Origin of the sequence: Streptomyces sp. NPDC047971, assembly GCF_040653355.1 — a bacterium.
In the GTDB taxonomy this organism is placed as follows: domain Bacteria; phylum Actinomycetota; class Actinomycetes; order Streptomycetales; family Streptomycetaceae; genus Streptomyces.
This window is the reverse complement of sequence record NZ_JBEZNW010000038.1, coordinates 1-57,671: the sequence shown is the minus strand read 5'-3', so window position 1 is coordinate 57,671 and position 57,671 is coordinate 1. Positions and strand designations below refer to the sequence as shown.

36 protein-coding genes and 1 pseudogene (1 of these 37 running past the window's edge) are annotated in these 57,671 nt (G+C 73.1%); 23 read left to right on the top strand and 14 right to left on the bottom strand.

The genetic code is table 11. The annotated features are described in order from the left end of the window. Positions 1-384: the 5' portion of a Tat pathway signal sequence domain protein gene (locus tag AB0D99_RS28520; RefSeq protein ID WP_362368345.1), read on the bottom strand. Its footprint begins 270 nt before the window's first position; 384 of the gene's 654 nt are visible here — the first part of the coding sequence; the start codon lies at positions 382-384; its stop codon lies off the left edge, out of view. A gap of 464 nt (positions 385-848) precedes the next feature. Between AB0D99_RS28520 and AB0D99_RS28515 the strand changes: the two genes are divergently transcribed. From AB0D99_RS28515 to AB0D99_RS28495, 5 genes are all read left to right on the top strand, one after another. Then, positions 849-1,523 (top strand): TetR/AcrR family transcriptional regulator, encoded by a 675-nt coding sequence (locus AB0D99_RS28515; protein WP_362368342.1) that lies wholly within the window; start codon positions 849-851, stop codon positions 1,521-1,523. A gap of 211 nt (positions 1,524-1,734) precedes the next feature. Then, positions 1,735-2,391 (top strand): DUF6230 family protein, encoded by a 657-nt coding sequence (locus AB0D99_RS28510; protein ID WP_362368339.1) that lies wholly within the window; start codon positions 1,735-1,737, stop codon positions 2,389-2,391. Positions 2,392-2,393: 2 nt separating this feature from the next. Next, entirely contained in the window at positions 2,394-2,852 is a 459-nt protein-coding gene (locus tag AB0D99_RS28505; RefSeq protein ID WP_362368336.1) for a DUF6114 domain-containing protein, read from the top strand. A 237-nt stretch (positions 2,853-3,089) separates the two neighbouring features. Next, complete coding sequence (locus tag AB0D99_RS28500; RefSeq protein WP_362368333.1) at positions 3,090-7,847, top strand: hypothetical protein; 4,758 nt, start codon at positions 3,090-3,092, stop codon at positions 7,845-7,847. A 186-nt stretch (positions 7,848-8,033) separates the two neighbouring features. Beyond that, positions 8,034-9,176, top strand: a complete 1,143-nt coding sequence (locus AB0D99_RS28495) for a S1 family peptidase (protein WP_362368331.1) — start codon at positions 8,034-8,036, stop codon at positions 9,174-9,176. A 123-nt stretch (positions 9,177-9,299) separates the two neighbouring features. Here AB0D99_RS28495 and AB0D99_RS28490 read toward each other — a convergent pair whose 3' ends face one another. After that, positions 9,300-9,611 carry a DUF3040 domain-containing protein gene (locus tag AB0D99_RS28490; protein WP_362368329.1) on the bottom strand — a complete coding sequence of 104 codons (312 nt, stop codon included), beginning with the start codon at positions 9,609-9,611 and terminating at the stop codon, positions 9,300-9,302. 362 nt (positions 9,612-9,973) lie between these two features. On the opposite strand from AB0D99_RS28490, the gene AB0D99_RS28485 reads away from it, so the two are divergent. Beyond that, entirely contained in the window at positions 9,974-10,930 is a 957-nt protein-coding gene (locus tag AB0D99_RS28485) for a HAMP domain-containing sensor histidine kinase (protein ID WP_362368326.1), read from the top strand. Between the two features lie 86 nt (positions 10,931-11,016). After that, a complete protein-coding gene (locus AB0D99_RS28480; protein WP_362368376.1) occupies positions 11,017-11,676 on the top strand; it encodes a response regulator transcription factor in 660 nt (219 codons plus the stop codon). Positions 11,677-11,783: 107 nt separating this feature from the next. Here the strand turns inward: AB0D99_RS28480 and ddaH are convergent, their stop codons facing one another. Both ddaH and AB0D99_RS28470 read right to left on the bottom strand, forming a co-directional pair. Next, complete coding sequence (ddaH, locus tag AB0D99_RS28475; protein WP_362368323.1) at positions 11,784-12,596, bottom strand: dimethylargininase; 813 nt, start codon at positions 12,594-12,596, stop codon at positions 11,784-11,786. Positions 12,597-12,613: 17 nt separating this feature from the next. After that, complete coding sequence (locus tag AB0D99_RS28470) at positions 12,614-13,561, bottom strand: methionyl-tRNA formyltransferase (RefSeq protein ID WP_362368320.1); 948 nt, start codon at positions 13,559-13,561, stop codon at positions 12,614-12,616. 249 nt (positions 13,562-13,810) lie between these two features. Here AB0D99_RS28470 and AB0D99_RS28465 point away from each other — a divergent pair, with 249 nt between their 5' ends. The 4 genes from AB0D99_RS28465 to AB0D99_RS28450 all read left to right on the top strand — a co-directional run bounded on the left by AB0D99_RS28465 (position 13,811) and on the right by AB0D99_RS28450 (position 30,923). Next, positions 13,811-15,163 (top strand): SidA/IucD/PvdA family monooxygenase, encoded by a 1,353-nt coding sequence (locus tag AB0D99_RS28465; RefSeq protein WP_362368317.1) that lies wholly within the window; start codon positions 13,811-13,813, stop codon positions 15,161-15,163. 134 nt (positions 15,164-15,297) lie between these two features. Beyond that, the gene (locus tag AB0D99_RS28460) at positions 15,298-16,350 is read left to right on the top strand and encodes an iron-siderophore ABC transporter substrate-binding protein (RefSeq protein WP_362368314.1); all 1,053 of its coding nucleotides are present in this window, start codon (positions 15,298-15,300) and stop codon (positions 16,348-16,350) included. A gap of 102 nt (positions 16,351-16,452) precedes the next feature. After that, positions 16,453-30,717, top strand: coding sequence for an amino acid adenylation domain-containing protein (locus AB0D99_RS28455; RefSeq protein WP_362368311.1), 14,265 nt, complete (start codon positions 16,453-16,455; stop codon positions 30,715-30,717). Then, positions 30,714-30,923, top strand: coding sequence for an MbtH family protein (locus AB0D99_RS28450; RefSeq protein WP_362368308.1), 210 nt, complete (start codon positions 30,714-30,716; stop codon positions 30,921-30,923). The genes AB0D99_RS28455 and AB0D99_RS28450 overlap by 4 nt, the downstream gene beginning before the upstream one ends. Before the next feature lie 391 nt (positions 30,924-31,314). Here the strand turns inward: AB0D99_RS28450 and AB0D99_RS28445 are convergent, their stop codons facing one another. Continuing rightward, positions 31,315-33,111 carry an ABC transporter ATP-binding protein gene (locus tag AB0D99_RS28445; RefSeq protein WP_362368305.1) on the bottom strand — a complete coding sequence of 599 codons (1,797 nt, stop codon included), beginning with the start codon at positions 33,109-33,111 and terminating at the stop codon, positions 31,315-31,317. Positions 33,112-33,224: 113 nt separating this feature from the next. Continuing rightward, positions 33,225-34,913 (bottom strand): ABC transporter ATP-binding protein, encoded by a 1,689-nt coding sequence (locus AB0D99_RS28440; protein WP_362368302.1) that lies wholly within the window; start codon positions 34,911-34,913, stop codon positions 33,225-33,227. Between the two features lie 297 nt (positions 34,914-35,210). Between AB0D99_RS28440 and AB0D99_RS28435 the strand changes: the two genes are divergently transcribed. The 5 genes from AB0D99_RS28435 (at position 35,211) to AB0D99_RS28415 (ending at position 40,390) form a co-directional block, all read left to right on the top strand. Beyond that, complete coding sequence (locus tag AB0D99_RS28435) at positions 35,211-36,257, top strand: iron chelate uptake ABC transporter family permease subunit (RefSeq protein WP_362368299.1); 1,047 nt, start codon at positions 35,211-35,213, stop codon at positions 36,255-36,257. A 74-nt stretch (positions 36,258-36,331) separates the two neighbouring features. Continuing rightward, the gene (locus AB0D99_RS28430; RefSeq protein ID WP_362368373.1) at positions 36,332-37,360 is read left to right on the top strand and encodes an iron chelate uptake ABC transporter family permease subunit; all 1,029 of its coding nucleotides are present in this window, start codon (positions 36,332-36,334) and stop codon (positions 37,358-37,360) included. Continuing rightward, positions 37,357-38,259: an ABC transporter ATP-binding protein gene (locus AB0D99_RS28425; protein WP_362368296.1), complete on the top strand. Its 903-nt coding sequence runs from the start codon at positions 37,357-37,359 to the stop codon at positions 38,257-38,259. The genes AB0D99_RS28430 and AB0D99_RS28425 overlap by 4 nt, the downstream gene beginning before the upstream one ends. 18 nt (positions 38,260-38,277) lie before the next feature. Continuing rightward, a complete protein-coding gene (locus AB0D99_RS28420; protein WP_362368293.1) occupies positions 38,278-39,858 on the top strand; it encodes an amidohydrolase in 1,581 nt (526 codons plus the stop codon). Between the two features lie 64 nt (positions 39,859-39,922). Next, positions 39,923-40,390, top strand: coding sequence for a hypothetical protein (locus AB0D99_RS28415; protein WP_362368290.1), 468 nt, complete (start codon positions 39,923-39,925; stop codon positions 40,388-40,390). 39 nt (positions 40,391-40,429) lie between these two features. Here AB0D99_RS28415 and AB0D99_RS28410 read toward each other — a convergent pair whose 3' ends face one another. The 8 genes and pseudogenes from AB0D99_RS28410 to AB0D99_RS28375 form a co-directional block, all read right to left on the bottom strand. Beyond that, complete coding sequence (locus AB0D99_RS28410) at positions 40,430-40,882, bottom strand: hypothetical protein (protein WP_362368287.1); 453 nt, start codon at positions 40,880-40,882, stop codon at positions 40,430-40,432. Positions 40,883-40,997: 115 nt separating this feature from the next. Beyond that, positions 40,998-42,398: an aminobutyraldehyde dehydrogenase gene (locus tag AB0D99_RS28405; protein ID WP_362368284.1), complete on the bottom strand. Its 1,401-nt coding sequence runs from the start codon at positions 42,396-42,398 to the stop codon at positions 40,998-41,000. Further along, the gene (locus AB0D99_RS28400) at positions 42,391-43,707 is read right to left on the bottom strand and encodes an NAD(P)/FAD-dependent oxidoreductase (protein WP_362368281.1); all 1,317 of its coding nucleotides are present in this window, start codon (positions 43,705-43,707) and stop codon (positions 42,391-42,393) included. The genes AB0D99_RS28405 and AB0D99_RS28400 overlap by 8 nt, the downstream gene beginning before the upstream one ends. A 33-nt stretch (positions 43,708-43,740) precedes the next feature. Further along, positions 43,741-44,718, bottom strand: a pseudogene (locus tag AB0D99_RS28395) (ABC transporter ATP-binding protein); the annotation flags it as partial. A gap of 131 nt (positions 44,719-44,849) precedes the next feature. Further along, positions 44,850-45,773 carry an ABC transporter permease gene (locus AB0D99_RS28390; protein WP_362368278.1) on the bottom strand — a complete coding sequence of 308 codons (924 nt, stop codon included), beginning with the start codon at positions 45,771-45,773 and terminating at the stop codon, positions 44,850-44,852. Then, positions 45,770-46,642 carry an ABC transporter permease gene (locus AB0D99_RS28385; protein ID WP_362368275.1) on the bottom strand — a complete coding sequence of 291 codons (873 nt, stop codon included), beginning with the start codon at positions 46,640-46,642 and terminating at the stop codon, positions 45,770-45,772. The genes AB0D99_RS28390 and AB0D99_RS28385 overlap by 4 nt, the downstream gene beginning before the upstream one ends. 1 nt (position 46,643) lies before the next feature. Continuing rightward, entirely contained in the window at positions 46,644-47,774 is a 1,131-nt protein-coding gene (locus tag AB0D99_RS28380) for a spermidine/putrescine ABC transporter substrate-binding protein (protein WP_362368272.1), read from the bottom strand. Between the two features lie 307 nt (positions 47,775-48,081). Then, on the bottom strand, positions 48,082-49,440 hold the full coding sequence (locus AB0D99_RS28375; protein WP_362368269.1) for an aromatic ring-hydroxylating dioxygenase subunit alpha: 1,359 nt from the start codon (positions 49,438-49,440) through the stop codon (positions 48,082-48,084). 440 nt (positions 49,441-49,880) lie between these two features. Between AB0D99_RS28375 and AB0D99_RS28370 the strand changes: the two genes are divergently transcribed. The 7 genes from AB0D99_RS28370 (at position 49,881) to AB0D99_RS28340 (ending at position 57,539) form a co-directional block, all read left to right on the top strand. Beyond that, positions 49,881-50,408, top strand: coding sequence for a hypothetical protein (locus AB0D99_RS28370; RefSeq protein ID WP_362368266.1), 528 nt, complete (start codon positions 49,881-49,883; stop codon positions 50,406-50,408). Next, on the top strand, positions 50,405-51,733 hold the full coding sequence (locus tag AB0D99_RS28365; RefSeq protein WP_362368263.1) for an NADH-ubiquinone oxidoreductase-F iron-sulfur binding region domain-containing protein: 1,329 nt from the start codon (positions 50,405-50,407) through the stop codon (positions 51,731-51,733). Before AB0D99_RS28370 ends, AB0D99_RS28365 begins: the two co-directional genes overlap by 4 nt. Then, positions 51,730-51,921, top strand: a complete 192-nt coding sequence (locus AB0D99_RS28360; RefSeq protein WP_362368261.1) for a ferredoxin — start codon at positions 51,730-51,732, stop codon at positions 51,919-51,921. Before AB0D99_RS28365 ends, AB0D99_RS28360 begins: the two co-directional genes overlap by 4 nt. Before the next feature lies 1 nt (position 51,922). Continuing rightward, positions 51,923-54,067, top strand: coding sequence for an acetate--CoA ligase family protein (locus AB0D99_RS28355; protein WP_362368258.1), 2,145 nt, complete (start codon positions 51,923-51,925; stop codon positions 54,065-54,067). Positions 54,068-54,188: 121 nt separating this feature from the next. Continuing rightward, positions 54,189-55,361: an acyl-CoA dehydrogenase family protein gene (locus AB0D99_RS28350; RefSeq protein ID WP_362368255.1), complete on the top strand. Its 1,173-nt coding sequence runs from the start codon at positions 54,189-54,191 to the stop codon at positions 55,359-55,361. 109 nt (positions 55,362-55,470) lie between these two features. Further along, positions 55,471-56,658 carry an acyl-CoA dehydrogenase family protein gene (locus AB0D99_RS28345; RefSeq protein ID WP_362368252.1) on the top strand — a complete coding sequence of 396 codons (1,188 nt, stop codon included), beginning with the start codon at positions 55,471-55,473 and terminating at the stop codon, positions 56,656-56,658. After that, on the top strand, positions 56,655-57,539 hold the full coding sequence (locus AB0D99_RS28340) for a 3-hydroxybutyryl-CoA dehydrogenase (RefSeq protein ID WP_362368249.1): 885 nt from the start codon (positions 56,655-56,657) through the stop codon (positions 57,537-57,539). Before AB0D99_RS28345 ends, AB0D99_RS28340 begins: the two co-directional genes overlap by 4 nt. Positions 57,540-57,671 lie beyond the last annotated feature (132 nt).

The window sequence follows — 57,671 nt, the reverse complement described above, 5'->3', positions numbered from 1 at the left end:
GGAGGTCACGGCCGTGCTGTACGGCAGGTTGTCGACCGTGATGCTCCGCACGCCCGTGGCTCCGAAGATGTTGGTCGTACAGCTGCTCAGGGTGTGGGAGTTGAGCGTCTCGGTGGCGGTGCCCGGCGCCGCGGGGTTGCTGGTCACCGTGGCCGAGAAGCCGGAGGCGTTGCAGGTGATGCCGGTGCTGCCGCCCGAGGTCGTGGCGATCTTCGCGGTCGTGCCGGAGGACAGCGCCGCGGTGACGACATCGCCGACGGCGACGGCCGGGCCGCTCGCGCTGCCGGTCGTCAGGACGCTGCCGGCGGCGGTGGCGGCCGACGTGGCCGCCAGGACGGCGGCCACGGCGGCACCGGCGGTGGCTAACAGGGCTCGCTTGTTCATGGTGGGGGTTCCTTTCGTCCAGCGGTGATGGTGAGGGAGCCCGGCGCCGTCCGGCGGCGATGCCGGACAGCGCCGGGCACGGCTCCCGGCGGCGTCCGCCGCCGGGGAACGGCGGGCGTGGGTGAGGGGGAGCGGTGTGAGGAGGAGCGGGGGAGTCACGGCGAGGCCGGGGCAGCGTGGGGTGCGGCACGGCGGAGAACGCCGATCGGGGGAACGCGGCTCGTGCGGTCGTGCGAGCGGGACGCGATCGCCGCCGGGCCGATCCGGCGCCACGGATCGGCGGAGCGGTGTCGCGGGACACGGAGGAGCGTGATACACGGAGGAGCGAGATACGCCGTGCGGTGTGCGGTGGTGGAGACGGTCCCGTGCCGCGGAGCACTCCACCGGACACACGAGAGGAAAACCCATCAGGGTTGTAAACCTGCCGAGTATGCGACGTCAACAGCCCCGGGGGGATGTGGCCGATGAAGAGCGCTCGCCGGACCGAGGAGAGGCAGATCCTGCCGGGAGCCCGTACGGGCCGTGAACCGGAACGCTCCCTGCGGCCGGGGCCGCGTCGGCTGACGCCCGAGCAGGTCGCCTCGCGGCAGCGGGAGCGGCTGCTCGACGGAGTGGCCCGTACCGTCGCGGCCAACGGGTACGGCGGTGCCCGCATCAGCGACATCTGCGCCGCCGCCGGCGTGACCCGGCCGGTGTTCTACGCCCTGTTCACGGGCAAGGAGGACGCCGTGCTGGCCGCGTACCGCGGGGGTACGCGGGTGGTGGTGGGGGCCATGCAGGAGGCCTACGACGAGGCGGGCGGCGGAGCGGAGTGGGCGGCGGCCGTGCGGGCCGGGCTCAGGGTGATGCTGACGCTCCTGGGGCAGACGCCCGCCTTCGCGAGGATGGTGGTGGAGATCGAGTCGACCGGGCCGGCCGGGCGTCGGGCCCGCGCCGAACTTCTGGCCGGTTTCCACCGGTTCTTCGTGGACGCGCCTCCCGCTCCGTCCGGCGTGGAGCGGGAGGAGCTGATCGCCACCGTCGTCGGTGCCGTGCACGCGGCGGTGCACCGAGCGGTCGACGAGGACCGGACGGCGGAGCTCCCGCGGCTGCTCGACATCCTGGTGCATGTCGTCGTGTCGCCGTTCGCGCGTCCCTGAGTACCCCGTGGGTATCACTGGTCACCTGGTCAACACCGGCTATTCGCACACTAGTTGACTCGGGAGTAATGACGGGCGTACGGTCCGAGAGGTTCCCTGCGGCACGCCGCCTCGGCACGAGTCCGAGGAAGACCCGGGCAGGCTGGGGAACCGTCCGCGCCAGGACATCGCCGCCACAGGTCTGTTTCCTCACTCATGTCAGGAGCACCTCATGGCACTGTCCGAAGACCCCAAGGACATCTCCTCCTTACCCGACCCGGGCGACGGCTCCGAGCGGCGCGGCAGAGTCCGCCTCCGGCGCGCGGCCCTGCTGGGCGCCCCCGCCTTCGCGCTCGCCGCCACCCTCGTCGTCCTCACCGCACAGGGCGCGCTCGCCGCCCAGTTCGCCATCTCCGGCATGCCGTTCACCGTGACGGCCGACACCCTGCAGGGCAGGGGCTTCGGCCAGTTCGGGGGCCTGGACAACATGCCCGAGGGCAGCCCCAACGCCGGCGACACCGGCGGCCAGGTCCTCGTCATCATCACCGCGATCCGCGAGGCGGAACTCACCAACCTCTGCCAGAGCGTGGAACTCGGCGGCACGTACCTGCACATCACGGCGGGCAACAGGGGCACGCCGGTCAAGGCGTCGGGGCTGACCACCGACTCCACCGAGATCTCCGGCAAGCTCGCCGCGTTCGACAACATCGAGATCGGAGGGGACGCCAGCACCTTCGACAAACCCCCGGTCAAGGGGCCGCTCGGGGTCTTCGGCCAGCAGGCGGACACGGTCACGATCAAGGACGTACGCCAGACCAACTACGCCACCACCGCGACCCGGTTCACCCTGCCCGATCTGCACATGAGCTTCCGTTCGAGGGGCTGCTGACCATGACAAGCGGGTCGGGGACCACCCTCGAACCCGCGGGCGCGGGACCACGCGTCCCGAACGGCCGCCACCCCTGGCGGACGTTCCGCCGATGGCGCCACCGCCGCCCCTTCGGAGCGGGCCTCGCCGTCGCCCTGGGCGGCGCAGAGATCCTCCTCACCCAGCAGGCGAGCATCTCCGTCATCCTCACGGCGGGCGCGGACAGCCTCGTCGGATACGTCCTGCCGGTGATCATGATCCTGTCCGGCGTCCTCATCGTCCTCAACCCGCGCCAGCGGCTGTTCTACTCGATCGTCGCGGTCCTGGCCTCGCTGGGAACCTGGGTCACGTCGAACCTCGGAGGGTTCTTCGTCGGCATGCTCCTCGGCCTCGTCGGCGGCTCACTCGCCTTCGGCTGGCTCCCGGACCAGCCCCGACGCCGTTGGCGCCGAGCCCGGGCACGCTCCGAGAAACCGGCGTGACTCGCGACGACCGCCGAACCGCGCACCAGCCGTGCGCCGGCTCCACAGAGCCGGCGCACGGTCCCACGGCGCCGACGCATGGCTCCGTGCGGCCGGGGCGGGCCCCGGATGCCGCGGCGCCACCGAGGAAGCGGGGCGGACGGGGTGAACGCCACACCCGGCCGGCTCGGGCGCCTCCGCCCCCGCCCGCGGAAATCGGGCGCGGGCGATGTCGGTGGAGCATGCGACGATCCACGCGTGATCATCTCGCTCGCCTCCCTGTTGCCCACCGCCGGTGTCCACGCCTCGACGACCTATGCCGACTGGGCCGCCACCCACGCCCCCGACGCGGCCGGGACGGCGCGCGACCTGATCGACGCCATGGACTCCGAGCTCAACCGGTCCCGGAACAAGCCCGGTCGGATCGTCGACGCCATGGTCGTACGCGCGCGGCGGCTGCCGCCCGCCCACCTGCCGTGGTTCTGGGACACCGTGGGCCACCGGCTCATCGGCTACGGCAGCCGGCCGGGAGGCCGGGCGTACGCGGCGGCGCGGGAGGCGGAGGCCCGGCACGGGCTGCCCGTGGACCCCGGCTACCGCCGGGCCAACGCGCTGCTCTTCGCCCGTGGCGGGGCGATGCCCGTCAAGGAGTTCGGCGCCCATCAGCGCTTCCTCGCCGAGACGTCGGAGCCGGCCGCGGCACACGCGGCCCTGGAGGCCTTCCTGACCGCCTGGGCGGGCTCGCCCGCCGACCTGCCGGCCGATCTCGTGCGCCGGGTACGGACATCGGCGAGGGCGGCCGGGCACGGGGACGAGGAGGTCGCCCGGCTGGTGGGAGCGATCCTGTCCGTCACCCGGAAGAAGTCCGTGCCGGACGGCCTGCTCACCGCGGCGGCCGAGGTCCTGCGCGCCCATCCGCCGACGGACGCCGTCTCGGCCGGGCTGGTGGAGGTCTTCCCCGCCGGTGCGACCGACGGCGGGGCCTGGCTTCGGATGCTGATCGCCTGTGGTGCGACGGAGGCGATGGAGACCGGGCGCGTGGTCCCGCAGGGCGGGCTTCACCACTGGGTCGGACACGTCGTGCACATGTACCAGTACGCCGCCCAGTCGGGCGGAGGGGTCGCGAGGCAGCCGCTGCCGGCGGAACTCCTCGATCTGGTGGGCCGGTTGGGGCCGCGTCTGCGAGCCGCCGACGCGCCGGTGACCTTGCACACCACCCGGCACCACTACCAGGGCTTCGACGCGGACGTGCTGGACGCCGTGCTGGCGGCCGGGGGAACGGTCGTCGATCCCGGCCCGGAGATCCGGATGCGCTTCTGGGGCGAGCGGTCCCGCCGGGACCTCGCCGCGCTGGCCGCGGACCCGGTCTTCGGCGGCAGGCTGGAGGGGACCGTCCACGCGAACCTGCTGCCGGACGCGTTCACGGCCCGCCGACGGCGGCCCGGTTCGGCCGTGACCCTGCTGCCGGGCAACGAGGGCATCGCCCACGAAGTGGCGGCGCGGGTCGGCAGGCTCGTCGACACGGTCGGAGGCGGCGGCATGGCCGGGGCCGAAGAGGCCCTGGCGGAGCTGGAGACCCTCCTGGACCGGCTGACGGTGCAGGCGCTCGGAGGCATCGCCGACGCCCTCGGGGAGGCCGGCGCCTCGGGCGCGCTGCGACGCTCGCTCGCGGCCGGGCTCCCGGAGGAACTGGCGTGGCCCGCACTGGAGTCGGTGTACGCCGAGTTCGCGGCCGACGCCGGGCCCGAGGAGGAGGACGCGCCGCTGCCGGGCGTGGCCGGTGTCACGTCCACCTGGCCGGTGCTGACGGTGTTCGGGCGGGACCGGGCCGTCGCCGTCGCGCCGGACGGGGTGCGGGGCTCCTGCCGGTTCACGGTGCCGGGGGAGGCGAGCATGTTCGCCGTCCACTACGTGGGCGGGTCCTTCCTGGTGAGCTGGACCATTGAGGCCGGCCCCTATCACTGCGACACCGCCTTCTGGGCCGACCGTCCCGACGAGCCGTTCACCCCCGACGAACTCGGCGGCCTCGTGCCGTTCGGCGGAAGCCTGGACGGGGCGTACGGCTTCCAGTTCGAGACCGCCGACGGCGGTGGGCGGCACGGCGGCAAGGGGGTCCTGCGACCGGGCGGCACCCAGGGCATCGACCGGGACGAACTCCAACTCGGGGACGGCTCCCGGATCTGGACCAACGCCGTGTACGGGCGGCGGCCGTGGGAGGCGGTGGATCCGGTCACCGGCGAGTGCCGGGGTGCCACGCCCCTGCCGGACTTCCCGGGGCGCGCCGCGGGCGCCGATCCGGCCGCGAGGCAGTCCGAGGAAGGCATGACCCTGGCGGTGGAGGCCCTGCACCTGGCGCCGCTGCCCGCCGCGCTCGCCGACTCCCCGCTGGGCAGCAGGGACGGGCTCGTCGGCACCCGGGTGCTGTTCCGCACCCGGCACCGTGATCACGCGCCCGACCACTTCCTGGTGGAGAGCGTGGACGGGCGCACGGCACGGTTCACCATCGACCGCCCGGGGCAGGAGCCCTGGGGTCTCTGGGCGCCCCCGGAGGGCGCGGCGGAGGACGTGGTCCTCGCCGAGGCGCAGACCCGGACGGGGGTGCGGGCGTACACCGCCGACGGATCCCTGCTGTGGGAGCAGGACGGGCACCGCTCCCCGCGCCACCCGTGGGCGCGCCCGGCCCGGCGGGCCACCGCGTCGGGCGGCGTCGCCCTGCCGCCGGCCTTCTGGTACCTGCTGCGGACCCGGGACGCGGCCGGGTCCCGGGCGCTGCGGTCGGTGGGACGACGGACGACGGACACCCTGCTGGCGGCGGCGTTCGACGGCGCGGAGTCCTTGCGCGTGGCCGTGGAACGGGAGTTGCCGGACCTCGGCGACCCGGTCCTGACGGACGCCGTCGTGGCGGTGGTCCGACGCGCCGCACGGGTGGAGGAGCGGCGGCGCGCTCTGCACCGGCGCGTCACCCTGCTCGCCGAGGCACCGCCGTGCGCGCCGCGCCGGGCCGCGCCGGACACCGAACTGATGGGCGCCCTGGCCGGGTTGGTCTCGGACCGCGTGCGCGACCGGTGGGGGAGGACCCCGGACGTGGTCCTTCCGGCGACACTGAGCGCCCTGGCCGCCGACGGTGCCTGCCTGGCCGGGACGATCGTCGAGGAGGTGCGCAGGCTCTCTCCGCCCGCGGCCCCGAACGACTGGTCACAGCTGCTGGGCGCGATCGACGCCGCGGCGTGGCGAGCGGCGGTGGCACCCACCTCCGAGGAGGACCGGACCGCCCTGCTCGCTCTTCTGGACACCTGGGCCGACCAGCCGTTCGCCCGTCCGGACAGCTGTTGGTGGGTGGGCCGGACGTCCGGCCCCGACGCGCTGGACGCGCTGCGCGAGGCGGGCGTCCCGGCGGCGTCCGCGGCGGTGCGGGGTACCGGGGCGGGGTTCTGGTTCGCCGCACCCGCGGCGGCCGAGGGGGACACCGATCCGGTACCGGCGGCGTTTCCCGAGGCGCGCCACGTCCGAGTGGAGCGGGACGACGCGACCCGGCTTCGGGCCGTGGTGGCGGCGATCGAGGCGCACGGACCGGTCCCGCTCCCGGAGTCGGCGGCCGCGCGTTTCGCCGAACTGACGGGTGTGCGACGGGCGGTGGCCCGGCTCGTGGTGGCCGGGCTGGTCGGCGGGAGCGGCCGGGACGAGGACCGGGCACTGGCGCGCAAGCCTCCGTACAAGGCCACCCCGATGACGGTGGAGGCGTACGAGCGACTGCACAAGCGGCTCGGGACCGCCGGCCGGCGAGCCGTCCTGGCGGCGGCCCTGCCCGAGGACCCGGCGGAGCTGTGGTGCCCGGGCGGTGTCGAGGCGGCGGTGGAACGGATGGCCGGCGTCTGGCGGCGGATCCTCGGCGGGCTGCCCGCCGTGCACGACGACACGGCCGACGCCCTGGAGGCCGACCTGGGACTCGGCGACGTGTGGGCCCGCAGGCTGGCGGGCGGGTACGAGGCGGCCGAGGACGCGACCGTGGAGGCGGCCGACTGGGAGCTGTCGGCGACTCCCCGCGGCATCGGGGTCGAGGTCCGGGCCGTGCCACCGGCGGGACCCGAGCTGCCCTACGGCACCCCGGTGGGCCTCCCGGTCGACAGGATCGCCGGCGCGCTGGTGTGGGCGTGGACGGACCGGCCCGTCGGCGACCCCGCGGTGGCGGGAGCGATGGCCCTGTACGAGCGGCTGCGGGCCGAGCTGGGCCGTCCGGAGCTCGTGCTGCCGCTGCCCGGCGGACGGGTCCAGGACACCTCTGCGAGCATCGCCGAGCGGTTCGGCCCCGCGCGGCTCCGTGTGTCGATGGACCGCCGCAAGGAAGAAGGTCCGGTCCCGGTCACCGCGTACGACTCCGGACCTCTCGTGGTGTGCGCGCCCGGCGGCGCCTCCTTCCTGCGGCCCGCGGCGGTGACCGATCCGGAGGTGTGGCCGCGGGTGAGGGAGGTCACCGACCTGACCGAGGAACTGAACCGGGTGGCGCCGCTGCTGCCCGGTGGCGGCCTGGAGCGGATGATGCGGCGGGCCTGCTCGGGGGCCGTGCCGGTCGGCGCGTACGAGGCCGATCCGCGGCGGTCCTGTCCGGAACTGGTCAGGAGGGTGGAGCGGGAACTGGCCGTCGGCACGGACGCGGCGGCGCTGTACCTCCAGGTGGCGACCCTCGCGGCGCCCACCGACCGCAACGTCCGCCGGTGGAACGGCTGGTCGGCCAAGAGGCACGGAGAGGTCAGGAAGGAGCTGCTCGCCACCGGCGCGGTGGTGGAGGCCAAGCGGGCGAGGGCCGGCCGAACGGTGTTCCTGCCGGGGGAGTGGACCGAACTGAAGGCCCCGCATCTGCCGCTGGAGACGGTCAAGCTGGCGTCGCACGAGGTGCGCCCGCTGTGGGGCGACGCGATCCGGTCCCCCTTCGGCCGGATCCTGCCGACGGCGCCGCTGCACGAGATGTTCACGGCCGCCTGGGAGCGGGTGGCCGAAGGGAAGGGGGGCGGCTCCTGAGCCGCGTCGTCCGATCGCGCTGACCGTCAAGCGACGGGCAGGCCCTCGTGGGTGGGTGAGCCCAGCGTGGGCGGTCGACCCCACCCCGCGTTGGTATGGACCTGACAAGGATCGCCCGCTAGCGTGGTCGCGGCGCTCTGTGAGAGCGCTCTCAGGAGGTTCCGATCCCTCTCACCAGGAGGCCCCGTGAGACGCACATCCGCCCTCCGCGCCGCCGTCGCGGCCCTGATGCTCACCGTCGGACTCGGCGGCGCCCAGTCGGGCACCGCGAGCGCCACCCCCACGGCCGACCCGCCAACGGCGTCGGCCGGACTCCTCGACGCCATGCGACAGGACCTAGGCCTGACCCGGGATCAGGCCGAGGAGCGGTTACGGGCCGAGGCGGCGGCGACACGCGTGGAGAACGACGCACGAAGGATCGCCGGCCGCTCCTACGGCGGAGCGTGGTTCGAGGCGACCACGGGACGGCTCGTCGTCGCCCTCACCGACCGGAGCGAGGAGGCCGGCGTACGCGAACTGGGCGCCGACACCCGGCTCGTACGCCACAGTGCCGCCGCGCTCGACCGCGCCAAGTCCCGTCTGGACGCGCTCCCCGCTCCCGCCGGCGTCGCCGGCTGGCACGTCGACCCGAGGTCCAACAGCGTGGTCCTGACGGTGGTTCGCACCGCCCGGGCGGAGCCCGCCGTCGGCGCCTTCGTCGCCGAGGCCCGCGCGACGGGTCCGGTGACCGTCGTCGAGACGGCCGAGGCTCCGCGGACCTACGCGGCGGGCACGGTGGGCGGCGACCCGTACTACACCGGCAACGTCCGCTGCTCCATCGGCTTCTCCGTGCACGGGGGGTTCGTCACCGCCGGACACTGCGGGAGGGCCGGCGCCGCCGTCCGAGGCTGGGACGGCTCCGCCATGGGCACCTTCCAGGGCTCCTCCTTCCCCGGTGACGACTACGCCTACGTGAGCATCCACAGCGGCTGGTGGACGGTGCCCGTGGTACTCGGCTGGGGAACCGTGCCGGACCGGCTCGTCCGCGGCTCCGCCGAAGCACCCGTCGGCGCGTCGATCTGCCGCTCGGGCTCCACGACCCGCTGGCACTGCGGAACCGTCCTGGCCAAGAACGAGACCGTCAACTACAGCCAGGGCGCCGTGCACCAGATGACGAAGACGAGCGTGTGCGCCGAAGGCGGCGACTCCGGCGGCTCCTTCATCAGCGGGGACCAGGCCCAGGGCGTCACCTCCGGCGGCTGGGGCAACTGCTCCTCCGGCGGTGAGACGTGGTTCCAGCCCGTCAACGAGATCCTCGGACGGTACGGACTGACCCTCCACACCGCCTGACCGCTCCCGGTACGGGACGACGGCCACGCGCAAGCCACGCGCGGGGTCGGGGGCGGGAGAGCGCGCGGTCACCGACCGCGGACTCTCCCGCCCCGTCGGCGTGAGGGGACGCCCGCACAGGGGCTACGTCCGCGTGGGCACGGAGAGGGACAGGGTGAGCGGGCCCGGCCCGGTGTCGTCCGCGGGCGGGGCCGGGGAAGCGGTCCAGATCATGGTGAGGAGCAGGGCCACGATCGCGATCACGGCCAGGACGATCGCCACGACCACGCGGCGGTCCCGGCGTGGACGTACGCCCTCGTCGTCCGACTCCTGTTCGGGTACCTGCGGAACCCGCGGGTCCAGGGTCCCGAACAGCGATGCGAGGTGGGGATCGTCGCGTATGAGACCCTGCTCGATCTCCGAGAGGATCTGTCGGTCGTCTGCATGAGGACTCATAGCGGCCCCCTCCAGGTCGGCGCACGAGCCGCGTCCTCTTCCATTGTGGACGCGAAGCCCCGATCCGGCAGCCCAGTGCCCGGCACCCTCGCTGACGTGCGCCACGCCGGTCCGATCGTCCGAGCCGACCCCGGCCGAGGCGCCCCGGTCGGGGGAGCGGGGTCCGTGTGCAGGGGCCGATTCCGGAACGGGGATCGTCCGCGCGGACGGCGTGGACATGGGTGTCGGCACGGATGGACATGTCCTGGGACACTGATGAGGATGGATCGGGGATCTGGGCCCCGCCGCGGGGCCTCGGGTGCCCGCGGGACGAACGTGCTACGGGCCGGACAGGCGGGGAGCCGACCGGGAGAGGCTGGATCGTGTCGCTGTACTGGCGGATCTTTCTGCTGAACGCCGCCGTCCTCGTCGTCGCGGTTCTCCTTCTGCTCGGCCCTGTCACCGTCTCCACCCCCGTGCTGCTCGGTGAGGCCGTCGTGCTCGTGGCCGGGCTGATCGCGATGCTCATCGTCAACGCGTTCCTGCTCCGGGTCGGCCTCGCGCCCCTCCAGCGGCTCACCCGGGCGATGCTGACCGTCGACCTCCTCAAGCCGGGCAGGCGCCCCGAGGTGACGGGCCACGGCGAGATGGCCGAGCTGACCCGGACCTTCAACACGATGCTCGACCGTCTCGAGGCCGAACGAGCCACCAGCAGCGCCCGCGTCCTGTCCGCGCAGGAGGCGGAGCGCCAGCGCATCGCGCAGGAGCTCCACGACGAGGTCGGGCAGACCCTGACCGCCGTCCTCCTCCAGTTGAAGCACTCGGCCGACCACGCGCCCACCGCGCTCCGGGACGAGCTGCGACAGGCACAGGAGACGACCCGGGGGAGCCTCGACGAGATCCGGCGCATCGCTCGCCGCCTGCGCCCCGGAGTCCTGGAGGAGCTGGGCCTGCTCAGCGCGCTCAGGTCCCTCGCCACCGAGTTCTCGACCCGCGGACTGACCGTACGTCCCCATGTCGGATCCGGGCTTCCGCAGCTCGACCCGGAGACCGAACTCGTCCTCTACCGCGTCGCTCAGGAGGGGCTCACCAACACGGCGCGTCACTCGGGGGCGAGCCGCGTCGACCTCCACCTGAGCGCGCTGCCCCAGGGCGGAGTGCGACTGCTGGTCCGGGACGACGGCCGGGGGATCGGCCGGGTCGCCGAAGGAGCGGGTATCCGGGGAATGCGGGAGCGCGCCCTGCTCATCGGCGCGGATCTGACGATCGGTCCCGGCGTGGGCGGAGGGACGGAGGTCCGCCTCGACGCCACGGGCGGAGCGAAGGGGAGGGCGGCATGACCGCGGCGGACTCCACGTCGGGCGCCCTGCCCGCGACCGGCTCGACCAGGGGCGGCGTGTCCGCGGCAGGCTCCACCGGGGGCGGCATGCCCGCGACCGGCTCCACCCGCATCCTGCTGGCGGACGACCACGCGTTGGTGCGCGGCGGGGTCCGTCTCATCCTCGACGCCGAGCCCGATCTCACCGTCGTCGCCGAAGCGGCGGACGGAGCCGAGGCCGTCGCCATCGCCCGGACCGAGCCGATCGATCTGGCCGTTCTCGACATCTCCATGCCCCGGCAGACGGGCCTCCAGGCCGCCCGTGAACTCAGCCGCCTCCAGCCGCAGGTGAGGATCCTGATCCTCACGATGTACGACAACGAGCAGTACTTCTTCGAGGCGCTCAAGGCAGGCGCGAGCGGCTATGTGCTCAAGTCCGTCGCCGACCGCGATCTCGTCGAGGCATGCCGGGCCGCCATGCGCGACGAACCCTTCATCTACCCCGGCGCGGAGACGGCGTTGATCCGCAGGTACCTGGACCGGGCCGAGCAGGGCAGGCCACTGCCCGACAAGGCCATCACGGACCGGGAGGAGGAGATCCTCAAACTCGTCGCGGAGGGGCACACCTCGAAGGAGATCGGCGACCTGCTCTTCATCAGCGCGAAGACCGTCGAGCGCCACCGGGCCAACCTGCTGCAGAAGTTGGGGTTGCGCGACCGGCTGGAACTCACCCGCTACGCCATACGCGTCGGACTGATCGAGCCGTAGCCGGGTTCCGCTCCCCTGCCGTGTGGTGCCGCGCGGGAAGCTCTCCCCGCGCGGCACCGACGACCGAGGGGCCCAGGACCGGCTGGGCCCCTCGGCGGTCAGCCGGCTCAGCCGGCGCTGCGCAGCTCCAGCGTGCAGCACTTCACGCTGCCACCCGCCTTGAGGAGCTCCGACAGGTCCACTCCGATCGGGTCGAAGCCCCGGTCGCGGAGCTGCTCGATCAGCGCCGTCGCGTTGTGCGGCAGCACCACGTGCTTGCCGTCGGACGTGGCGTTGAGACCGAACACGGCCGCGTCCTCGTCCGTGGCGATCAGGGCGTCGGGGAACAGCCGCCGCAGCACCGCGAGGCTCCCGGGCGAGAACGCGGGCGGGTAGTAGGCGATGGTGTTCTCGTCCAGTACGGAGAGCGCGGTGTCCAGGTGGTAGTAGTTCGGATCCACCAGGGTGAGCCCGACGACGGGACGCCCGAAGAACTCCTGCGCCTCGTCGTGCGATCGGGGATCGCTGCGGAAGCCGGTGCCGGCGAGCAGCCAGTCCCCGGTGAGGAGGTAGTCGCCCTCGCCCTCGTTGACGAAGGCCGCCGTACGCAGCTCCGGGAAGCCGTTGTCGCGCAGCCAGGCGTGGTAGGCGGGGCCCTCGGCGATGCGCTCGGCGTCGCGGAACCGGGCCACCAGCGCGCGGCCGTCGATGACGGTGCCTCCGTTGGCGGCGAAGACCATGTCGGGCAGCCCCGGCACGGGGTCGATCACGTCGACGGTGTGCCCGAGGCTCAGGTAGACCTCGCGCAGACGTTCCCACTGGTCGATCGCCAGCTGGGTGTCGACGGGCTTCGCCGGGTCCATCCACGGGTTGATGGAGTAGACCACGTCGAAGTGGGTGGGCGGGCACATGAGGTAGTGCCGCGGCCGTGCGGTACGCATGTATGCGGATCCGATCGTCAGGGGCGGCTGGAGAGGTAGCCGCCCATGGAGGTGAAGTACTCGGTCGCGCCCATCTCGTTCCCCTCCTGGGTACGGACGCGAGTGATGGCCAGGCCGTGGTTGCGGCCGGTGCGTGCGTCGGCCCCCGCGACGATGACGACGCCGTCGCCCTCGCCGTAGAAGATCCGGCCCGGGGTACCTCCGTAGCGGCCCTCGGAGACCACGGCGGACAGCACTTCGAGGCGCTTGCCCTTGTGGAAGGTGAACGCGGCCGGGTACGGGGCGGACTGGGCGCGGACCAGGCGCTCCAGGACGTCGGCGGGCCAGTCCCAGTTGATCCGGATGTCCTCCTCCGCGCGCTTGTGGAAGAAACTGGCCTGGGAGCGGTCCTGCCGGGTGAACTCGGTCTGGCCGGAGGCGATCAGGTCGAGCGCGCCGATCGTGACGGGTGCGATGAGGTCGACCGTCTTGTGGAACAGGTCGGTGGTCGTGTCGGTCGGACCGACGGCGACCGCCCGCTGGACGACGATGTCGCCCGCGTCGAGCTCGTCGTCCATCAGGTGGGCCGTGACGCCCACTTCGGACTCGCCGTTGATCAGCGCCCAGATCAGGGGTGAGAAGCCGGCGTACTTGGGTAGCAGGGAGTCGTGGACATTGAGTGTGCCGTGACGGGGGAGGTTGAAGATGCGCGGCGGGATCCAGGTGCGCCAGTTGTTGGCCACGATGATGTCCGCGTCGGCCTCCTTGAGGAGCTGGAACAGTTCCTCGTCGTCGGGCCGGTTCCGGATGGCGACGGGGACGCCGTTCTCCTCGGCCAGTTCGGCGACGGAGTCGCTCCAGATCTTCTCGTAGGCGTGCTCGCTCTTCGGGTGTGTCACGACAAGGACCACGTCGTGCTCGGACTCCAGGAGAGCTTGCAGGGTGCGATGCCCCCAGGTCTGGTAACCGAACATGACGACCCGCATGGGGATCCTCCTCGAGAGAGCGACTGACCGGCGCCAAGTAAAGCAAGGCTTACCTAAGTTGGCAACAGGTGGGATTTTGAAGCCTGTTGAGGGCGATTTTCGGCCAGGGACCTCGCTCAACCATCTCGACAAGCGCGTCGAGATCAGGTTAGCCTCACCTAAGTTCTGGTTGGGCGGCGCTCTCGGCGTGCCCGACGCCTCGTATTCCCCCACGCCTCACAAGCGGCTGTCCCGCACGATGGGAGTGACATGTCTCAGGTTCATCCTGGCGACGCCCCTCTGGTCCACGACCTCATAGGAATCGGCTTCGGGCCGTCCAATGTGGCCATGGCGATAGCGCTCAGCGAGCACAACGCGCGGGTCGGCAGGCAGGAGGCGGTCACCGCTCACTTCTTCGAGCGCCAGGCCGGCTTCGGCTGGCACCGCGGGATGCTGATCGACGACGCGACCATGCAGGTGTCGTTCCTCAAGGACCTGGTGACGCTGCGGAACCCGGCGAGCGAGTACAGCTTCCTCTGCTACCTGCAGAGCAGGGACCGCCTCATCGACTTCGTCAACCACAAGAACCTCTTCCCGCTGCGCGTGGAGTTCCACGACTACTTCGAGTGGGCGGCGGCGAAGGTCGACGACATGGTCTCCTACGGCCACGAGGTCGTCGCCGTCGAGCCCGTCGTGCGGGACGGCGTGATCGAGTACCTCGACGTGACGGCCCGCTCGGGCTCCGAGACGGTGGTCCACCGGGCCCGGAACCTGGTCATCGGCACCGGACTGCGCCCCCTGATGCCGGAAGGCGTCGAGCGCACGGACCGCGTCTGGCACAACTCCGAACTGCTGGCGAAGGTCGAGGGCCTGCAGGGCGCCGACCCCACCCGCTTCGTCGTGGTCGGCGCCGGCCAGAGCGCGGCCGAGAACGTCGCCTACCTGCACCGCCGCTTCCCCGAGGCCGAGATCTGCGCGGTGTTCTCCCGCTACGGCTACAGCCCCGCCGACGACAGCAGTTTCGCCAACCGCATCTTCGACCCGGCCGCGGTCGACGAGTACTTCACCGCTCCCGACGCCGTCAAGCGCAAGCTGATGGACTACCACGGCAACACCAACTACTCCGTGGTGGACATCGACCTGATCGACGACCTCTACCGGCAGGCGTACCAGGAGAAGGTCCTCGGGAAGGAGCGGCTGCGCTTCATCAACGTCTCCCGCCTCACCGGTGTGAAGGAGGCCGACGGCAAGGTCCACGCCACCGTCACGTCCCTGGTCACCGGCGAGGAGTCGACCCTGGACGCCGACGTCGTCGTCTACGCCACCGGCTACAGCCAGGCGGAGCCCCTCGGCCTCCTCGGTGAGGTCGGCGACCGCTGCCACCGGGACGACCAGGGCCGCGTCCGCGTCGAGCGGGACTACCGCCTCGCCACCGACCCCGGACTGCGGTGCGGCATCTACCTCCAGGGCGGAACCGAGCACACCCACGGCATCACCTCGTCGCTGCTCTCCAACACCGCGATCCGGGTCGGCGAGATCCTCGACTCGATCGTCGACCGGCGCCCGCAGAGCGACCCCGACGACCTCCGGCCCGTCGCGGACGGGATCGGCACGGCCCGCTAGGAGCCCGCTCCCGGGCCCCGCCGACCGTCCCAGGCCCCCCGAAACGCCACCCCCACACACGCCCCGCCCGCCGCAACGCCGTCGTGCACGGCGGTCGTGGCACGCACCGTGAAACCCCCGTGAAAGGAACATACGTGTCCACTGGAGCACGTCCCGCGCTCGCGCGGTTCGCCAGAAACATCCCCCGCGTGGCCGTCGCCGCCGTCGCCGCGCTCGCTCTGGCCGCCTGTGGGGGCGGCACCGAGAAGACGGAGTCCAAGCCGTCGGCCGGTTCCGGCGACGCCTCGAAGGCCGCCGCGGCCTTCCCGGTGACCGTCGCGCACAAGTACGGCAGCACGACGATCGACAAGGAGCCGAAGAAGATCGTCACGCTCGGCCTCTCGGACCAGGACGCCGTGCTGGCCCTGGGGATCAAGCCGGTCGGCTCGGTGGACTGGTTCAAGGAGAAGCCGTACGGCAAGTGGCCCTGGACGAAGGACAAGTGGGGGTCCGAGCAGCCGCAGATCGTCGGTGAGCGCGACGAGTACAACATGGAGAAGATCGCCGCTCTCCAGCCCGACCTGGTGATCGCCCAGTACTCCGGCATGAAGAAGGAGCAGTACGACACGCTCTCCAAGTTCACCAAGGTCGTCGCCCAGCCCAAGGAGCACCCCGACTACGGCGCGCCCTGGCAGGTCATGACCCGGCAGATCGGCAAGGCGCTCGGCAAGGACGCCGAGACCGAGAAGCTGATCACGGACATCGACGCCCGCTTCAAGGCCGTCCGGGACAAGCACCCCGAGTTCGCGCAGAAGACCCTCGCCGTGGCCGACAGCTTCGAGGCCGGCAAGTACTCCGCCTTCACCAAGACCGACCCCAAGTCGATCTTCTTCTCCGAGCTCGGCTTCAAGCTCAAGCCCGAGATCGACTCCCTGGCCAAGCCGGGCTACAACGTCGCCGAACTGAGCGCCGAGAAGCTGAACGTGCTCGACGTCGACCGGCTCGTCTGGGTCACCTCCAGCACCGAGGCCAACGACCGGATCAAGGCCGAGCCGCTCTACACCAAGCTGAAGGTCCAGCAGGAGAAGCGTGACCTCTTCGTGCCGTACCAGGACCCGGACATCGGCGCGGCCTTCTCCTTCAACACGGTCCTGTCCATCCCGTACGCGATCGACCAGATCGAGCCGCTGCTGGCAGCCGTCAAGTAGGCGCAGCACCACCGCGGGTCCCACCCCGCCGCCCGCGTTCCGCGGCGGGGTGGGACCCGCATCGACCACCGGCGCACCACCAGGGAAAGGCCCTTTCGAACGATGTTTGACGTCGAGTCGGACCGGACGTCCGCCGCTTCCGGGATCCCCCTCACCGGTGGGCAGTCCGGGATCTGGCTAGCCCAGCAGATCGAACCGGACAGCTCCGCCTACAACATCGTGTTCGTCCTCGACCTGCGTGGTGACACCGACCTCGACCGCCTCACCGACTCCGTGCGCACGGCCGTCGAGGAGGCCGAATGCCTGCACGTACGCCTCGGCGTCGAAGACGGCGCCCCCCGGCAGAGCCGTAGCGGCGTCCCCGTCGACATCCCCGTCGTCGACCTGCGGAACACCCCGGACCCCGAGGCCGCCGCCTCCGCCTGGATGGCCGCCGACCGCGACCGGCCGGTCGACCTCGCCGGCGACCCGCTCTTCGCGCAGGCACTGCTCCGGCTCGCCGACGACCACGTCGCCTGGTACCAGCGCTACCACCACATCGTCACCGATGGCATGGGCGTCGCCCTCATCACCCGCAGGGCCGGCGAGCTCTACACCGCGGAAGAGGGGCAGCCCGCCCCGCGCGACTGGTCCCTGCCCCGCCTGGTCGACGCCGACCGCGCCTACCGCGCCTCCGAGCGGCACGAGCGGGACCGGGCCTACTGGCTCGACCGCATGGCGTACCGGCCCGAGCCGGTACGCCTCGTCGAGCGCGCGCCCTCGCCCATGACACGCCGCCTGCGCCGCACGGCGGAGCTGTCCGCCGAGGTCACCGACCGGCTCAACACCGCCGCGGACCACGCGGGTGTACGCCCCTCCCGCCTGCTGATCGCCGCCGTCGCCGCCTACCTGCACCGCGCGACCGGCGAGCAGGACCTCGTGCTCGGCCTGCCGATCGCCGCCCGCGAGGACGCGGTGACCGCGACCATCCCCGGGATGGTGTCCAACATCGTCCCGCTGCGCGTGTCCGTCCGCCCCGGGACGACCGGCACCGAACTCCTCACCGGGATACGGCACGCGATCGCCGAGGCCGTCGCCCACGGGCGCTACCGCGCCGAAGACCTGGCCCGGGAGCTGGGACTCGCGGACGGCGTACCGGAACTCGTCGGCCCGACCGTCAACATCCTGCCCCGCGCCGAGGACCTGCGATTCCCCGGCCAGGAGGCCGAACTCGCCCCGATCTGGCTCGGTCCCGTCAGCGACCTGGCCCTGAGCTTCGCCGAGCGCGCGCCGGGCAACGGCATCCGCGTCTACTTCGACGCCGACGCCGAGGTCTGCGACGAGGACGCGCTCCGCGACCACGAGCACCGCTTCCTCGCCGTCCTGCACGCCCTCACCTCCGGCCTCGACCGCCCGCTCGGTCACATCGAACTGACGTCTGAAGCGGAGCGCGGCCGGCTCCTCGACGAATTCGGCGTGTCACCGCGCGAGGTGCCCGAGCTGACCTGGCCGGCCGCCTTCGAGCGGCAGGTGCGCCGCGCACCCGACGCCGTCGCGCTCGTGTGCGAGGACCGGGAGCTGACCTACGGCGAGCTGAACGCGGCCGCCAACCGGCTGGCCCGCGTCCTCGTCGCCCGCGGCGTACGCGCCGAGGACGTCGTCGGCGTGGCGCTCCCGCGCTCTCCCGAACTCGTCGTCTCCCTGCTGGCGGTGATGAAGGCCGGAGCGGCCTATCTGCCCCTGGACGCGGACCACCCGCAGGACCGCATCGCCTACATGCTCACCGACGCGGGCGCGCGCACCGTCGTCACGACGCGCGAGCTGTCCGCCACGCTCCCCGACGCCCCCGGCGTCCCGCACCTGCTGCTCGACGATCCGTCGGTGACGGCCGAGTGCGCGGACCTCGACGACGCGGACCTCGCCCTGCCCATCACGCTGGACCAGGCGGCGTACGTCATCTACACCTCCGGCTCCACCGGCCGTCCCAAGGGAGCCGTGGTCCCGCACGACGGCGTCGGCAGCCTCATCGCCACCGCCACCGACCGGATCGGCATCACCCCCGAGAGCCGTGTCGTCCAGTTCGCCTCCGTGGGCTTCGACGTGACGGTCTGGGACCTGATCATGTCGCTCTGCGTCGGCGGCCGGGTCGTCGTGGTGCCCGCCGAGCGCCGCGTCGCGGGCCCCGCCCTCACCGAGTACATCGCCCGCCATCGCGCCACGCACATGATCCTGCCGCCGTCGCTCGTCTCGGCGCTGCCCCGGGACTGCGAGCTGCCCGAAGGCTCGGTGCTCGTCGTCGGCACCGAAGCGGTGCCAGGAGAGCTGATCGCCCGCTGGTCCGGACGGGTCCAGGTCGTCGTCGCGTACGGCCTCACCGAGGCGACGGTCAACTCCACCCTGTGGCTCGCCGAGCCCGGCCGCCCCGGACCGGCGCCCATCGGCCGCCCCGACCCCAACACCCGCGCCTACGTGCTCGATTCGGCCCTCCGACCGGTGCCGGTGGGCGCCGAGGGTGAGCTGTACGTCGCCGGACGCGGCCTCGCCCGCGGCTATCTCGGCAGGCAGGCGCTCACGTCCGAGCGCTTCGTCGCCGACCCCTACGGCGCGCCGGGCAGCCGCATGTACCGGACCGGCGACCGGGTGCGCTGGGGCGCCGACGGCAACCTGGAGTTCCTCGGCCGCGCGGACGGCCAGCTCAAGATCCGGGGGCACCGCATCGAGCCCGGCGAGATCGAGAGCGCCTTCATGGCCTGCTCCGGCATCGCCCAGGCCGCCGTCCTCGTCCGCCAGGACCACCGGGGGGTCAACCGGCTCGTGGCCTACCTCGTCGCCGACGGCGGGACGACCGCCACCGACCCCGACGCCGCCGTGGCACGGGCCCGCGACCAGGTCGCGGAGACCCTCCCGGACCACATGATCCCCTCCGCCCTCGTCCGTCTCGACGGACAGCTGCCGCTGACGCCGAACGGCAAGCTCGACAGCCGCGCCCTGCCCGCTCCGCAGTGGACGGCGATGGCCGGGGACGACGTGCCCACGACGCCCACCGAGACCGCGCTCGCCGCGCTCGTCGCCGAGGTGCTCGACCTGCCGGCGGTCGGCGTCCACGACAGCTTCTTCGAGCTGGGCGGCGACAGCATCGTCGCGATCCAGCTCGTCAACCGCGCCCGCGCCGCGGGACTCGCCCTCACCCCCCGTGACGTGTTCCGGCAGCGGACCGTCGCGGCGCTCGCCAGGACGGCCGACCGCTCGGCTGCCGAGACCGTCCCGGCGGTCGTCGTGGAGGTGGAGCTCGACGAGGACGCCCTGCCCGTCTCACCGCTCCAGGAAGGTTTCTTCTTCCACGCGGAGTTCGACCGGGAGGCCAGCGACCTGTACGTCGTCCAGGAACTCCTCGACCTCGCGGACACGGTCGAACCCGAGCGGCTGCGCGCGGCACTCCAGCACCTCCTGGACCGGCACCCGCTGTTGCGCGCCTCGTTCCGCCAACTCCCCGGCGGCGACGTCGTCCAGCGGCTCGCCGACCGCGCGGCCCTCCCGTGGCACGAGGCCGACACCGAGCGCACCGCCCTGGAGGACATCCTGCGCCGGGACCGCGCCGAGCGGTTCGACCTGGCCCGGCCGCCGCTGATGAGGGCCACGCTGATCCGGGACGGACAGCGCCACCGACTGCTGCTCACCCTGCACCACATCATCGCCGACGGCTGGTCGGTCTCCGTCCTGCTGCGGGAACTGTCCGCCGCCTACCGGGGCGAGGACCTGCCCGCGCCCGCCGCACCGCACGCGTACCTGTCCTGGCTGGCCGGCCGGGACCGGGACGCCGCCCGCGCGGCATGGCGCCAGGCCCTGACCGGCCTGGAGGGCCCGACCCGGCTGCCCGCCCTCGCCGCCGCGACGGACCACGACACGTCGGCCCCCGCCGGGCACGAGCGCGTGGACGTCCGGCTCTCCGAAGCCCTCACCGACGAACTGACCGCCCGCGCCCGCACCCTCGGCGTCACCCTCAGCACCGTCGTCCACGGCGCCTGGGCCCTGCTGCTCGGCGGTCTCACCGGCAGCCAGGACGTCGTCTTCGGCACCACCGTGTCCGGACGCACCACCGAGGTCGAGGGCCTGGACTCCGCCGTCGGTCTCTTCATCAACACCGTTCCGGCCCGCGTGAACCCGCGGCCCGACGAGTCCCTCGCCGAGCTGCTGCGCCGGATCCAGGACGAACACGCCGCCCTCCTGGACCACCAGCACCTCGGACTCGCCGACATCCAGCGGATCGCCGGCCACGGCCCGGGCGAACTCTTCGACACCCTCGTGGTGTTCGAGAACTACCCGACGGACCCCGCCCGGGCCGCCGAGGAGCCCTTCGTCACCGGCGCCGAGGTGCTCGACACCGTGCACTACCCGCTCGCGCTCATCGTCGAGCCGAGGGAGGGACATCTGTCGCTGCGGCTGAAGTACGACGCGGCCCGGATCGACCGCATCGCCGCCGCCGTGCTCGCCAACCGACTCGAAGCGCTGCTGCGCACCCTCACCAGCGACCCCGACCGTCAGGTGGCCCGCACCGGACTGCTGTCCGAGCGTGAGCGGGAGCGCCTCACCGAGCTGAACGACACCGCGCACCCGCTCCCCGAGCCGGACGCCACGCTCGCCACCCTCTTCGCCGCACAGGCGGCCCTGACACCCGACGCCCCGGCCGTCGTCTTCGACGACACCACCCTCACCTACGCCGAACTCGACCGGCGCGCCGAAGACCTGGCCCGCGGACTGCGGGCGCGCGGGGCGGGCCCCGAACAGTTCGTCGCCGTCGCCGTGCCGCGCTCGGCGGAACTCATGGTCGCGCTGCTCGCCGTGGTCAAGGCGGGCGCCGCCTACCTGCCCGTGGATCTCGACTACCCCGCCGAGCGGGTGGCCTTCATGCTCGGCGACTCCGGGGCCCGTACGGTCGTGACCACCGCCGAGGCCGCCCGACGGCTGCCCGACGCACCGGGACGCGACCTCGTACTGGTGGACGAGGACGCCCGGACCCCCGACGCGGGCCCGGAGCCCGACGCCGACGTGCCCGCCACGCAGGCGGGGCCCGACCACCCCGCGTACCTGATCTACACCTCGGGCTCCACCGGCCGCCCCAAGGGCGTCACCGTCACCCACCGGGCGATCGTCAACCGGCTCGCCTGGATGCAGGGCGCGTACGGGCTCCGCGCCGACGACCGGGTCCTCCAGAAGACCCCGTCCAGCTTCGACGTCTCGGTGTGGGAGTTCTTCTGGCCCCTGGTCGAGGGCGCGACCGTCGTCCTCGCCCGCCCCGACGGCCACCGGGACCCCGCCTACCTCGCCGAGCTGATCCACACCCGGCGGATCACCACACTGCACTTCGTGCCGTCCATGCTGGCCGCCTTCGTCCAGGCCATGGAGACCGGTGCGGACACCCCGGACTGGGCGACGAGCCTGCGCCGCGTCTTCTGCAGCGGCGAGGCGCTGACCGGCCCGGACGCCCGACGCTGGGCGGAACTGACCTCCCGTCAGAGGAGTGGCTCCGTACCCCTGCACAACCTGTACGGGCCCACCGAGGCCGCAGTGGACGTGACCTTCTTCCCCTACGAAGGCGGCACCGAGCCCGCCGTCCCGATCGGCCGGCCGGTCTGGAACACCCGGCTTCACGTCCTCGACACCCTCCTGCGCCCCGTACCGGACGGCGTGCCCGGCGAGCTCTACCTCGCCGGCGTCCAACTGGCACGCGGCTACCACGACAGGCCGGGCACGACCGCCGAACGCTTCGTCGCCGACCCGTTCGGCGAGCCCGGCGCACGCATGTACCGCACGGGCGACCTCGTCCGCCGGCGCGCCGACGGAGCCGTCGAGTACCTCGGGCGCACCGACCGGCAGGTGAAGATCCGGGGCAACCGGATCGAGCTGGGCGAGATCGAGACCGCCCTCGCCGCCCTCCCGGACGTCGCCCGCGCCGCGGTGATCGTCCGCGACGGCGCGCTCGTCGGCTACGCGGTCCCCCGCCCCGGCACCGCCCTGGACGGCACCGCGCTCCACGGGGCGCTCGCCGAGGCGCTGCCCGCGGCGATGGTGCCGAGCGCCGTCGTCACCCTCGACGCGCTGCCGCTCTCACCCAGCGGCAAGCTCGACCAGAACGCCCTGCCGTCGCCCTCCGTCGCCCCGGCGGCCGGTGGCCGCGCACCCCGCGACGAGCGGGAAGCCGCCCTCTGCGCGATCTTCACCGACGTCCTCGGCCTGCCCGGGATCGGTGCCGACGACGACTTCTTCATGCTCGGCGGCGACAGCCTCACCTCGATCGCCGTCGCCACCCGGGCCCGTGAAAGGGGACTGACCATCAGCCCGCGCGATGTGTTCGAGCACCGCACCCCCGCCGCGCTCGCCGCGGCGGCCGCGAGCGTGCCGGACGAACCTGCCGAGCGGGCCGCTCAGGCCCCCGCCACCGGGGTCACCGTCTCCGCCGCGGACGCCGGGCAGGCCGCCGCCGCCCTCCAGGCGATGCTGGCCGCCCAGGCACAGTCCGGCGCGGCGGTCGACCCCGCCCTGCAGGCCCTGCTCGCCCAGCTGACGGCCGGCGCCCCGGCCGAACCCGAGGCCCCCGCCCCGCTCGGCGGCCTCGAACTGTCGCCGGAGGAGACCGCGCGCGTCGAGGCCGCCGCCGGGCTGCCGGTCGCCGACATCTGGCCGCTCTCCCCGCTCCAGGAAGGCATGTACTTCCACGCCACCTACGACGCCGGTGACGCGCTCGACGTCTACCTCTCGCAGGAGACCCTGGACTTCGACCACCGGCTCGACTCCGACCGCCTGCGGGCCGCCGGCCGGGCGCTGCTGGAGCGGAACATCAGCCTGCGCGCCGGGTTCACCAGCGACGGTCTGCCCCGGCCCGTCCAGTTCATCGTCGAGGACGCCGAGATACCCCTGGTCGAGATCGACGTCTCCGGGCTGCCCGCCGAGGAGCGGCGGGCCCGCGTGGACGAACTGCTGGCCGCCGACCGCCGACGGCGCTTCGACCTCTCCGCGGCGCCGCTGTGCCGGCTGCTGCTCATCCGGCTCGGCGACGGCCGTGACCGCCTCGTCGTCACCCACCACCTCATCCTGTGGGACGGCTGGTCCGCGTGGCTGTTCCTGGAGGAGTTGTTCACGCTGTACGAGCGGGCCGGAGACACCACCGGCCTGCCCGCCCCCGGTTCGTACCGCGACTACCTGGCCTGGCTGGACGGGCAGGACACCGCGCAGGCCCTCGGCGCCTGGCGCGGCGCGCTCGCCGGATTCGACGAGCCGACCCTGGTCGCGCCGACCGGGCGCGAAGCCGGACCGGTGATCCCGGCCGACTTCGACGCCCTGCTCACCCGGGAGACCAGCGACCGGCTGCGCGGGCTCGCCCGCCGGCACGGTCTCACCCTGAACACCCTCCTGAACGCCGCCTGGGGCCTGGTCCTCTCGGCGATGACCGGCCGCGGCGACGTCGCCTTCGGCACGGCCGTCGCCGGGCGGCCCGCGGACGTGCCGAACGCCGCGGGCATCATCGGCATGTTCCTCAACACGATCCCCGCACGCGTCGCGTTCTCCCCGGACGAGCCGCTGCTCGACCTGCTGCGACGGATGCAGTCCGAGCGCGCCGCCGTCATGCCCTACGAGCACGTCGGTCTCGGCACCCTCCAGCAGGAGACCGGCCACCGCCGTCTCTTCGACACCCTGTTCGTGCTCCGCTCCGCCGACGGCGAGGACCGGGCCGCGGCGCTCCGGCAGCGGTACGGGATCACCGACGTGTCGAACGTGGACGGCACACACTTCCCGCTCACCCTGATCGTGACGCCCGAGACCCGGCTGAAGGTCACGCTGGCGGCCCGCCCCGACCTGTTCGACGCGGACGACGCCACCGCGATCCTCGGCAGGTTCACGACCGTCCTGGGCCGGCTCGCCGAGACCCTCGACGACGCGGCGGCCGCCTCCGCCCGGACCGTCGACGTCGACCTGCTGCTGCCCGCGGAGCGCGCCGCGCTGCGCGCGGGCTGGGCGGGGGGACGCGAGCCCGTACCGAACGAGACCGTCGCCGACATGCTCGCCGACCAGGTCGCCCGCACCCCCGACGCCGTGGCACTGGTCTTCGGCGAACGAGCCCTGACCTACGCCGAACTCGACGCGCACATCAACCGGATCGCCCGGCTCCTGCTCGCCCGCGGCGCCGGACCCGAGAAGGCCGTCGCGCTCGCCCTGCCCCGCTCCATCGACATGGTGGCCGCCCTGTTCGCCGTGTTGCGCACCGGCGCCGCCTATCTGCCGCTCGACCTGGACCACCCCGCCGACCGGCTGCGGCTGATGGCCCAGGACACCGGCCCGCTGTGCCTGGTGTCCACCACCGCCGTCGCCCCGACCCTGCGCGGTGACGACGGCCCCGTCGCCCCCGAACTCCTCCTGGACGACGAGGCCGTGGCCGCCGAGCTGGCCGCCCTGCCCGGCGGCGAGATCACCGACGCCGAACGGCCCGCGTTCGCCCACGACGTGGCCGACCGCCTCGAACACCCGGCGTACATCATCTACACCTCCGGCTCGACCGGACGCCCCAAGGGCGTCGTCACCCCCTACCGGGGCCTGACGAACATGCAGCTCAACCACCAGCGCGAGATCTTCGACCCGGCCATCGCCTCGGCCGGCGGCCGACGACTGCGCATCGCGCACACCGTCTCCTTCGCCTTCGACATGTCCTGGGAAGAGCTGCTCTGGCTCGTCGAGGGCCACGAGGTCCACGTCTGCGACGAGGAGCTGCGCCGCGACGCCGAGGCGCTGGTCGCCTACTGCGACCGGCACCGCGTCGACGTGGTCAACGTGACCCCCACCTACGCCCAACTCCTCATCGAGGAGGGGCTGCTCGACCGCGACGAGACGGCAGGGAAGCACCGCCCCGCGCTCGTCCTGCTCGGCGGCGAGGCCGTCTCCGACACGGTGTGGACCCGACTGCGCCGCACCGAGGGCACCTACGGCTACAACCTGTACGGCCCCACCGAGTACACGATCAACACTCTCGGCGGCTCCACCACCGACAGTGCGACCCCCACCGTCGGCATCCCCATCCGCAACACCCGCGCCCACATCCTGGACGCGATGCTGCGGCCGGTCCCGCCCGGCTGCCCCGGCGAGCTGTACATCGCCGGCACCGGCCTGGCCCGCGGCTACCACGACCGCCCCGGCCTGACCGCCGAGCGTTTCGTCGCCGACCCCTTCGGCGCACCGGGCGAGCGGATGTACCGCACCGGAGACCTCGTACGACAGCGGCCCGACGGCCTCCTCGACTTCCTCGGCCGCACCGACGACCAGGTCAAGATCCGCGGCTACCGCATCGAGCTCGGCGAGATCTCCTCCGCCCTGTCCGCGCACCCCGCCGTCGCCCACGCGGCCGTCGTCGTGAACGAGAGCACCGGGACCAAGCGCCTGGTCGGCTACTTCACGCCCGAGGACGGCGCCGGGGCGGACGACGAGCTGGTCCAGCGGCTGCGCGAGCACCTGAAGGCCGGCCTGCCCGACTACATGGTCCCCGGCGCGCTCGTCGCCGTCGACACGCTCCCGATCACCGTCAACGGAAAGCTCGACGTCAAGGCCCTGCCCGCACCGGACTTCGGCGGCACCGGCACCAGCCGACCGCCCCGCGACCCTCGCGAGGAGACGCTCTGCGCCCTCTTCGCGGAGGTCCTCGGCCTCGCGCAGGGCAGCGTCGGTATCGACAGCGACTTCTTCGAGCTCGGCGGGCACTCCCTGCTCGCCACCCGCCTCGTCAGCCGCGCCCGCACCGCCCTCGACACCGAACTCGCCATCCGCGACCTGTTCGAGGCGCCCACCGTCGCCGAACTCGTCGAGCGCGCCGCCGCCTCCCGCGGTGCCGCCCGCCCGGCCCTGACGGCGGGGGAGCGGCCCGACGAACTGCCGCTGTCCCACGCCCAGCAGCGCCTGTGGGTCATCCAGCAGATCGAGTGCACCTCCGCCGCGTACAACTTCCCCCTCGTCATGAGGCTGCGCGGCGCCCTCGACGTCGACGCGTGGGAGTCCGCCCTCGCCGACGTGACGGCACGGCACGAAGCCCTGCGGACGGTGTTCGTGGAGCCCGACGGCCAGGCCGTCCAGCGCGTGCTCCCCGCCGAGGAGGCCAGGCCGGTGGTGGAGCGGCTGCATGCCACCGAGGACCGGGTGCCGGCGCTCGTCGAGACCGCCGTCAACAGGCCGTTCGACCTCGCCGCCGAGCTGCCGCTGCGCGCCACGGTCGTCGAGCTGGCGCCCGAGGACCACGTCGTCGTCCTGCTGCTGCACCACATCACCACCGACGAATGGTCGGACCGCCCCTTCCTCCGCGACCTGGCCACCGCCTACGCGGCCCGTGTCTCCGGGTCGGCACCGGACTGGCAGCCGCTGCCCGTCCAGTACGCCGACTACGCCCTGTGGCAGCAGCGCCTGCTCGGCGACCCGGCCGAGGAGGACAGCCTCGCCGCCCGGCAGCTGGAGTACTGGCGCACGACCCTGGACGGCGCTCCCGAGGAGCTCGAACTGCCCACGGACCGGCCCCGCCCGGCCCGGCCGGCCTTCTCCGGCGCCGAACTGGACATCAGCTTCGACGCCGACGTCCACGAGGGTCTGAAGCGGCTCGCCCGCGAGACCGGGGCCAGCATGTTCATGGTGGTGCACGCGGCCGTGGCAGCCCTGCTCCACCGCATGGGCGCCGGTACGGACATCCCCCTCGGCTCGCCCATCGCCGGCCGCGGCGACGAGGCGCTCGACGACCTGGTCGGGTTCTTCGTCAACACGCTCGTGCTGCGCACCGACCTGAGCGGCGACCCGAGCTTCACCGACCTGCTCGCCCGGGTCCGGGAGACCGACCTGGCCGCGTTCTCGCACGCGGACGTGCCGTTCGAGTCCGTGGTGGAGAAGCTCAACCCCACCCGCTCCCTCTCCCGCAACCCGCTGTTCCAGGTGATGGTCGGCTACCACGCCCGTACGGGCGACGGAATGGAACTGCCCGGACTCCACACCGCCTACGTGCCGTTCCGCATCCACTCGGCCAAGTTCGACCTGGTGTTCAGCTTCACCGAGCACACCCCGGCGGACGGCGGAACCGGCTCCCTCGGCTGCCGCCTGGAGTTCGCCACGGAGCTGTTCGACCACCGCACCGCCGAGCGCATCGGCGATCGTCTCCAGAGCCTCGTCGCGGCCCTCGTCGCCGCGCCCGAGCAGCCCGTCTCGGCGGCGGAGATCCTCGGCGAGGACGAGCGGCGGCTGGTCCTGGAGGGCTTCAACGACACGGCCCGCGAGGTCGACGAGGAATCCTTCCCCGCCCTGTTCGCACAGCGCCTCGCCGAGCGCCCGGACGCCGTCGCCGTCGTCGACCGCGACCGGTCCATGACGTACGCGGAGCTCGACGCCCGTGCCAACCGCCTGGCCCGGCTCCTCGCCGCACGCGGCGCCGGCGCCGAGAGCGTGGTCGGCGTGGCCGTTCCGCGTTCGGCCGACATGGTCGCCACGGTGCTCGCCGCCTTGAAGCTCGGCGCCGCGTTCCTGCCGCTCGACCTGGTCCACCCGGCCGACCGCCTCACGTACATGATCGAGGACTCCCGGGCGGCCCTCGTGGTCGGCACCGAGCCGGTCGCGGGCAAGATCCCCGAGGTCGCGGGGGTACCGGTGGTCCTGCTCGACGAGCCGTCCGTCGCCGCCGAGCTGGAGACCCTGCCCGAGACCCCGCCCACAGGGCCGGCGGTCCTCCTGGACCAGGCCGCGTACGTCATCTACACCTCCGGCTCCACCGGCCGGCCCAAGGGAGTGGTGGTTCCGCACGAGGGCGTCTCCAGCCTGGTCGCCACCGCCGTGGACCGGATGGGCCTGGAGAACGACAGCCATGTCCTGCAGTTCGCCTCCATCGGCTTCGACGTCTTCGCCTTCGAACTGGCGATGGCCCTCTGCCACGGCGGCCGGCTCGTCCTCATCACCGACGAGGCACGCGTCGCGGGACCGGCGCTCACCGACTTCCTCGCGGAGCAGCGCATCACCCACATGATCCTGCCGCCCTCCCTGGTCTCGGCGCTGCCGCCCGGCTGCGAGCTGCCCGAGGGATCGACCGTCCTGGTCGGTACGGAGACGGTGCCGCCGGACGTCTTCGAGCGGTTCGGCGCCACGGCCCACCTGATCTGCGCCTACGGCCTCACCGAGGCGACGGTCAACTCCACGCTGTGGCCCTCGCGCGAGCACGGCGGCCGCCCGTCCGGCCGCGTGCCGATCGGCCGGCCGGACCCCAACACCCGCGCCTACGTCCTCGACGACCACCTGCGGCCCGTCCCGCCGGGCGTCGTCGGCGAGCTGTACGTCGCCGGACGCGGCCTCGCCCGCGGCTACCTCGGCAAGACCGCGCTGACCTCGGAGCGCTTCGTCGCCGACCCGTACGGCCCGCCCGGCGGCCGGATGTACCGCACCGGTGACCGCGCCCGCTGGCGCGCGGACGGCAACCTCGACTTCCTCGGGCGCGTCGACACCCAGGTGAAGGTGCGCGGCTTCCGCATCGAGCTGGGCGAGATCGAAGCGGCCCTCGCCGCGCACCCGGCGGTCGCCCAGGCCGCCGTACTGCCCGACCGGGACGGTGACATCGTCCGCCTCGTCGGCTACGCCGTCCCCGAGACCGGCGGCTCCGTGGAGCTGGACCCGCAGGAGCTGCGCGCCCACGTGGCCGGACAGCTGCCGGAGTACATGGTTCCGGCGCTCGTCGTACCGCTGGACGGCCCGCTGCCGCTCACCCCCAACGGCAAGCTGGACCGCAAGGCGCTGCCCGTCCCGGACTGGGCCGCCATGACGGGTGACACGCGGCCTGCCAACGAGACGCAGGCCCGGCTCGCCGCGCTGTTCGGCGAGATCCTCAAGCTGGAGAAGGTCGGCGTCCACGACAACTTCTTCGCTCTCGGCGGCCATTCCATGGCGTCGATGCGACTCCTGGGCAGGATCCGCGTCGAGTTCGGCGTCGAACTGAGCATCCGGGACGTCTTCGACGCGCTGACCGTCGCCGGGATCGAGGGCAAGCTCAAGGGAGCCTCCACGGCCCGCCCGGCGCTGCGTCCCGCGGAGGACCGGCACGAGCCTCACCTCGCCGCGCCCGTCCAGCGCTGGCAGTGGGACGCGTACACCCGGACCCCCCGCTTCGACCACGCGCTCGTGCTGCGCTCGCCCGGCGGTCTGGACGTGGACGCGCTCCGCGCGGCCCTCGCCGACGTGGCCGACCGTCACGAGCCCCTGCGGACGGCGTTCGTGGAGCAGGACGGCGCGCTGCACCACCGGGCCGCAACGCCCCCGGCGCTGCTCGTGGAGGACTGCGCGGACCTGGAGACACGGCTCATCGAGCTGGCGGCCGGGGCCCCCGAGCCGGAGCGCACGGCTCCGTTCGTGGCCCGTCTGCTGACGGCGGCCACGGGGGAGCAGGCGCTGCTGCTGACCATGCACTACCTGACGGTGGACGAATGGTCGGTGGTCCCCCTCTTCCGTGACCTGACGGCGGCCTACACGGCGCGTACGGAGGGCGGGGCGCCCGAGTGGCAGCCGCTGCCGGTGTCGTACGCGGACTACGCCCGCTGGGCCCGCGAGGCCCTGGGCGACCTCGACGACCCGGGCAGCCGGGGCGGCCGGCAGCTCACCTACTGGCGCGAGACGCTGAAGGACGCACCGGCCGAGCTGGCCCTCCCGGCGGACGGGCCGCGTTCGTCCGCCTCCGGCGCCGACCACGTGGGCTTCGTCCTGGACGAGCGGCTGCACGCGGCGGTGGACGACCTGGCCAGGACGACCGGCACCAGCATGTTCATGGTGCTGCACTCCGCCCTGGCGGCGCTGCTCACCGCCCACGGCGTCGGCACGGACCTGCCCATCGGCACGATGGTCGCCGGCCGCACGGACGACCAGCTCGCCGATCTGGTGGGCTGCTTCTTCAACACGGTCGTGCTGCGCACCGACACCGCCGGGGACCCGACCTTCGCCGAGCTGCTGTCCCGGGTGCGGGAGACCACGCTCGGCGCCCTCGACCGGCAGGAGGTCCCGTTCGAGGAGGTCGTCCGGGCGACCGGGCTGCCCGAGCAGGGCCCGCAGGTCATGGTGATCCACCACGAACAGGCGGACCTGGAGCGGTTGGAGGGAGGCGTCGGCACCCTCGACGCCGTCCCGACCGGCTCGACCAGGGCGCAGCTGACCCTCAGCTTCTACGAGCCGCGCGGTGACGGCCCGGTCCACTGCGGACTGATCCACGCCACCGACCTGTTCGGCACCGCCAAGGCACGGCGTCTCGCCGACGAACTCACGACCTTGCTGCGCACCGCCGCGGCCGACCCCCGGCAGCCACTGTCGGAGCTGTTCACCGTAACGTCCCAGAGGAGTGACCACGCATGACCACCAACCCGTTCGAGGACCCGCAGGGCCGCTTCCTGGTGCTCGTCAACGACGAGAACCAGCACTCGCTGTGGCCGTCCTTCGCGGAGGTGCCGGCCGGTTGGCGCACCGTGTTCGGCGAGGACACCCGCGAGGCGTGCACCGCGTACGTCGAGACCCACTGGACCGACCTCCGCCCGGCGAGCCTCGTCGCCCGGCAGCGCTGACAGTCGGCCGAGCGAGCCACAGACCGCCGCCCCCGGGTTCCCGGGGGCGGCGGTCTCGTGCGTGGCCGCGGAGGTGCCCGGCCAGCGCGTGCCGGCCCTGGGTGGTGTCCCGGAGCACGTGGCGGCGGAACGACGAGGCCGCCCGTGGGGGAGTGCCCCGAGCACGTGGCGGCGGGATCGACGAAGCCGCCGGCGGGCGAGTTCCCCGAGCGCGCGGTACGGGAACGACGAAGCCGCCCGTGGGGGAGTGCCCCGAGCAGGCGGCGGCGGGATCAACGAGGCCGTCGGCGGGCGAGTTCCCCGAGCGCGCGGTACGGGAACGACGAAGCCGCCCGTGGGTCTTCCCACGGGCGGCCTCGTTCTCCGGCCGGGTCGCGTGCGCGTCCCGCCGTCAGCCCGTCGCGGCGCCCTGCTCCGCCGGCTCCTGCCGGCTGTTCGACCAGGCGGCCCAGAGCGACGCGTAGCGACCGCCGGCCGCCACCAGCTCCTCGTGCGTGCCGGTCTCCACCACCTGGCCGTCGTCCAGGACCACCACGCGGTCCGCGGTCGCCGCCTGGGGGAGCCGGTGGGCCACCATCAGGCCCGTACGGCCCTCCAACGCCCGCAGCGCGGCCGTCTCCAGGACCCGGGCGCCGGCGCTGCCCGCGTCGGCGGTGGCCTCGTCGAGGATGGCGATCGGCGGGTCGGCGAGCACGAGACGCGCCAGGGCCAGATGCTGCGCCTGGCTCACCGTGAGCTGGTGACCGCCCTCGCCCACGACGGTCGCGAGGCCGTCGGGGAGCGCGTCGGCCCACTCCAGTGCGCCGACCCGGTCCAGCGCCGCCCGCAGGTCGTCGTCGGTGGCGTCCGGCCGGGCCAGCCGCAGGTCCTCGGCGAGCGGGCCCGCGAACACGTGCACCTCCTGGCTGATCAGGGTCACCGCACGCCGGACGCCCTCGGGACCCAGCTCCCGGGTGTCCACCCCGCCCAGCGAGATCGACCCCCCGTCCGGCTCGTGGACACCGGCCACCAGCTTGGCCAGGGTGGTCTTGCCCGCCCCGCTCGCGCCCACGAGCGCCACGCGCTCGCCGCTGCGCACCTGGAGGTCGACGTCACGGAGCACCCGGTGTCCGGGGACGTAGGAGTGGCTGAGGGCGGTGACCTCGACCGATCCGTCCACCGGTGTGCCGGGCCGCTTCGGCGCGCTCTCGGCCGGGAGGTCCGACACCCCGACGAGCCGGGCGAAGCTGGCGCCCGCGGACTGCGCGTCGTCCAGGAGGTACAGGGCGGCGTTGACCGGATTGAAGAGGCTGTGGAAGTACAGCGCGGCGGCCGTCGCCGTACCGATGCTCACGGAGCCGTTGTCCACCAGCACGAACCCGGTGGCCAGGACCGAGGCCAGGCCGATGAACTCCGCGAGGTTCAGCCGCGAGAAGAACCCGGTGACGATGTGGATGCCGCGCAGCGCGAGGTCGCGCGCGTCCCGCGACCGCTCGTCGAGGAGGCCGGCGTGGCTGTCGCTCAGCCGGAAGGCGCGTACGGTCCGCGCCCCGCCGACGCTGTCCAGCAGCTGGTGCTGCAAGGCGCCGGTGGCGACGCGGTGTTCGGCGTACAGGGGAGCGGCGCGGCGCATGTACCAGCGTACGGAGAACACCTGCACCGGCATGGCGAGCAGCGCGGCCGGCAGGAACCGCCAGTCGAGCACGGCGAGTCCGACGAGGGTCAGGACGATGGTGAGGGCGGAGCGGGAGAACTCGGGCAGCGCCTGGCGCACCGATTTCGCGATCACGGAGACGTCGCTGGTGACCCGGGAGACCAGGTCGCCCGAGCCGGCTGCCTCGACGCGTTCGAGGGGGAGCCGCAGTGCCCGTTCGATGAACCGCTCCCGCAGCGCGGCGAGCACGGTCTCGCCGAGGCGGGCCACGAGCGCGCTGCCGAGCGCGGTGGCCGCGCCGCGGGTCAGGGCGACCACGATCAGCAGGACCAGCGGGACGGTGAGGGCCTGCGAACCCTTCTTCTCCACGACCAGGTCGACGATGTGCCCGAGCAGGGGGGCCGTCAGCAGACCGATGGCCGTGCCCGCGACGAGGACGGTGAACGAGACCACCGCGAGGGCGCCGTGGCCCCGCAGCATGGTGCGGAGCGCGGCGAGGCTCTCGGCACCGGTCGCGGTGGGCAGCAGTGCGCGCTCGGTGCCGGTTGCGGTCATGGCCTTTTCCGCCTCAGTCTCTCTCGCGGGTGACGCGTCCTGTCGTCGCGCGGTGGTGCCGGGCCCGTCCGGCGTCTCGTCCGTCGTGTCGCGGGCCGTGACGTGTCCTGTCGTCATGCGAGGACCACCGCCCGGTACGCCGCGTCGGCGGCGGCCAGTTCGGCATGCCGGCCCTCGGCCGTCACGGCGCCCTCGTCGAGCACGACCACGCGGTCGGCGACGGCGAGGAGCGCCGGGCTGGTGGTGACGAGGACGGTCGTGCGGCCCTTGCGGACGTCGCGGAGCCGGGAGGCGATGCGGGACTCGGTCACGGTGTCCACGGCGGTGGTGGGGTCGTGCAGGACCAGGACGCGCCGGTCGGCGGCGAGCGCACGGGCGAGCGCCACACGCTGTCGCTGTCCTCCGGAGAGGGAGCGGCCGCGTTCGGCGAGCACGGTGTCCTCGCCCTGGGGGAGCAGGCGTGCCACCTCGTCGGCGGCCGAGGCGCGCAGGGCGTCCTCGACGGCGGTCGTCCCCGACCCGGCGCGGACGTTGTCCAGGAGGGTGCTCTCGAAGAGGTCGGCGTCGTGATGGGCGACCAGGACGTGGCGGCGCAGGTCGTCGGGGGCCAGGTCGGTGAGGGGTACTCCGTCGAGGGCGACGACCCCGTCGACGGGGTCCGACTCCCGTGCCAGGCAGCGCAGCAGGTCGGCGGCGGCGGCCGGGTCGCGGGTGACGACGCCGGTCACGCTGCCGGGGTGGATGTCCAGGTCCAGGGAGCGGAGGCTGCCCAGCGAGACGCCCCGCAGGGTGAGCAGCCCCGCGCCGTCGGCCGGAGTGTCCTGTCCGCCCTCCACGGCGGCGGGCGAGGCCAGGACCTCGGCGATCCGGCGTGCGGAGGCGCGGCCCTGGGCGAACTCGGCGTTGACGTAGGCCAGCAGCTGGAAGGGGCCGAGGAGGAACTGGGCGAGCCCGACGGCGGCCACCAGGTCGCCGACGCTGATCGAGCCCCGCATCGCGAGGTAGGCCCCCACCAGTCCGATGAGGGCGATGAAGACCCCGGTCAGGGCGAGGACGGCGCCTTCGTGCCCGGCTCGGCTGCGGGCGGCCCGCAGAGCGGCGCCGAGCGAGTCCTGGCTGGTCCGGCGGTAGCGGTCCACGGCGGCGGACTCGGCGCCCATGCCCTTGAGCACGCGCAGGCCGGTCACCAGGTCCGCGGCGACTCCGGAGGCGTGCGCCGCGCGCTCCTGCTCGGCCTCGCTGCGTCGTTCCAGCGGCTGGCTGATGCGGTGTCCGAGCCAGAGCAGCGGCGGGATGCCGAGCAGGACGAGCAGGCCGAGGGGCACGGAGATCCGGAGGAGCGCGATCGCGCTGACCACGAGGGCGGCGAGCGCCGCGACACCGTAGGCGATGATGGTCGCCACCGATCCCACGCGGCGGGCGTCGTTGGTGGCGATGCTCGTCAGCGCGCCCGGCAGCCGGTTGGCGTCGGCGCCGCCCCGCGGGTCGAGCACGCGGGCGGAGAGCCCGAGCCGGAGTCGGTGCGCGGCGTGCTCGCCCGCGCCCTCGGTGATGCGGGCGCTCGTGCGGTAGGAGGTGGACAGGACGAGGAAGAGCCCCGCGAGGACCAGGAGCCAGCGCAGCAGGGTGCCGGACGATCCGGTCGCGACCGCCGTGTCGATGATGACGCCGATGACGACGGGGACGAGCGCCTCGCACACCTGGTGGGTCATGCCCAGCAGGGAGGCCGCGACGACACGGCGGCGTTCCCCTCTGATCGCCTCGCGGAGGACGTGTCCTCCCGTCGGCCCTTCGGCTGACATACGGCTCTCCTCCGTGAACATGGGAAATAGTTAGGTAAGGCTATACTAAGTAGATCCTTTGGGGGAGGCCCCGGACCCATTGTCGGCCCACCGTGTCGACCAAGGCGACGACGGGGGTGGCGAGTTGTCTCGACCTCGTCGCCGGGTGCCGACGTTGACCGACCTGTCGCATTCACTTAGCCTTACCTAAGTTCCGTCGATCTGTCGTCGGTGCGTCCTCGTCGGTACGGCGTGAGCCGTGCGGTACACCCGAGTTGACACCAGGGGGAGTCGTCGTTGTCGGTGGAAGCCCGGGCGGTGTCCCGAGAGCAGGCGGCCCCTGCGGCCCTCCCCCGGACGGGCAGAGGCGCGACCGCCCTCCGGGGCACGGGCGTCCTGGTGCTGCTCGGAGCCCTCGTCCTCGTCGCGCTGCTCAGCGTCTGGGTGGGCACCCGAGGCATCCCGTTCACCGCCACATGGAGCGTCCTGTGGAACCCGGACGGCTCGGAGACCTCCGTCATCATCCATGACTACCGCATCCCCAGAACCGTCCTCGGCCTCCTCGTCGGGATGGCACTCGGCCTCTCGGGCGCCCTCATGCAGGCCCTGACGCGCAATCCGCTCGCCGACCCCGGCATGCTCGGCATCAGCCTGGGGGCCTCCGCCGGCGTCGTCGTGGCCATCGCGTTCCTCGGCGTCGGATCCGTCCTGGGGTACGTCTGGTTCGCCTTCATCGGCACGGCCGTGGCATCGGTCGCCGTCTATCTGCTGGGCTCCTCGGGGCGGAAACTGGCCACACCGGAACGCCTGGTCGTCGCGGGCGCCGCGGTGACCGCGGTCCTCTACGCCTTCAACTGGGCGGTCCTGCTGCTCAACCCGCGCGCCTTCGAGCAGTTCCGCTTCTGGACGGTGGGATCCCTCTCGGGCCGGTACTTCGACGTCGTGTACGTCATCCTGCCGTTCGTCGCCGTGGGCCTGCTGATCGCCCTCGGACTCGCCCCCGCCCTCAACGCCCTCGCGATGGGCGACCAGGTCGGCCGCGCCCTCGGACTGAACGTCGGCCGCACCCGCGCGCTCGGCGCACTCGCCGTCATGCTGCTGTGCGGCGCCGCCACCGCCGCGGCGGGACCCATCGGCTTCGTCGGGCTCGCGGTTCCGCACGTCGCCCGCTTCGTCGTCGGCCCCGACCAGCGCTGGGTGCTCACGTACTCGATGCTGCTCGCACCGGTCATGCTGATCGGCGCCGACGTCCTCGGCCGTGTGCTCGGCGCGCCCGGCGAGCTCCAGGTCGGCATCGTCACCGCCGTCCTCGGCGCGCCGCTGTTCATCGCGCTGTGCCGCCGCCGGAAGCTGGTGATGCTGTGACCTCCGCACCCTCCGTACGGAAGGACGAAGCCCCCCTCGTCAAGGGCGCGCGCGACGCGCGCGTCGTCAGCGGGCTGGTCCTGCGCACCCGCAAGGGCGGCCTGTCCGTCCGCGTCCAGGGCCGCACGCTCGCCGTCACGGCGACCGTGGTCGCCGTGCTCCTGGCCGTCATGACCGTCACGCTGACCAGCGGCGACTACGAACTGAGCGTCGGCGAGGTCCTCCAGGCCGTGGTCGGCAACGGCTCCGGCGGCGCGGACTTCATCGTCAACACCCTGCGGATGCCGCGCCTGCTGACCGCGGTGTGCGTCGGCGCGGCCCTGGCCGTCAGCGGGGCGATCCTGCAGAGCGTCACGGGCAACGCCCTGGGCAGCCCGGACATCATCGGCTTCACCAACGGCTCGGCCGTCGGCGCGCTCGTGGTCATCATCGTGCTGCACGGCAGCATGACGCAGATCGCCCTCGGCGCGCTGATCGGCGGGCTCGCCACCGCCGTCGTCATGTACCTCCTCATGCTGGGCAGGGGACTGCAGGGCTTCCGGCTGGTGGTCGTGGGCATCGGCGTCAGCGCCCTGCTGCTCGCCGTCAACTCGTACCTGATCACCCGCGCGACCTGGCAGGAGGCCCTGGAGGCCCAGGCGTGGCTGATCGGCAGCCTCAGCAACCGCGGCTGGACGCATGCCAACGCGATCCTCCTCGCCGTCGCCGTACTGATCCCGCTCGCCCTGGCCCTCTCACGCCGCCTCTCCATGGTGGAGATGGGCGACGCGACGGCCATGGCGCTCGGCGTCGGAGTGGCCCGCACCCGCACGGCGCTGCTCGTCATCAGCGTCGCTCTCGCCGCCTTCGCCACCGCGGTGACCGGCCCCATCTGGTTCATCGCCCTGGCGGCGCCCCAACTCGCCCGCAAGCTGACGCGCGCCTCCGGCCCCGCACTGCTGCCCGCCGCGCTCATGGGCGCCCTGCTGCTGACCGCGAGCGACCTCCTCGCACAGCGCCTCTTCGCCCCCGCACTCCTCCCGGTCGGCACGGCGACCGGCATCATCGGCGGGCTGTACCTCATCTGGCTGTTGGTCACCGAGTCCCGAAAGAGCCGCGTATGACGCGCACGACGCACCCCCACGGCACGACCGGCACACCCGGGGCGGGGCCCGGCACGCCCCGACTCCGGGCCGAGGACCTGACGCTCTCCTACGACCAGCGCGTCGTGGCCACCGGGCTCGGCGTCGACATCCCGGACCGTTCCTTCACCGTGATCATCGGTCCGAACGCGTGCGGCAAGTCGACCCTGCTCACGGCCCTCGCGCGGATGCTCAAGCCCCGAGCCGGACAGGTCTACCTCGACGGCGCGGCGATCGCCTCGTACCGCTCCCGCGAAGTCGCCCGCCGGCTGGGGCTGCTGCCGCAGTCCTCGACCGCACCCGGCGGAATCACGGTCGGCGATCTCGTGGCCCGAGGCCGCTACCCCCACCAGCGGATGCTGAAGCAGTGGTCCGCCGAGGACGAGGCGGCCGTGGTCGAGGCGATGCGGCAGACCGGCGTCCTCGACCTCGCCGACCGGCCCGTCGACGACCTCTCGGGCGGCCAGCGCCAGCGCGTATGGCTGTCGATGGTGCTCGCCCAGCAGACGTCCATCCTGCTCCTGGACGAACCGACCACCTTCCTGGACATCGCCCATCAGGTCGAAGTCCTCGACCTGTGCGCCGAGTTGCACGCGCGCAAGGGACACACCGTCGTCGCGGTCCTGCACGATCTCAACCAGGCATGCCGCTACGCCACCCACCTCATCGTCATGAAGCCCGGCGGCACGGTCGCCGCCGAAGGCCACCCGGCGAGCGTCATGACCGCCGAACTCGTCCAGGACGTCTTCGGGCTGCCGTGCCGGATCATCGAGGACCCGGAGACCGGGACGCCCCTGATGGTGCCGGCCGCGCCCAGGCGGTACGAGCCGTCCGAACCCGTCGGCGCGGCCGACGCGATCACGGTTGCCGAATCCTCCTAACCCAGGGACGGACCACCCATGCTCTGCACGAGGCTGACCAACGCCCACATCATCACCATGGACCCGGACCACCCCGTCGCCCACGACCTGGGCATCTGGCGGGGCCGGATCGTGGGCCTGGACGAGGCCGTCACCTCGCTCCCGGCGCGCGAGGTGATCGACCTGCAGGGCGCCACCGTGCTGCCGGGGTTCATCGACAGCCACGTGCACCTGGCCTGGACGGGGCTGAAGGCGAGCACCCCGAGCCTCGCCCCCTGCGAACGCGTCGAGGACGTGCTGGCCGTCGTCGACCGGGCGGCCTCACGGAAGGCGTCGCCCGGCGGGTGGGTGGACATCGCCGGATACGACCAGCGCTCCCTGGGCCGCCATCTCACCGCGCGGGAGCTCGACCGGGTCAGCCACGGCCGCAAGATCTTCATCATGCACGACTCGGGACACGCCTGCGTCGTCAACAGCGCCGTCCTCGCCATGCTTCCCGCCGACATCCCGCACCAGGACGGCTTCCTCGCCGAGAGCGCGATGACCGCGGCCCGCCGGCTGCGCCTGCCCTACGCGCAGACCGAACTCGCCGACGCGATCGAGCACGCCGCCCGCGTCTGCCTCTCCGAAGGCATCACCGCCTGTGCCGAGGCCGGCATCGGAGGGGGCCTGCTGGGCCACAGCCCCGTCGAACTCGGCGCCTACCAACTGCTGCGCGACCAGGGCCGACTGCCCCTGAGGATCCAGCTCATGGCGGCCGGCGACACGCTGACCCCACGCGCCGCCCACACGGCCGACGGCATCCCGCGCGCCCTGGACCTCGGCATGCGCACCGGCTTCGGTGACGACTGGCTCTCCCTCGGCGCCCTGAAGATCTACACCGACGGCGGGATGATGGCGCGCACCGCCGCCCTCACCGCCCCGTACGAAGGCACCACCCAGACGGGCCAGTTGCAGGACGACCCCGACCGTCTGACCGAACTCGTCGTGGACGGACACCTCGCCGGCTGGCAGCTGGCCGTCCACGCCATCGGCGACCGCGCGGCCGACCTCGCCCTCGACGCCCTGGAGCGGGCCCAGCGCCTCCGCCCCCGCCCGGAGGCGCGCCACCGCATCGAACACGCCGGTCTCATCCGCCCCGACCAGCTCCCCCGCATGGCGCGCCTCGGGGTCAGCGCCGTGATCCAGCCCAACTTCCTGCGCTACTTCGGCGACGACTACGCGACGATCACGGGGGAGGAGCGGGCGAACTGGATGTACCGCGGTCGCGCGTTCCTCGACCACGGAGTCACCCTCGTCGCCAGCTCGGACCGCCCCGTCACGGACGGCGCGCCCCTGCGAGCCATCCAGTTCATGGTGGAGCGAGCCTCCACCTCGGGCCGTGTCATCGGCCCCGAGGAGACCGTCACCGTCGACGAGGCGCTGCGCGCCTACACCGTCGCCGGCGCCTACGCCTCCCACTGGAACGACACCGCCGGCACCCTCACCCCGGGCAAGCGCGCCGACTTCGTCGTCCTCGGCGACGACCCGCACCGCGTGGACCCCTCGCGGATCGGCGACATCCAGGTCGTCTCGACCTTCGTGGACGGCCGCAACGCGACCGACGGCTGGAAGCCCTGACGCCCCGGTACGCCCTCGCCCAGTCCGAACGCGCCGCCGACACCGCCCGGGAACGACTGAGCACATGAAGAAGACCCATCTGGCCCTCGCGGCCGTCACGCTCGCGGTCGGCCTGACCGCGTGCGGAACGGCCGAGCCCGACGGCCCTCGCCCCAAGACCCCGATGCCCGGAAACGTACCGGCCGGACCCGAGTACGCGACCGCGGACGCCGTGATGAAGGCCATGGGCACCGGCGGTGTCGCCTGCAAGCTGCTGCGCCGCGCCCAGGCCGACTTCGGCTCGGGACTCGACTGCGTGGCGGAGGTCGACGGAGCCGAGGTGGAGAACGAGATCCACGTGCTCGATCCCGCCAGGTTCACCCGTGACGACATCGGCGACTCCATCGCAGGCCGACGCCAACCCCCGTACAGCCACACCATCGTGGCCGCGGGCAACTGGTACGTCTGGGTCAGGAACCCGGACTACGCCCCGCAGGTCGCCGAGGCGCTGCGGGGCGTGGTCCTGAAGCCGCTGGGAGAGAGCAAGGGGTGAGAGGAGAGGGCCCGCCGCGACCGGACGGACGCGGCGGGCTCAGCGCCCGTACGTGTCGTGGCAGAGGCCGACGATGCCCGGTGCCACCACGCCGTGCGCCTGGCGGCACAGCGAACGCATCCCCGGAGCCTGCTGAGGGGTGCGCTTCGGTGTCGAAGGGCGCCGCTTCTTCGCCGTCGAGGCGGGCTTCGTGCGCTTGCGCTGGGGAGCCGTCTGCCCGTGCCGCGGCTGATCGGGACGGACGAGGGGCCGCGGCGGCGCGCTCGGCTTCCGCTTCCCTTCCGGTTCGGTGGGCTCGAGCGCCTCGCGCGGCGCGGCCTGCCGGGGCGCAGGCCAGTCCGCCACCGGGGCCGGAGGCCGCACGGTGGCGGGCGCGAGGTCGGCGGGGCGGGCGGGCTTCGCCGGCGTCGGGGTATGGGGGAGCGAGACGCATCCGGTGGTGATCAGGAGCGCCGCGAGGAGGAGCGGTGTGGTGGTACGGCCAGGGTGCATGAGCCCACGCTGCCCGACCCGGGCCTGGTCGCGTACGACCCCGGGCACCGGTCCACCGTGACGAGTGAACGCGACCCCCGCGGTGGACCTCGCCCGGACACCGCCCCCACCGCGGCTACACCATGACGTGTTTGACCTGCGTGTAGTCCAGGAGGCCGGACAGGGACAGGTCGCTGCCGTAGCCGGAGTGCTTGACCCCGCCGTGGGGCATCTCGGAGACCGTCGTGCCGTGGGTGTTCACCCACACGATCCCGGTGTGGAGCGCCCGCGTCGCCCGCATCGCACGGTCGTGGTCCCTGGTCCAGACGCTGGCCGCGAGACCGAAGCGGACATCGTCGGCCAGGTGGAGCGCCTCGGCCTCGTCGGTGAAGGGCTGCACGGTCACGACCGGGCCGAAGATCTCCTCCTGGACGATCTCGTCGTCCTGGCGGACCCCGGCGACGACCGTCGGCTCGTGGAAGAAGCCCGGCCGAGGGACGGGCGCGCCGCCCACGACGACCTCGGCATGGGCCGGAAGCCCCGACAACAGGGCACGGACCGAGGCCAGTTGGCCCGCGTGGGCGAGCGGGCCGAGATCCGTCCCGATGCGGAGTCGGCGCGTCGCCGCCGCGAAAGCCGCCAGGAACGCGTCGTGGATCCGCTCATGGACCAGGAAGCGCGTCGGGGCCGTACAGTCCTGTCCCGCGTTGGCGAAGGCCACCCCCGCGAGCGTCGACGCGGCGGACGCGATGTCGACGTCGTCGTGGACGATGACGGGCGCGTTGCCGCCCAGCTCCAGGTGGACCCGCTTCAGATCGGCCGCCGCGGCGGCCGCGATCTCCCGGCCCGCGCGGACGCTGCCCGTGACCGCGATCAGCGCGACGGAGCGGTGGCAGGTGAGCGCCCGGCCGGTGTCGCGGTCGCCGCAGACCACGTTGAGTACTCCCGGGGGCAGATGGGCGGCCGCGATGCGGGCCAGCAGCACCGACGAGGACGGGGTCGTGTCGGCGGGCTTCAGGACGCTGGTGTTGCCTGCGGCGAGGGCGGGGGCGATCTTCCACGCCGCCATCATCAGGGGGTAGTTCCAGGGGGTGATCTGGGCGCAGACACCGACCGGCTCGCGGCGCAGCAGCGAGGTGCGGCCCTCCGTGTACTCGGCCGCGGCGGCGCCCGGTATGTTCCGGGCGGCTCCGGCGAAGTACCGGACCGTGTCCACGATCGCGGGCAGCTCCTCCGTCCGGAACAGCTCCGGCGGCTTCCCGGTGTCCACGGTCTCCGCGGCCGTCAGCGCGTCCGCGTGTTCCTCGATGGCGTCGGCGAGGGCGAGCAGCGCGAGCTGCCGGGTGGCCGGGGTGGTCGTCGACCACTCCGGGAACGCGGCAGCCGCCGCCGCGCAGGCGGCGTCCGTGTCCGCCCGGCCGGAACGCGGCGCGTGGCCGTGCACATGGCCGGTGGAGGGGTCGACCAGCTCCATCGTCGCGCCGGAGGCGGCCGGGCGGTCCTCGCCCCCGATGTGGTTCTCCAGAGCGTCAGCCACGGCGCAGCACCTCCCCGGCGGCGGCGCGACCGGTGCGGACGGCGCCCTCCATGTAGCCGGCCACCCACTGGTCGGATCCGCAGACGTAGAAGGGCGGTTCGTGCGTGCCGTGGAGCGGCCCGACGGCCATGACGTCACCGGGCGTCCACTGGGTGACGTACCCCTGGGTCCACGGGTCCGTGCCCCACAGCCTCAGGTACGTGGCGAGCGGCCGACGGGCCTCGTCGCCGTAGAGCCGGGCGATGTCGGCGAGCAGTTCGGCGGCGCGCAGCGGACCGGGGACGCCGAGCAGCACGCCGTACCGCTCCGGCGGGACCAGCGCGGACAGGACGCCCTCGTTCTGCGGCCACGTGCTGCCGAGGACCCCTTCGCACTCGGACAGGCCGCTGAGGCCGCGATCGCGCCAGAAGGGACGGTCGTAGGCCGCGGTGAACTTGGCCGCGAGGGCGTGGCGTTGACGGTGGAGCGAGGCGAGGCGGGCGTCGCTCACACCGGTGACGGCCACCGAGCGGAGCGGGCCGACGGGGAGCGCGCTGACCACCGCGCCCGCCGTCAGGGTCTCGCCGCCCGCGAGACGAACCGTGCAACCGCCGGGTCGGCGGACCGCCACCGCCTCGACGGGCGCGCCGGTCCGCACCCTGCCGTCGAGCCCCGCCGCCATGCGCAGGGCGACCGTCGCCGATCCCTCGGCCACGCGCAGTCCCTCCCACGAGGCGTAGTCGTAGTGTCCGGGACCGGGAACGGCCGCGCTCTTGCGGAGTGCGGCCAGCAAGGAGGTCCGTTCGTACGAGCCGTCGGCCAGGGCGAGTTGGCCGATCTCCCAGAGACGTACGACCGGCGGGGTCGCGCCCTGCGCCCGCAGCCAGTCGCCGACGGACAGCCGGTCGAGGGCGGCGGCGTCGGGGTGGGCCCACGGGTCGTCGGGGTCCACGCCGCCCGCCAGGGTGGAGAAGGCGGCGCCCACCTTCGCGTGACAGGAGTCGTCACCGGGGCCGAACCAGTGGGGCGGATCTCCCGCGGAGATCCCTTCCGCCGTGGCGCGCACGAGGTCCCCGGGCTCGGCGACGTAGCTGGGGACGAGCGTGAGGCCCAGCTCGGCGACGAGGGCCGTGTACGCGGTGTGCGCCCGGCCGACCACCTCGCCGCCGAGCTGGACGAGTCGGCCGTCGGGCAGCGCGGTCTGTTCGACGCGTCCGCCGACGCGGTCGCGGGCCTCGACGACGAGGACGTCGGCTCCGCCCGCTGCGAGGTCGCGTGCGGCGGCGAGGCCGGCGAGCCCCGCGCCGAGCACGATGACGTCGTGGTTCATGGGGTTTCTCCGATCGGTGCCGGGACGGGCGGTTCAGTCGAGGACCAGGCAGTGTTCGGGCTTCCAGCCGATCTCGACCTGCTCGCCGCCGCTCCACCGGTCCTCCATGCGGGAGCGGAAGGTGTTCTGCTCCAGTACGTGCACGGTGACGCCGGGGGCCAGTTCGATGAGATACGTGGTGGTCGGGCCGGAGTAGACGGTCTCCCGTACGACGCCGGTGACCTGGGCCATGCCGGCTTCGAAGTCGGAGAGCCAGATCTTCTCGGGGCGGATGGAGAGGCTGACCCGACTGCCCTCGACGACCCCGGAGCGCGTGCCGACCGGCAGGGCGGGGCCCTGATCGAGCACGACCTGGCCCGAGCGGTAGGTGCCCGGCACGAGGTTGGACGTGCCGAGGAAGGAGGCGGTGAAGGTGCTGGTGGGACGCTCGTACACGTCCTCCGGCGTGCCGCACTGCTCGATGCGGCCCTCGTTCATCACGGCGAGGCGGTCCGACATGGTCAGCGCCTCGTCCTGGTCATGGGTGACGAAGAGGAAGGTGATGCCGACCTCGCGCTGGATCTGCTTGAGCTCGACCTGCATCCGGCGACGCAGCTTGAGGTCGAGGGCGGCCAGCGGCTCGTCGAGCAGCAGGACCTGGGGCCGGTTGACCAGCGCGCGGGCGAGGGCGACGCGCTGCCGCTGACCGCCGGAGAGGGTGGGCGGCTTCCGGTCGGCGAGCCCGCCGAGCTGGACGAGGTCGAGCATGTCCCCGACCCGCCGCCGGATCTCGGTGCGCGGGACGCCCTTGCGCTTGAGCCCGAAGGCCACGTTGTCCGCGAGCGAGAGGTGGTCGAAGAGGGCGTAGCTCTGGAAGACGGTGTTGACGTTCCGCTTGTTCGGCGGCAGGCCGGTCACGTCCTCGCCGTCGAGCAGGACGCTGCCTTCGGTGGGGTCGGCGAAGCCGCCGATCATGCGGAGGAGGGTGGTCTTGCCGCAGCCGGAGGGACCGAGGAGGGAGAAGAACTCACCGGCGGCGATGTCGAGGACGATGTCCCGGACGGCGTACGCGTGGCCGGAGGAGGCACGGGCGGCGGCGGGCCCGCCGGCGTACCGCTTGCTGACCCGGTCGAGACGGACGGCGGGGTGCGGGTGCATGGAGGTCACTTCCCGGAGAGCAGGTCGAGGCCGCCGCGGCGGCCGAAGAGGCGCGGGATGGCGAGCGCGAGGGCGATGAGGCCGATGGAGCCGGCCAGCATGAGGGTGCCGACGGCGTTGATCGTGGGCTGGACGCCGAATCTGATCGCCGAGTAGATGCGGACCGACAGGGGCTGCGGGTCGACGCCGGTGGTGAAGTAGGCGAGGACGAAGTCGTCGAAGACGAGGGCGAAGATCAGGACCGCGGAGGCGAGGATGCTCGGGAGCAGCGCGGGCAGGGTCACGAGGCGCAGCGCCTGGCCGCGGGTGGCGCCGAGATCCATCGCGGCCTCCTCGATCTCCGGGTTGAGTGCGGCGATGCGCGAGCGCAGGATCACCGTCACGTAGGAGATGGAGAACGTGATCTCGGCGAGCATCACGGTCGTGGTCGACAGCGTGACGCCGAGGCCCTTGAAGAGGAGCATCGCGGCGACGCCGGTGACGATCTCCGGGGTGATCAGCGGAACGAGCATGACGAGTCCGGCGAAGGAGCCGAGCCGGCCGCGGCTCCGGACCAGGCCGAGCGCGAGGGCGACGCCGAGGACGAGCGAGCCGGCCATGGCGACGAGGGAGACGCGCAGACTCATGCCGAGCGAGTCGAGGAGCACCTCGTCGCGGAGGAACGCCCCGTACCAGCGGAGACTGACGTCCTCGAAGACGGTGAGGGACTTCTGTGAGTTGAAGGAGAAGAGGACGACGACGCCCACGGGGAGGTAGAGCAGGGCGAAGAAGACCGCGGTGACCGCGATGGCGAACCGGGGCCGGCCCTCGGCTCCATGGCGCGACCCGGACGCGCGGCGGGCCGGGGGAGGGGCGGGGGAGGGCGCGTCCCGCGGAGGGGCGGATGCCGGGGGTTCGGCGGTCGGGCTGCCCTGGAGCCGTGGGTTCATCGGGCCGCCTCCGCCTCGTCCTTGCGGGCGCGTCGCAGATAGCCGAGCATCCCGAGGAACAGGACCGCCATCAGCAGCATGGTCAGGGCCGAGCCGAGCGGCCAGTTCTGGCCCTGGAAGAACTTGTCCTGGATCAGGTTGCCGATCATGATCTGGTCGGGGCCTCCCATGAGTTGGGCGCTGACGAAGTCGCCCATGGCGGGCAGGAAGACGAGGACGCAGCCGGCGGCGGCGCCCTGCCGGGTGGCGGGGACCGTGACGAAGAGGAAGGTCCGCAGGGGTCCGCCGTACAGGTCGCGTCCGGCCTCGATGAGCGAGGTGTCCATGCGTTCCATGGCCGCGTACAGCGGGATGATCATGAAGACGACGAAGCCGTAGACGAGTCCGGCGACGACGCCCGCGCCGGTCTGGAGGATGCGGGTGCCGTCGTCGGCGACACCGATGGCGCGGAGGGCCTTCAGGAGCGGCCCGTCGTCGGAGAGGACCACGGACCAGCCGTACATCCGCACCAGGTAGTTGGCGAAGAAGGGGACGACGATCGCGGCGATCAGCAGGTTCTTGAAGCGTCCGCCGCACATCGCGATGGCGTACGCGACCGGATAGGCCACGGCCAGGCAGATGACACAGGTGATCAGGGCGTAGCCCAGGGACCGCAGCAGGACGGTCCGGTACGCGGGGTCGGCCAGCGCGGCGATGTTGTCGAAGGCGAGACCGAAGCGCGGGTTCCCGAGCGGGTCGGTGGTGCCGAACGCGAGCGTGGCCACCAGGATCAGCGAGGCGACGAGGAAGCCGGTCATCCACAGGGTGCCGGGGAGCATCAGCCAGGTCCACAGCCGGTCCTGCCGTCGGCGTCCATTGCGTCGTTCCATGTCAGCCGGCCTTCACGTCGGTCCAGGCGGCGTCACGGGCCTTCTCGTCCCGCGCGGTCCCGTTGCGGTAGAACAGGTCGTCCTTGAGGTCGTCCGTGCTCACCTGACACTGGGGGAAGGGCTCCACGAGCGCGGCGTACGTGTCCTCGCTGCCGCGGACCGGCATCGGGTAGCCGATGTACTCGATGTTCCTGCGCACGTTCTCCGGCCGGAGCATGTAGTCGATGAAGAGCATCGCGGTGCCGGGGTGCGGCGCGTCGGCGGGAATGGCGTAGCAGTCGGAGTTGACCGGAGCGCCCTCCCGGGCGACCTGGAAGCCGAAGACCGACGGGTCCTTCGCCTGGGCGAGCATGGCGGCCATGTCGCCGCTCCACGCCTGGGTCATGTCGGCGTTGCCGTTGAGGAGGTTGTTGTAGCTGTCGCTGGAGAAGCCGCGCAGTCGCGGACGGAGCGAGCGGAGGGTGTCGGTGACGCGTTCGAGGTCGTCGGGGTCGCCGGTGGTGAGGCCGAGCCCGTGCTTGAGCGCGCCGATGCCGAGCACCTCGTCGCGGTCGTCGAGGACGAAGACCTTGCCCTTGGCCTTCTCGTTCCACAGGTCGTTCCAGGAGCCGGTCAGATCACCGAGCCGGTCCCTGCGCCAGCCGATGCCGGTCTTGTACATCGTGAAGGGGACCGTGTGCCGGGACCGCGGGTCGTACCAGGGGTCGGCGAAGTAGTCGTAGCCGCCGAACACCGCTTCGGCGTTCCTCAGTCTCGTGTGGTCGATGCGGTGCAGCCGGCCTCCCTGGGTGAGGCGCTCCGCCCACTTGGCCGTGGGGAAGATGATGTCGTAGCGGTTGCCGGCGTTGAGCTTGGCGACCATGCCTTCCATCGAGTCGTAGTTCGACTGGACGACCTTGACGCCGTACTCCTTCTCGAAGCCGGCGAAGACGGCCGGATCGACGAAGTCGGCCCAGTTGAAGTAGACGAGGTCGCCGTCGACCTTCACGTCGATCGGCTTGTCCTCGGCCTCCTTTCCGGCCGGGTCGCCGCCGGATGCGAATCCGCAGCCGGCCGCCGTGAGGCCGAGCGCCGTGGCGGTGCCGGCGCGGAGCAGTGAACGTCGGGTCAGGGAACGTGCCTCGGGGGACATGTGGGTCCTCTCCGTTGGGCCGCAGGGGGACGGCGGAGGAACGAACGGGGCGTCGGGGGAGGGAGCGCGGGGAGGGAGTGCGGGGAGGGAGTGCGGTGCCGCGGTGGGCGGGACGCGGTGCGCGGGGACGGCCGTGGGGACGGCGCGGAACGCGAGGACGGCGGTGGTGCCGGTCGGGTGCGCGCGGGGAGCGGCGAGGCGGGGTGCCGGGTTCGGCCGACCTCAGGGGCCGCGGCGCGCCCACGGGTTGGGGGCGGTACGCCTCAGGGACGGCGGACCGGGACGGCGTCCGTCGGCCGCGGGCGGATCACCCGTCCGCCACGTCGAGATCCGCCCGGATCCGATCGGCGAACCACCCCACCGCCGACTCCCGGCGCGACAGCGGGCCCGGCTCGAACCCGGGTGTGGAGAGCCCTCGTTGGACGCGGGCGACGAGCTCGGCGTCCTCGTCGTTGGTGATCCAGCCGATGTGGATGTTGAGGCGCCGGGCGAGCCGGGTGCGCAGGCTCGTGCCGCGGCGGGTGTAGAACCCGCCCGGTACGGCCACGCGTTCCGTCCCGGTCGGGATCGCGGTCCACGCCAGGACGTGGTCGGGGTAGAAGTCGATGAGGGTGTTGGGGTAGATCACCGCGTACCGCCAGACCCGCCGGTCGGCCTCGTCGAGGCCGGGCATGGGCGCGGCGACGCGCTGGTAGAGGCGCTCGGCCCAGTTGGAGGACGGCTTGTCCCGCAGGGGCGAGGTGAAGAGCGCGTAGGACTCCTCGATCTCGCAGGTGTAGCCCTGGTAGTCGAGCAGCCTCATCAGCCCCGGATGGGCCACCGGGACGTGATAGCCCTCCAGGTAGTTGTCGACCGCGACCTTCCAGTTGGCCTCCTGCACCTCGGCGCCGGCCAGGTCGTGGATCCGGTCGCTGCCGATCGGTACGAGGTCCGCCCCCGCGTAGTGGCCGACCGCCTCGGCGAGTCCGGCGCACTGCTCGGCGAGCGGCACGGCGTCGGGATCGAGGTTGACGAAGACGAAGCCGAGGAACGACTCGACCCGCGCCGGGAAGAGACCGAGCCGGGGCTTGTCGAGGCAGGGGATCTGCCGAGCCTCCGGGGCTCCGACGAGGCTTCCGTCGAGTCGGTACGTCCAGCCGTGGTACGGGCAGCGGATCGCCTTGCCGGCCGGTTCGGGGTCGGTGACCAGGCGGGTTCCGCGGTGGCGGCAGACGTTGAGGTGGGCGGCCAGGCCACCGTCCTCGGTCCGGACGACCAGGACCTCGCGGTCCGCGACCTTGGCGGCGAGCCGGGCTCCGGGGCCGGGCAGGTCGGACTCGTGGCAGACGACCTGCCAGGACTTGGCGAAGACGTGCCGCATCTCCGCGGCGGCGATGTCGGGGTCGGTGTAGTAGCGGGCCGAGAGCGCGGGCGGCGGGACGTCCTGGTCGGAGGTGTTCCGGCTCGCGCCCGTGCGGCCGGTGGTGTCGCGGGGCGGGGTGCGCTCGCGGTCGGTGGTGTGGCGGACCGGGGTGTCCTGGCCGGACGGCTCGTTGTCGGTGGTGTCGCGGGGCGGAGTGTGCTGCCCGGACGGCTCGCGGTCGGTGGTGTCGCGGGCCCGGGTGTCCTGGCCGGACGCCGTGCGGCCGGGCGGGCTGAGGGGTGTTTCGGGGGCTCGGGATTGCATCGTGTGACTCCTCCGTGCCGGCCGTGCGGCGATCGGTGTAGGGCATCGATGTCGAGACGACCCAGCTGCGGGCAGGTGGTCGGGGCGGGCGCCGAGACCAGGCTGACCGATTGGACAGCCAGAGTGCTGGCTGAATTCCGTCGGGTCAAGACTTGTACCCTGACCGATCGGTCAGCTAGCGTTGAACCTGGCTGACCGATCGGTCAGTGAACTGCCTCATGTCGCTGCTCCGGCGTTTATCCGCCTCTGACCTGCGCATCCGCCCGTCGGACCCGGACGCAGCCCGGCGCGCCCCGGCACCTGCCTGGGGTCCGCGCAACCCCTTCCTCCCTCGGCCGCACGCCCTCGGCGTCCCCGCGGCGAGCTCAGGGCCCGTACCCGCCCTCGGCTCCCTCGGCCACCCGCCGGGTCACGGCACCCCACCTCTCTCGGAGGCACCCATGAGCGCTCGTCGCCGTCTGGACTGGCTCGGGCTCACCCCCGAACCGGAGCGGGAACTCCCCGCGGCGGTCGCGACGCTGCGCGCCGCCTCCGCCTCCGCCTCCGCCTCCGCCTCCGCCTCCGCCTCCGCCTCCGGCGCGGCGCCGGGCGCCGCGGACCACCGGTCCGCCGCCCGGGCGGAACTCGCGGCCGCCGAACGGCGCCGCCTGGAACGCCTGGTCCTGCGGGGCAGCCGACACAGCTGGCTGCGCTACCTGGCAGAGGTCACCGCCCTGGTCACCACCGTGGCGGCACGGACGGACCGGGCCGGCGACCCCCGGCGCGACCCCGCCGAGAACACCCCGCCGCCCCCGCCCGACGACCGCGCGGCCGCTCTGCTCGCCGCCGAGGTGGTCCTCGACCACCACCACATGCTCATCGGCCTCCCGGGCGCGGGATACGGCCGCACCTCCGGGGACCGCGCCGCGCTGGAAAGGGCGGTACGGACCCTGCGCACCCAGCACCCCCGCACGGGAGAGAGCCGATGACCACGATCCGCCGGCAGACGGCACCGTCCCCGGGCTCCGTCCTCGGAGCGGCGCCGGGCGTCACCGAGAGCGCCGCGGGCTACCGCGCGACCGGCGGATACGCCGAAGGCGCCAGCCCGGACGAGCTGCTGCGCCACCTGGACGCGGCGGGACTGCGGGGCCGTGGCGGCGCCGGATTCCCGGCCGCCGTCAAACTGCGCGCCGTACGCGAACGCGGTGGCTCCCCGGTCGTCGTGGCCAACGGCGAGGAGGGCGAGCCCGGTTCCGTCAAGGACCGTTGGCTGCTGCGGGCCCGTCCGCACCTCGTCCTCGACGGCCTCGCCCGCGCGGCGGCGATCACCGGCGCCCGACGCGGCTACGTCTACCTCTCGGACCCCGAGGCCGGCGTCCGCGTCCGCCGAGCCCTCGCCGAGCACCCGCCGCCCCTGCCCGTCGAGGTCGTGGAGACCGCGCACACCTACGTCGCCGGCGAGGAATCCGCCGTCGTGCGCAGGATCGACGGCGGTCCGGCGCTGCCGACCGCCAAGCCGCCCCGCCCCTTCGAGAAGGGCGTCGGGGGCGAGCCGACCCTGGTCGCCAACGTCGAGACCCTCGCCCGGATCGCCCTGACCGCCGCCCGACCCGGTCTGCGCGACCGGATCGCCCGCACCACCCTGGTCACGCTGTCCGGCGGGACCGCGGACGCGGTGCTCGCCGAAGTCTCGTACGGCGTCCCGCTGCGCGACCTCGCGACCCTCCAGGGGAGCCCGGACGCGGCCGGCGCGCTGATGGGCGGACTGTTCGGCGGCCTCGTCGACGCCCGGGCCCTGGACCTCCCCCTGGACCCCGACGCCCTCCTCGGGGCCGGCACCGCCCTCGGCTGCGGCGCGATCCGCTTCCTCGCCTCCCCCGCCTGCCCCGTGTCCGCGGCGGCCGACGCGGTCGGCCACCTCGCGGCCGAGAGCGCACGCCAGTGCGGAGTCTGCGTCTCCGGCACGGGCGCGATCCGCGACGCACTGGACGCGCTCGTCGCCGGTTCGGCCGGGCCCGACACCGCCGCCCGCCTCCACCGGTGGTCCCAGGGCCTGCCCGGGCGCGGGGCCTGCGGCCTGCTCGACGCCGCCGCCGGCACCGCCGGCAGCCTCCTGCGTGCCTTCCCCGCACTCGTCCCGCTCCACCTCGACCTGCCGTGCGCCACGTGCGCCGCACGCCCCCGCGCGAGCGCCACCGGCCGACTGTCCGTCGCCGTACCCGAGGTCGTCGACGCCACCGCCCACGCCCAGGCACCGGCCACCGCCCCGCCCACCTCACGTTCTCCGCTGCCCGCGCTGAAAGGAACGCCATGAAACTCCTGTTGGACTCCACCCTCTGCCAGGGCTACGGACTGTGCCAGGAACACGCGCCCGAACTCGTCGAACTCGACGAGTGGGGGTACGCCGCCGTCATCGCCGTCTCCGTCCCGCCCGCCGCCGAGGACGAGGCGCGCGCCTGTGCCGCCAGCTGCCCCAACTCCGCACTCCGGTTGGAGCGTTGACATGGCACGCGATCTGACCTCGCTCTTCGACCCCGCCTCCGTCGCCGTCGTGGGCGCCAGCGACGACCCGGCCAAGTACGGTCACGCGGTGGCCTCCCAAGCGCTCCGGGCCCCCGACCGGCGCCCCGTCCACCTCGTCAACCGGCGCGGCGGCACCGTCCTCGGCCGGACCGCGGCCACCTCCCTGGCCGAGATCGGGGAACCCGTCGAACTGGTGGTGATCTCCGTCCCCGGCGCCGGCTTCGAGGCGGCCGTCGACGACGCACTGGCCTGCGGGGCGAAGGCGATCGTCGGCATCACGGCCGGTTTCGCGGAGGCCGGCCCCGCCGGACTGGCCCGGCAGCGGGCGATCGCCACGCGCGTCCGGGACGCCGGCGCCGTCCTCGTCGGCCCCAACTGTCTCGGCGTCGCCGACAACACCACCGAGCTGTACCTGGCCTCGGACCGTTTCGCACCCGGCGCGGTCGCCCTGCTGAGCCAGAGCGGCAACCTCGCCCTGGAACTCCAGCTCCGCGGCACCCCGCACGGCCTCGGATTCTCCCGCTTCGTCTCCCTCGGCAATCAGGCCGACGTCACCCTCGTCGACCTCGTCGAGGACTGCGCCCGACACGAGGCCACCTCGGTGATCGCGGTCTACGCGGAGGACTTCGGCGACGGCAGGGCCTTCGCACGGGCCGCGGCCGACGCGGGCAAACCGGTGGTCCTGCTGACCGCCGGCCGCGGCACAGCCTCGGCCCGCAGCGCCCAGTCGCACACCGGAGCGCTGACCACGTCGGCCGACGTGGTCGCCGCCGCCTGCCGCGACGCGGGCGTCGAACTCGTCCGTACACCACGGGAGATGACCGTGGTGCTGGCCGCACTGAGCGGCGGGGTCCGCACGAGCGGCCGACGGACCGCGGTCTTCACCGACGGAGGCGGCCACGGAGCCATCGCGGCCGACGCCGCCGAGGACGCCGGGCTCGACGTGCCGGAGCTCGACGCTCCGACGCGGGACCGGCTCCGCACGGTGCTCTGGGAACAGTCCGCGGTCGCCAACCCGGTCGACCTGGCGGGGATGGGGGAGCAGCGCCCCCTCTCGTACGCGGACACCGTCGCGGAACTGCTCGCGGCGCGGGAGGTCGACGCCGTCCTGATGACGGGGTACTTCGGCGGGTACGCCGCTTCCGACGGCGGCCTGGGCGGCGGTCCGGCCGGGGGCTCCGTCCTGGCCGAGGGCGAGACACGGGCCGCGAAGGAGATCGTGGCGCACCTCGCCCTCATGCCGAAGCCGCTCGTCGTGCAGTCGATGTATCCACAGTCGCCGAGCTGCCGACTGCTGGTCGAGGGCGGTGTGCCGGTGTTCTCCGCAACGGAGGACGCGGCCCGCGCCCTGGCGGCGATGACGGGCCGGGCAACGTCCGGCCCGGGCCCCACGGCACCCACGGGACCGTCGGGCGAGCCCGCTTCCGGGCTGTCGGGCGCAAGGGAGTGCGCCACGTCGGCCGGGATCGCCCCGCTGCCCGCGCCGCGGCCGCCCCTGACAGACCCCGGATACCACCCGATCCGGGCGCTGCTCGAAGAGGCCGGGGTGCCGTTCCCCCGTGCCCGCGAGATCGTCGACGAGGCCGGACTGCTGGCCGCGGCAGGGGAATTCGACGGGCCGTACGTGCTGAAGGCCCTGCACCTCCTGCACAAGTCGGACGCGGGCGGCGTGGCCCTGCGGCTGCCCGACCGGGCGGCGCTCCTCGCCGCGTACCGGGACATGCATGCCCGGCTCGGCGCCCCCTCGTACTCGGTCGAGGCGATGGCCGACCTCTCGGACGGCGTGGAGCTGATCGTGGGCGTGAACCGGGACCCGCGCTTCGGACCGGTGGCCATGGTCGGGCTCGGCGGGGTCCTCACCGAGACCCTGCGCGATGTCGCCTTCTCCCTCGCACCCGTACCGGCCGGGCGCTCCGAGGAGCTGCTCCGTGGTCTGCGGACCGCCGCGTTGCTCTCCGGAGTCCGTGGCCGGCCGGCCGTCGACGTGACCGCCGCGGCCGCCGTGATCGAACGCATCACCGCGGTCGCCGCCGCCCATCCCGAGCTCGCCGAACTCGAGGTCAACCCCCTCCTCGTACGCCCGGACGGCGCCGTGGCCCTGGACGCCCGGGCCGTCCTGGGCTGACCGCGCCCGCAACCGCTCCCGCAGCGGAGCCACGCGGCCCGTGGCATCCCGTACCCCTGCCCCTCCCCGTACCCCTGCCCCTCCCCGCGCCCACCCCGCCACCTCTGCCCTGGAGGACACGATGGACTTCCGCTACACACCCGAGCAGGCCGAACTCAAGGCCCGGGCAGCCGCCTACACCCGACTGTTGATGACGTACGAGGACCAGTCCGAGCAGGCCGGTGGCCCGCTTCCCGCCGACACCGTCCGCGAGCTCACGCGCGCCGCCATCGACGCGGGCGTCTACGCCATCAACATGCCGGCCGAATGGGGCGGCGCCGGCCTCTCCCTCCTCGACCAGGTGATCGTCGAGGAGGAATTCGGCAAGGTCACCAACTGCCTCTGGGACATCCCCTGGCGCCCCGCGAACGTCCTCGCCTACGGCACCGAGGCCCAGCGCGAGAGGTATCTGCTGCCCGTGATCCGAGGCGAGCGCTTCGACGCCTTCGCGGTGACCGAGCCCGGAGCGGGCTCCGATCCCGGCTCGGGCACCAGCACCGCGACCCGTACCGACGGCGGCTGGCTGCTGAACGGCGAGAAGTGGTTCGTGACCTGCGGCGACATCGCCGACTTCCTGCTGGTGCAGGCCGACGCGGGTCCGGAGCGGGCCGCGACCCTGTTCTTCGTCGACAAGCAGGCGGCCGGCGTGGAGATGACGCGAGTCCCGCGCTTCATGCACTCCGCGGTCAACGGGCACCCCGAGTTCACGTTCACCGACGTGTTCGTCCCCGACGAGGATGTGCTCGGCGGTGTCGGCAACGGCTACGAGCTGACGAAGGAGTGGTTCACCGACGAGCGGCTGATGATCGCCGCGCGGACCGTGGGGGCGGCCGAGCGGGCCCTGGAACTGGCTCGCGACTGGGCGGTGGAACGCCGTCAGTTCGGCTCGCCCATCGCCGACTTCCAGCTGATCCAGGGGATGCTCGCCGACTGCGCCGTCGACATCGCCGTCAACCGCGCGTACACCCACCAGGTCGCGTGGGAGGCCGATCAGCCGCACACCGACCGCAAGACCCTGCATGCCAAGGCGTCCACGGCGAAACTCGCGGCCAGCGAGGCCGCCGGGCGGGTCGTCGACCGATGCGTACAGATCTTCGGCGGTCGTGGCTACGACCGCTCGTACCCGGTGGAACGGATGTACCGCGAGCTGCGCGTCGACCGGATCTGGGAGGGGACCTCCGAGATCCAGCGTCTCATCATCGCCAACGAACTGATCAAGCGCGGCACCCGGGCGCTCGCCCTGCCCGGCTCCTGACGATCGCTGCCCCGGGACGAATCCGCCCACGGCTCCGCACCAGTCACCTCCCTCCCATCCGGAACCGGCCCTCGACCCCACCCCCCTCCCCGACCCAGAGGACTCACCCATGGACTTCCGTCTCACCCCCCGTCAGGAAGAGCTCAAGGGCTCGGCGCGTGCCCTGACCGACGTCATCATGAAGTACGAGCTCGACTGCGAGGAGAACAACGGCCTGCCCCCGCGGGCCCACGCCGAGATCCGCGACGCCGTCCTCGACAGTGGTCTGCAGGCGGTGAACATGCCGGTGGAGTGGGGCGGCGCGGGCCTCACCATCCTGGAGCAGGTCACGGTCCAGGAGGAGCTGGGACGCCTCACCGGCGCCCTGTGGGACATGGTGTGGCGCCCGGCCAACGCCCTGTCCTTCTGCACGCCCGAGCAGCGCGAGCGGTACCTCGTGCCCGTGATCCGGGGACAGCGCCGTGACTGCTACGCCGTGAGCGAGCGGGAAGCGGGCTCCGACCCGCAGAGCCTGCGGACCACGGCGACGCGGACCACCGGCGGCTGGGTGCTCAACGGCGAGAAGTGGTTCGTCACCGTCGGGGACCACGCCGACTTCATGATCGTGCTCGCGGTGGCAGGGGAGGAGCGGGCCCCGACGCTCTTCCTCGTCGACAAGGACACCCCCGGCGTCGAGATGACCCGGGTGCCCCGCTGGATGCACACCTTCGTCTACGAGCACCCCGAGTTCACCTTCACCGATGTGCACGTCCCCGACGACGCCGTCCTCGGGGAGGTGGGGAACGGCTACGACATCACGCGCTCCTGGTTCTCCGAGGAACGGCTCATGATCGCCGCCCGGACGATCGGGGCGGCCGAACGCGCCCTTGAACTGGCCCGGGACTGGGCCGTCGAACGCCGCCAGTTCGGCTCCCGCATCGCCGACTTCCAGCTGATCCAGGGGATGCTCGCCGACTGCGCCGTCGACATCGCCGTCAATCGCGCCTACACCCACCAGGTCGCCTGGGAGGTCGACCGGGGCGGGACCGATCGCAAGACCCTGCACGCCAAGGCGGCCATCGCCAAGCTGTCGTCTAGCGAGGCGTCCGGGCGGGTCATCGACCGCTGCCTGCAGATCTTCGGAGGCCGCGGCTACGACCGCTCGTACCCCGTCGAGCGTCTCTACCGCGAGCTGCGCGTCGACCGCATCTGGGAGGGGACCTCCGAGATCCAGCGTCTGATCGTCGCCGGCGAACTGGTCAAGCGCGGTACGGGAGTTCTCCGGATGCCGACCGCGCCGGAGCCGTCCACCCGATGACCGACGTCGAACGGGTCGGCATCGTCGGATGCGGCCTGATGGGCTCCGGCATCGCCGAGGTCTGCGCCCGCGCCGGCCGGGACGTCGTGGTGGTGGAGTCGGACGGGCCGGCCGCGGAGGCCGGCCTGCGCCGCATCACCCGCTCCCTGGCACGGGCCACGACCGCCGGAAGGCTGACGGCCGCTGAACGGGACGCCGCCGCCGGCCGGATCACGATGACCACGGACTGGGACCGGATCGCGGACCGGGATCTCGTCGTCGAGGCGGTGGCCGAGGACGAGCGGGCGAAGGTCGAGGTCTTCACCCGGCTCGACGCGACGGTGGAGCGCAGGGACGCCGTCCTGGCGACGAACACCTCCTCCATCCCCGTCATCCGGCTGGCCGCCGCGATCTCACGGCCCGCCCAGGTCGTAGGGCTGCACTTCTTCAACCCCGTGCCGGTGCTTCCCCTGGTCGAACTGGTGCCGTCCTTGCTCACCGGAGAGGAGACCGCCCGGCGCGCCGAGGGCTTCGCCTCCGACGTCCTGGGCAAACGGGTCATCCGCGCCCAGGACCGCGCGGGGTTCGTCGTCAACGCGCTGCTCGTGCCGTATCTGCTGGCGGCGGTGCGGATGGCGGATTCCGGCACGGCATCCGCCGAGGACATCGACCGGGGCATGACCCTGGGCTGCGCCCACCCGCTGGGGCCGCTCGCGCTGGCGGACCTGATCGGTCTGGACACCGTCCAGGCCATCGCGCGGTCGATGTACGCGGAGTACCGGGAGCCGCTGTACGCTCCGCCTCCGCTCCTCGCCCGGATGGTGGACGCGGGCCTGCTCGGCCGCAAGACGGGCCGGGGCTTCCACACCTACCCGGCCCGAACGGGCGACGAACAGGGATGATGGGTGTGCGGGCCCGGCCGCCCGGGCCCCCCCACCCCCCCCCCCAACAACCACAACGGGAGTAGCCCCCCTGACCAAGGCCCAGCGCCCACGCGCGACGCGGGAGCGAAACCACACCGCCGCGGGCGCGGT

Coding starts and splice junctions, on each gene's coding strand:
- AB0D99_RS28515 (WP_362368342.1), top strand. CDS start 849: ATGAAGAGCGCTCGCCGGACCGAGGAGAGGCAGATCCTGCCGGGAGCC.
- AB0D99_RS28510 (WP_362368339.1), top strand. CDS start 1,735: ATGGCACTGTCCGAAGACCCCAAGGACATCTCCTCCTTACCCGACCCG.
- AB0D99_RS28505 (WP_362368336.1), top strand. CDS start 2,394: ATGACAAGCGGGTCGGGGACCACCCTCGAACCCGCGGGCGCGGGACCA.
- AB0D99_RS28490 (WP_362368329.1), bottom strand. CDS start 9,611: ATGAGTCCTCATGCAGACGACCGACAGATCCTCTCGGAGATCGAGCAG.
- AB0D99_RS28480 (WP_362368376.1), top strand. CDS start 11,017: ATGCCCGCGACCGGCTCCACCCGCATCCTGCTGGCGGACGACCACGCG.
- ddaH (WP_362368323.1), bottom strand. CDS start 12,596: ATGCGTACCGCACGGCCGCGGCACTACCTCATGTGCCCGCCCACCCAC.
- AB0D99_RS28470 (WP_362368320.1), bottom strand. CDS start 13,561: ATGCGGGTCGTCATGTTCGGTTACCAGACCTGGGGGCATCGCACCCTG.
- AB0D99_RS28465 (WP_362368317.1), top strand. CDS start 13,811: ATGTCTCAGGTTCATCCTGGCGACGCCCCTCTGGTCCACGACCTCATA.
- AB0D99_RS28455 (WP_362368311.1), top strand. CDS start 16,453: ATGTTTGACGTCGAGTCGGACCGGACGTCCGCCGCTTCCGGGATCCCC.
- AB0D99_RS28450 (WP_362368308.1), top strand. CDS start 30,714: ATGACCACCAACCCGTTCGAGGACCCGCAGGGCCGCTTCCTGGTGCTC.
- AB0D99_RS28445 (WP_362368305.1), bottom strand. CDS start 33,111: ATGACCGCAACCGGCACCGAGCGCGCACTGCTGCCCACCGCGACCGGT.
- AB0D99_RS28440 (WP_362368302.1), bottom strand. CDS start 34,913: ATGTCAGCCGAAGGGCCGACGGGAGGACACGTCCTCCGCGAGGCGATC.
- AB0D99_RS28425 (WP_362368296.1), top strand. CDS start 37,357: ATGACGCGCACGACGCACCCCCACGGCACGACCGGCACACCCGGGGCG.
- AB0D99_RS28420 (WP_362368293.1), top strand. CDS start 38,278: ATGCTCTGCACGAGGCTGACCAACGCCCACATCATCACCATGGACCCG.
- AB0D99_RS28415 (WP_362368290.1), top strand. CDS start 39,923: ATGAAGAAGACCCATCTGGCCCTCGCGGCCGTCACGCTCGCGGTCGGC.
- AB0D99_RS28410 (WP_362368287.1), bottom strand. CDS start 40,882: ATGCACCCTGGCCGTACCACCACACCGCTCCTCCTCGCGGCGCTCCTG.
- AB0D99_RS28400 (WP_362368281.1), bottom strand. CDS start 43,707: ATGAACCACGACGTCATCGTGCTCGGCGCGGGGCTCGCCGGCCTCGCC.
- AB0D99_RS28390 (WP_362368278.1), bottom strand. CDS start 45,773: ATGAACCCACGGCTCCAGGGCAGCCCGACCGCCGAACCCCCGGCATCC.
- AB0D99_RS28385 (WP_362368275.1), bottom strand. CDS start 46,642: ATGGAACGACGCAATGGACGCCGACGGCAGGACCGGCTGTGGACCTGG.
- AB0D99_RS28380 (WP_362368272.1), bottom strand. CDS start 47,774: ATGTCCCCCGAGGCACGTTCCCTGACCCGACGTTCACTGCTCCGCGCC.
- AB0D99_RS28375 (WP_362368269.1), bottom strand. CDS start 49,440: ATGCAATCCCGAGCCCCCGAAACACCCCTCAGCCCGCCCGGCCGCACG.
- AB0D99_RS28370 (WP_362368266.1), top strand. CDS start 49,881: ATGAGCGCTCGTCGCCGTCTGGACTGGCTCGGGCTCACCCCCGAACCG.
- AB0D99_RS28365 (WP_362368263.1), top strand. CDS start 50,405: ATGACCACGATCCGCCGGCAGACGGCACCGTCCCCGGGCTCCGTCCTC.
- AB0D99_RS28360 (WP_362368261.1), top strand. CDS start 51,730: ATGAAACTCCTGTTGGACTCCACCCTCTGCCAGGGCTACGGACTGTGC.
- AB0D99_RS28355 (WP_362368258.1), top strand. CDS start 51,923: ATGGCACGCGATCTGACCTCGCTCTTCGACCCCGCCTCCGTCGCCGTC.
- AB0D99_RS28350 (WP_362368255.1), top strand. CDS start 54,189: ATGGACTTCCGCTACACACCCGAGCAGGCCGAACTCAAGGCCCGGGCA.
- AB0D99_RS28345 (WP_362368252.1), top strand. CDS start 55,471: ATGGACTTCCGTCTCACCCCCCGTCAGGAAGAGCTCAAGGGCTCGGCG.
- AB0D99_RS28340 (WP_362368249.1), top strand. CDS start 56,655: ATGACCGACGTCGAACGGGTCGGCATCGTCGGATGCGGCCTGATGGGC.